At 44.5% G+C, this 57,671-nt stretch carries 57 protein-coding genes and 1 pseudogene (1 of these 58 running past the window's edge); 21 read left to right on the forward strand and 37 right to left on the reverse strand.

The annotated features are described in order from the left end of the window. Positions 1–280: 280 nt before the first annotated feature. From AAEO50_RS09265 to AAEO50_RS09285, 5 genes are all read right to left on the reverse strand, one after another. Positions 281–583, reverse strand: coding sequence for a metalloregulator ArsR/SmtB family transcription factor (locus AAEO50_RS09265; protein WP_341982795.1), 303 nt, complete (start codon positions 581–583; stop codon positions 281–283). A gap of 32 nt (positions 584–615) precedes the next feature. Then, on the reverse strand, positions 616–1,398 hold the full coding sequence (locus tag AAEO50_RS09270) for an SDR family oxidoreductase (RefSeq protein ID WP_341982797.1): 783 nt from the start codon (positions 1,396–1,398) through the stop codon (positions 616–618). 299 nt (positions 1,399–1,697) lie between these two features. Further along, positions 1,698–3,482, reverse strand: coding sequence for an acyl-CoA dehydrogenase family protein (locus AAEO50_RS09275; protein ID WP_341982799.1), 1,785 nt, complete (start codon positions 3,480–3,482; stop codon positions 1,698–1,700). Between the two features lie 373 nt (positions 3,483–3,855). After that, a complete protein-coding gene (locus tag AAEO50_RS09280) occupies positions 3,856–5,034 on the reverse strand; it encodes an acetyl-CoA C-acetyltransferase (protein WP_341982801.1) in 1,179 nt (392 codons plus the stop codon). A gap of 34 nt (positions 5,035–5,068) precedes the next feature. Further along, a complete protein-coding gene (locus AAEO50_RS09285; protein WP_341982803.1) occupies positions 5,069–7,453 on the reverse strand; it encodes a 3-hydroxyacyl-CoA dehydrogenase/enoyl-CoA hydratase family protein in 2,385 nt (794 codons plus the stop codon). A gap of 343 nt (positions 7,454–7,796) precedes the next feature. Here AAEO50_RS09285 and AAEO50_RS09290 point away from each other — a divergent pair, with 343 nt between their 5' ends. After that, positions 7,797–7,931 carry a YuzL family protein gene (locus AAEO50_RS09290; RefSeq protein WP_074440089.1) on the forward strand — a complete coding sequence of 45 codons (135 nt, stop codon included), beginning with the start codon at positions 7,797–7,799 and terminating at the stop codon, positions 7,929–7,931. Positions 7,932–8,423: 492 nt separating this feature from the next. After that, positions 8,424–9,050 (forward strand): hypothetical protein, encoded by a 627-nt coding sequence (locus tag AAEO50_RS09295; protein WP_341982807.1) that lies wholly within the window; start codon positions 8,424–8,426, stop codon positions 9,048–9,050. Between the two features lie 29 nt (positions 9,051–9,079). Here the strand turns inward: AAEO50_RS09295 and AAEO50_RS09300 are convergent, their stop codons facing one another. Together AAEO50_RS09300 and AAEO50_RS09305 are read right to left on the reverse strand one after the other, a co-directional pair. Then, entirely contained in the window at positions 9,080–9,787 is a 708-nt protein-coding gene (locus tag AAEO50_RS09300; RefSeq protein ID WP_341982808.1) for a DUF421 domain-containing protein, read from the reverse strand. 15 nt (positions 9,788–9,802) lie between these two features. Next, positions 9,803–10,501, reverse strand: a complete 699-nt coding sequence (locus AAEO50_RS09305) for a YetF domain-containing protein (RefSeq protein ID WP_341982810.1) — start codon at positions 10,499–10,501, stop codon at positions 9,803–9,805. Between the two features lie 172 nt (positions 10,502–10,673). Between AAEO50_RS09305 and AAEO50_RS09310 the strand changes: the two genes are divergently transcribed. Then, complete coding sequence (locus tag AAEO50_RS09310; RefSeq protein ID WP_341982812.1) at positions 10,674–11,621, forward strand: bile acid:sodium symporter family protein; 948 nt, start codon at positions 10,674–10,676, stop codon at positions 11,619–11,621. Between the two features lie 91 nt (positions 11,622–11,712). Here AAEO50_RS09310 and AAEO50_RS09315 read toward each other — a convergent pair whose 3' ends face one another. Together AAEO50_RS09315 and AAEO50_RS09320 are read right to left on the reverse strand one after the other, a co-directional pair. Next, on the reverse strand, positions 11,713–13,380 hold the full coding sequence (locus AAEO50_RS09315) for a potassium/proton antiporter (protein ID WP_341982814.1): 1,668 nt from the start codon (positions 13,378–13,380) through the stop codon (positions 11,713–11,715). A 191-nt stretch (positions 13,381–13,571) separates the two neighbouring features. Next, positions 13,572–14,492: a proline dehydrogenase gene (locus tag AAEO50_RS09320; RefSeq protein WP_341982816.1), complete on the reverse strand. Its 921-nt coding sequence runs from the start codon at positions 14,490–14,492 to the stop codon at positions 13,572–13,574. A 296-nt stretch (positions 14,493–14,788) separates the two neighbouring features. On the opposite strand from AAEO50_RS09320, the gene AAEO50_RS09325 reads away from it, so the two are divergent. Both AAEO50_RS09325 and AAEO50_RS09330 read left to right on the forward strand, forming a co-directional pair. After that, positions 14,789–15,052: a hypothetical protein gene (locus tag AAEO50_RS09325; protein WP_341982818.1), complete on the forward strand. Its 264-nt coding sequence runs from the start codon at positions 14,789–14,791 to the stop codon at positions 15,050–15,052. A 16-nt stretch (positions 15,053–15,068) separates the two neighbouring features. Further along, positions 15,069–15,431: a spore coat protein gene (locus AAEO50_RS09330; protein ID WP_341982820.1), complete on the forward strand. Its 363-nt coding sequence runs from the start codon at positions 15,069–15,071 to the stop codon at positions 15,429–15,431. Positions 15,432–15,860: 429 nt separating this feature from the next. Here AAEO50_RS09330 and AAEO50_RS09335 read toward each other — a convergent pair whose 3' ends face one another. From AAEO50_RS09335 to AAEO50_RS09355, 5 genes are read right to left on the reverse strand one after another with little or no spacing between them, the layout of a single operon-like run. Beyond that, positions 15,861–16,124 (reverse strand): DUF2573 family protein, encoded by a 264-nt coding sequence (locus tag AAEO50_RS09335; protein ID WP_341982822.1) that lies wholly within the window; start codon positions 16,122–16,124, stop codon positions 15,861–15,863. A gap of 33 nt (positions 16,125–16,157) precedes the next feature. Continuing rightward, the gene (locus AAEO50_RS09340) at positions 16,158–16,931 is read right to left on the reverse strand and encodes an IucA/IucC family C-terminal-domain containing protein (protein WP_341982824.1); all 774 of its coding nucleotides are present in this window, start codon (positions 16,929–16,931) and stop codon (positions 16,158–16,160) included. Next, entirely contained in the window at positions 16,928–17,743 is an 816-nt protein-coding gene (locus AAEO50_RS09345) for an ABC transporter ATP-binding protein (protein ID WP_341982826.1), read from the reverse strand. Before AAEO50_RS09345 ends, AAEO50_RS09340 begins: the two co-directional genes overlap by 4 nt. A gap of 15 nt (positions 17,744–17,758) precedes the next feature. Next, positions 17,759–18,814, reverse strand: a complete 1,056-nt coding sequence (locus AAEO50_RS09350; RefSeq protein ID WP_341982828.1) for an iron ABC transporter permease — start codon at positions 18,812–18,814, stop codon at positions 17,759–17,761. Between the two features lies 1 nt (position 18,815). After that, positions 18,816–19,805, reverse strand: a complete 990-nt coding sequence (locus AAEO50_RS09355; protein ID WP_341982830.1) for an iron ABC transporter permease — start codon at positions 19,803–19,805, stop codon at positions 18,816–18,818. 196 nt (positions 19,806–20,001) lie between these two features. On the opposite strand from AAEO50_RS09355, the gene AAEO50_RS09360 reads away from it, so the two are divergent. The 4 genes from AAEO50_RS09360 to AAEO50_RS09375 all read left to right on the forward strand — a co-directional run bounded on the left by AAEO50_RS09360 (position 20,002) and on the right by AAEO50_RS09375 (position 24,932). After that, positions 20,002–20,967, forward strand: coding sequence for an iron-siderophore ABC transporter substrate-binding protein (locus AAEO50_RS09360; protein ID WP_341982832.1), 966 nt, complete (start codon positions 20,002–20,004; stop codon positions 20,965–20,967). A 262-nt stretch (positions 20,968–21,229) separates the two neighbouring features. Next, positions 21,230–22,732 (forward strand): spore germination protein, encoded by a 1,503-nt coding sequence (locus tag AAEO50_RS09365; protein ID WP_341982834.1) that lies wholly within the window; start codon positions 21,230–21,232, stop codon positions 22,730–22,732. Beyond that, positions 22,729–23,835, forward strand: coding sequence for a GerAB/ArcD/ProY family transporter (locus AAEO50_RS09370; protein ID WP_341982836.1), 1,107 nt, complete (start codon positions 22,729–22,731; stop codon positions 23,833–23,835). The genes AAEO50_RS09365 and AAEO50_RS09370 overlap by 4 nt, the downstream gene beginning before the upstream one ends. Then, positions 23,832–24,932 (forward strand): Ger(x)C family spore germination protein, encoded by a 1,101-nt coding sequence (locus AAEO50_RS09375; RefSeq protein WP_341982838.1) that lies wholly within the window; start codon positions 23,832–23,834, stop codon positions 24,930–24,932. Before AAEO50_RS09370 ends, AAEO50_RS09375 begins: the two co-directional genes overlap by 4 nt. A 173-nt stretch (positions 24,933–25,105) precedes the next feature. Here the strand turns inward: AAEO50_RS09375 and AAEO50_RS09380 are convergent, their stop codons facing one another. Then, positions 25,106–26,149, reverse strand: coding sequence for an oxidoreductase (locus tag AAEO50_RS09380; RefSeq protein ID WP_341982840.1), 1,044 nt, complete (start codon positions 26,147–26,149; stop codon positions 25,106–25,108). A 144-nt stretch (positions 26,150–26,293) separates the two neighbouring features. On the opposite strand from AAEO50_RS09380, the gene AAEO50_RS09385 reads away from it, so the two are divergent. Further along, entirely contained in the window at positions 26,294–26,608 is a 315-nt protein-coding gene (locus tag AAEO50_RS09385; protein ID WP_341982841.1) for a thioredoxin family protein, read from the forward strand. 65 nt (positions 26,609–26,673) lie between these two features. Here AAEO50_RS09385 and AAEO50_RS09390 read toward each other — a convergent pair whose 3' ends face one another. From AAEO50_RS09390 to AAEO50_RS09410, 5 genes are all read right to left on the reverse strand, one after another. Next, complete coding sequence (locus AAEO50_RS09390) at positions 26,674–28,128, reverse strand: hypothetical protein (RefSeq protein ID WP_341982842.1); 1,455 nt, start codon at positions 28,126–28,128, stop codon at positions 26,674–26,676. A 150-nt stretch (positions 28,129–28,278) separates the two neighbouring features. After that, on the reverse strand, positions 28,279–29,460 hold the full coding sequence (locus AAEO50_RS09395) for a GTP-binding protein (RefSeq protein WP_341982844.1): 1,182 nt from the start codon (positions 29,458–29,460) through the stop codon (positions 28,279–28,281). A 16-nt stretch (positions 29,461–29,476) separates the two neighbouring features. After that, positions 29,477–30,628 (reverse strand): FAD/NAD(P)-binding oxidoreductase, encoded by a 1,152-nt coding sequence (locus AAEO50_RS09400; protein ID WP_341982846.1) that lies wholly within the window; start codon positions 30,626–30,628, stop codon positions 29,477–29,479. A 98-nt stretch (positions 30,629–30,726) separates the two neighbouring features. Continuing rightward, positions 30,727–31,629, reverse strand: a complete 903-nt coding sequence (locus tag AAEO50_RS09405) for a TIGR03943 family putative permease subunit (RefSeq protein ID WP_341982848.1) — start codon at positions 31,627–31,629, stop codon at positions 30,727–30,729. A 13-nt stretch (positions 31,630–31,642) separates the two neighbouring features. Next, complete coding sequence (locus AAEO50_RS09410; RefSeq protein ID WP_341982850.1) at positions 31,643–32,638, reverse strand: permease; 996 nt, start codon at positions 32,636–32,638, stop codon at positions 31,643–31,645. Positions 32,639–32,836: 198 nt separating this feature from the next. Here AAEO50_RS09410 and AAEO50_RS09415 point away from each other — a divergent pair, with 198 nt between their 5' ends. Next, positions 32,837–32,977 (forward strand): hypothetical protein, encoded by a 141-nt coding sequence (locus AAEO50_RS09415; protein ID WP_341982852.1) that lies wholly within the window; start codon positions 32,837–32,839, stop codon positions 32,975–32,977. Positions 32,978–33,061: 84 nt separating this feature from the next. Here AAEO50_RS09415 and AAEO50_RS09420 read toward each other — a convergent pair whose 3' ends face one another. Continuing rightward, complete coding sequence (locus tag AAEO50_RS09420; protein WP_341982854.1) at positions 33,062–33,217, reverse strand: hypothetical protein; 156 nt, start codon at positions 33,215–33,217, stop codon at positions 33,062–33,064. Positions 33,218–33,331: 114 nt separating this feature from the next. Between AAEO50_RS09420 and AAEO50_RS09425 the strand changes: the two genes are divergently transcribed. Beyond that, positions 33,332–33,511, forward strand: a complete 180-nt coding sequence (locus tag AAEO50_RS09425) for an H-type small acid-soluble spore protein (protein WP_341982856.1) — start codon at positions 33,332–33,334, stop codon at positions 33,509–33,511. A 39-nt stretch (positions 33,512–33,550) separates the two neighbouring features. Here the strand turns inward: AAEO50_RS09425 and AAEO50_RS09430 are convergent, their stop codons facing one another. The 4 genes and pseudogenes from AAEO50_RS09430 to AAEO50_RS21410 all read right to left on the reverse strand — a co-directional run bounded on the left by AAEO50_RS09430 (position 33,551) and on the right by AAEO50_RS21410 (position 36,865). Continuing rightward, on the reverse strand, positions 33,551–34,930 hold the full coding sequence (locus tag AAEO50_RS09430) for an alkaline phosphatase (protein WP_341982858.1): 1,380 nt from the start codon (positions 34,928–34,930) through the stop codon (positions 33,551–33,553). Between the two features lie 169 nt (positions 34,931–35,099). Beyond that, positions 35,100–35,960: a dimethylarginine dimethylaminohydrolase family protein gene (locus tag AAEO50_RS09435; protein ID WP_341982860.1), complete on the reverse strand. Its 861-nt coding sequence runs from the start codon at positions 35,958–35,960 to the stop codon at positions 35,100–35,102. Positions 35,961–36,307: 347 nt separating this feature from the next. Beyond that, a pseudogene (locus AAEO50_RS09440) lies at positions 36,308–36,460 on the reverse strand (KGG domain-containing protein); the annotation flags it as partial. A gap of 81 nt (positions 36,461–36,541) precedes the next feature. Next, positions 36,542–36,865, reverse strand: a complete 324-nt coding sequence (locus AAEO50_RS21410; protein ID WP_425383177.1) for a KGG domain-containing protein — start codon at positions 36,863–36,865, stop codon at positions 36,542–36,544. Positions 36,866–37,260: 395 nt separating this feature from the next. Between AAEO50_RS21410 and AAEO50_RS09450 the strand changes: the two genes are divergently transcribed. Beyond that, positions 37,261–37,878, forward strand: coding sequence for an acetate uptake transporter (locus AAEO50_RS09450; protein WP_341982864.1), 618 nt, complete (start codon positions 37,261–37,263; stop codon positions 37,876–37,878). Positions 37,879–37,982: 104 nt separating this feature from the next. On the opposite strand, the gene AAEO50_RS09455 is transcribed toward AAEO50_RS09450, so the two are convergent. The 3 genes from AAEO50_RS09455 to AAEO50_RS09465 all read right to left on the reverse strand — a co-directional run bounded on the left by AAEO50_RS09455 (position 37,983) and on the right by AAEO50_RS09465 (position 41,524). Beyond that, positions 37,983–39,563, reverse strand: coding sequence for a long-chain-fatty-acid--CoA ligase (locus AAEO50_RS09455; RefSeq protein WP_341982866.1), 1,581 nt, complete (start codon positions 39,561–39,563; stop codon positions 37,983–37,985). 230 nt (positions 39,564–39,793) lie between these two features. Further along, positions 39,794–39,964 carry a hypothetical protein gene (locus tag AAEO50_RS09460; protein WP_341982868.1) on the reverse strand — a complete coding sequence of 57 codons (171 nt, stop codon included), beginning with the start codon at positions 39,962–39,964 and terminating at the stop codon, positions 39,794–39,796. 81 nt (positions 39,965–40,045) lie between these two features. Next, positions 40,046–41,524, reverse strand: coding sequence for a DEAD/DEAH box helicase (locus AAEO50_RS09465; RefSeq protein ID WP_425383178.1), 1,479 nt, complete (start codon positions 41,522–41,524; stop codon positions 40,046–40,048). Between the two features lie 92 nt (positions 41,525–41,616). Here AAEO50_RS09465 and AAEO50_RS09470 point away from each other — a divergent pair, with 92 nt between their 5' ends. The 4 genes from AAEO50_RS09470 to AAEO50_RS09485 all read left to right on the forward strand — a co-directional run bounded on the left by AAEO50_RS09470 (position 41,617) and on the right by AAEO50_RS09485 (position 44,836). Continuing rightward, entirely contained in the window at positions 41,617–42,072 is a 456-nt protein-coding gene (locus AAEO50_RS09470) for a hypothetical protein (protein ID WP_341982872.1), read from the forward strand. A 134-nt stretch (positions 42,073–42,206) separates the two neighbouring features. Beyond that, a complete protein-coding gene (locus AAEO50_RS09475) occupies positions 42,207–42,743 on the forward strand; it encodes a flavodoxin family protein (protein WP_341982874.1) in 537 nt (178 codons plus the stop codon). 161 nt (positions 42,744–42,904) lie between these two features. After that, complete coding sequence (locus tag AAEO50_RS09480; protein ID WP_341982876.1) at positions 42,905–44,092, forward strand: FAD-binding oxidoreductase; 1,188 nt, start codon at positions 42,905–42,907, stop codon at positions 44,090–44,092. A 108-nt stretch (positions 44,093–44,200) separates the two neighbouring features. Further along, a complete protein-coding gene (locus AAEO50_RS09485) occupies positions 44,201–44,836 on the forward strand; it encodes a DUF6944 family repetitive protein (protein ID WP_341982878.1) in 636 nt (211 codons plus the stop codon). Here AAEO50_RS09485 and AAEO50_RS09490 read toward each other — a convergent pair. Continuing rightward, on the reverse strand, positions 44,728–45,714 hold the full coding sequence (locus AAEO50_RS09490) for an LLM class flavin-dependent oxidoreductase (protein WP_341982880.1): 987 nt from the start codon (positions 45,712–45,714) through the stop codon (positions 44,728–44,730). The genes AAEO50_RS09485 and AAEO50_RS09490 overlap by 109 nt on opposite strands. Before the next feature lie 136 nt (positions 45,715–45,850). Between AAEO50_RS09490 and AAEO50_RS09495 the strand changes: the two genes are divergently transcribed. Further along, positions 45,851–46,015: a hypothetical protein gene (locus AAEO50_RS09495; protein ID WP_341982882.1), complete on the forward strand. Its 165-nt coding sequence runs from the start codon at positions 45,851–45,853 to the stop codon at positions 46,013–46,015. 156 nt (positions 46,016–46,171) lie between these two features. Here AAEO50_RS09495 and AAEO50_RS09500 read toward each other — a convergent pair whose 3' ends face one another. Then, entirely contained in the window at positions 46,172–47,023 is an 852-nt protein-coding gene (locus AAEO50_RS09500; protein WP_341982884.1) for a VOC family protein, read from the reverse strand. A 168-nt stretch (positions 47,024–47,191) separates the two neighbouring features. On the opposite strand from AAEO50_RS09500, the gene AAEO50_RS09505 reads away from it, so the two are divergent. Then, positions 47,192–47,506: a helix-turn-helix domain-containing protein gene (locus tag AAEO50_RS09505; RefSeq protein WP_341982886.1), complete on the forward strand. Its 315-nt coding sequence runs from the start codon at positions 47,192–47,194 to the stop codon at positions 47,504–47,506. An 8-nt stretch (positions 47,507–47,514) separates the two neighbouring features. On the opposite strand, the gene AAEO50_RS09510 is transcribed toward AAEO50_RS09505, so the two are convergent. Together AAEO50_RS09510 and AAEO50_RS09515 are read right to left on the reverse strand one after the other, a co-directional pair. Beyond that, on the reverse strand, positions 47,515–48,531 hold the full coding sequence (locus AAEO50_RS09510; RefSeq protein ID WP_341982888.1) for a nuclease-related domain-containing protein: 1,017 nt from the start codon (positions 48,529–48,531) through the stop codon (positions 47,515–47,517). 385 nt (positions 48,532–48,916) lie between these two features. Beyond that, positions 48,917–49,072: a DUF1540 domain-containing protein gene (locus AAEO50_RS09515; RefSeq protein WP_071620538.1), complete on the reverse strand. Its 156-nt coding sequence runs from the start codon at positions 49,070–49,072 to the stop codon at positions 48,917–48,919. Positions 49,073–49,279: 207 nt separating this feature from the next. Here AAEO50_RS09515 and AAEO50_RS09520 point away from each other — a divergent pair, with 207 nt between their 5' ends. Then, the gene (locus tag AAEO50_RS09520) at positions 49,280–49,495 is read left to right on the forward strand and encodes a hypothetical protein (protein ID WP_425383179.1); all 216 of its coding nucleotides are present in this window, start codon (positions 49,280–49,282) and stop codon (positions 49,493–49,495) included. 122 nt (positions 49,496–49,617) lie between these two features. Next, the gene (locus tag AAEO50_RS09525) at positions 49,618–50,364 is read left to right on the forward strand and encodes a sugar phosphate isomerase/epimerase (RefSeq protein ID WP_341982895.1); all 747 of its coding nucleotides are present in this window, start codon (positions 49,618–49,620) and stop codon (positions 50,362–50,364) included. A gap of 41 nt (positions 50,365–50,405) precedes the next feature. Here AAEO50_RS09525 and AAEO50_RS09530 read toward each other — a convergent pair whose 3' ends face one another. The 5 genes from AAEO50_RS09530 to AAEO50_RS09550 all read right to left on the reverse strand — a co-directional run. Beyond that, the gene (locus AAEO50_RS09530) at positions 50,406–51,629 is read right to left on the reverse strand and encodes an aspartate kinase (protein ID WP_341982897.1); all 1,224 of its coding nucleotides are present in this window, start codon (positions 51,627–51,629) and stop codon (positions 50,406–50,408) included. A 105-nt stretch (positions 51,630–51,734) separates the two neighbouring features. Continuing rightward, positions 51,735–53,546, reverse strand: a complete 1,812-nt coding sequence (locus AAEO50_RS09535; RefSeq protein ID WP_341982899.1) for an IucA/IucC family siderophore biosynthesis protein — start codon at positions 53,544–53,546, stop codon at positions 51,735–51,737. Positions 53,547–54,039: 493 nt separating this feature from the next. Beyond that, positions 54,040–55,380: a lysine N(6)-hydroxylase/L-ornithine N(5)-oxygenase family protein gene (locus AAEO50_RS09540; protein ID WP_341982901.1), complete on the reverse strand. Its 1,341-nt coding sequence runs from the start codon at positions 55,378–55,380 to the stop codon at positions 54,040–54,042. Next, positions 55,377–55,907: a GNAT family N-acetyltransferase gene (locus tag AAEO50_RS09545; protein ID WP_341982960.1), complete on the reverse strand. Its 531-nt coding sequence runs from the start codon at positions 55,905–55,907 to the stop codon at positions 55,377–55,379. The genes AAEO50_RS09540 and AAEO50_RS09545 overlap by 4 nt, the downstream gene beginning before the upstream one ends. Positions 55,908–55,923: 16 nt before the next feature. Continuing rightward, positions 55,924–57,671: the 3' portion of an IucA/IucC family protein gene (locus tag AAEO50_RS09550; RefSeq protein ID WP_341982903.1), read on the reverse strand. Its footprint extends 49 nt past the window's final position; 1,748 of the gene's 1,797 nt are visible here — the last part of the coding sequence; its start codon lies beyond the right edge, outside the window; the stop codon is at positions 55,924–55,926.

Genomic DNA, 57,671 nt, shown 5'->3' on the forward strand with positions numbered 1-57,671 from the left:
TAAGGCGAATCGGCCACGAAGGCGTTCTTTGCCTTCTTGGTCGGTTTGACTTATGACATGTGCCTCTAAGCCCCAGAGCTAGACAGGTCTCACATTGGCCACTACTCCCGCAGGAGTCTTCGTCTTGCACTCCAATCAACAGCTGGAACAAATTAAAAATTATACAATTTCCAAAAAAAAGGAAAACGAAATAAATCCATCAGCATGGGATGGGCAGATTTGAACCATCCACTAGACTACATTCGACAGCCTTCGTTATTTTCCTTCTTTTACAGAAGGTTTATTCGCAGTGATTTTCAATTGTACCCACCAGTTGCTTTAGAAGTTCAACCGCATGATCAAGCTCTAATGAATAGAAACGCTTTGTCCCTTTCTGTTCAAGGGATACGAGCTGCTGATCTCTCAGTATTTTTAAGTGATGGGAGACGGCTGGCCGCGATAGTGTCAGATGCTCAGTGATTTGATTGACCGTAAGCGGTTCTTTTTCAGCAAGAAGGACAATGATGTCCTGCCGATACGAATCACTTAATGCTTGAAATAAAGGAGTACAAGCACGAAATGTATCAATGGCTTTTTGCCCCATAATATTCTCCCTTTCTATTTCATTCCCTTATATTATATACGTTCTTGGACTTTGCGGACAATCTTTGTGACCATTTTACGCGGCATGAATCGAATGGACCCGGCGAGCATTCTATTTTTAAATCCTGGTATGATCACTGCCTTCTTTTGATGGGCCATTTGCTTATACGCTTCTTCTACTACTTCTTCAACAGTCATGACTCCCGACTGGAAGAGTTTTGATTCTTGTAGTTGTGCTGTATCACTGAACCCTGTTTTAGTAGCTCCCGGACATAGTGCCATCACCTGGACTCCGTGTTCCTCCCATTCATTAGCCAGTGCCTCTGATAATGAAAGGACATACGCTTTCGTGGCATAATACACTGCCATTAACGGTCCCGGCTGAAAGGCTGCAGTTGAAGCCACGTTCAAGATTTGTCCATTCTTCCGATTCACCATTTCCTTTCCAAAATACTTGCTAAGTTCGGTCAAGGCTGTAATGTTTACTTGAATCATCTCTACTTCTTTTTCGATCTCAGTCTGTTCAAACTCACCGAACAACCCAAAACCGGCATTGTTAATGAGAATATCAACTTCAATGTCATTTGATGTAACTTGTTCATAAATGACACGGGATGCTCCCATCTCTGCTAAATCTGCTTTGATTACATGCGCTTTGATGTTGTAATTCCCTTCTAATTCTGTTGCAAGAGAAAGCAGCTTATCTTCACTTCTCGCCACAAGGACCACGTTATGGCCCGCTTGAGCAAATTTATGACTGAAATGAAGCCCTATTCCACTTGATGCTCCTGTGATCAGTACGGTTTTGTTTTTCATATATAATTACCCCCTTAATTTATTATGTTTAAACACTTAAACGTTTAAGTGTTTAAACATATAATAATTAATATACAGGGATATGTCAAGAGAACAGGTAAGGACATTCGAAAACTGCTATTTAAGAATTTGACCTGTTGATTGAATTAATGGAGTTTGTGATTGAATCATGAGTCGGTGTGATGGAATTAAATGAATATCAGAGTGGATTAACAACTCGCCCCAAATAGTTCCTCCAAATAAATAAAAACAGACCCCCGCCGATCGGAGGTCCGTTTCTCTTGCCAATAATTTACTTATCAAACAACATACTTCTCAGCATCGATCAGCTTTTCAGACGCTTCACGCTTAACTGCGATCACATTGATCGGTGTGTGGCGCGTGAATTTGCGGAGTGCTGAAAGCATCATGCGCAGTGTGTCGCCCTGTTCTGTCGCCACAAGTGTTTCTTTTGCATGCGCTTCGATTTCATTGAAAGCTTCCTGACAGAAGATCTGTGTGTATAGAAGCTTTTGCTTCGCTTTTTCAGCCCCTGCTTTTTCAAGCGCTTTTTCTGTACGAAGGACGACAGATTCCATTGCGTATGCATTCGATACGATATCTGCGATGTTCACAAGGATTTCCTGCTCTTTTTCGAGTGCCTTGCCGAACTTCTGAGCCGCTAATCCAGCAAGCATCAAGCCGATCTTCTTTGCATTTTTCACAAGGTACTTTTCTTGCGCCAATGGCTCGTCGCCAACTTCTTCAGGCATAAGCATCATCAATTCTTCCTGAAGCGCCTGTGCTTTTTGAAGAAGCGGCAGCTCACCTTTCATCGCTTTACGCAGGTATGTCCCCGGTACAAGAAGGCGGTTGATTTCGTTTGTTCCTTCGAAGATACGGTTGATACGGGAGTCGCGGTACATTCTTTCGATTTCATATTCCTGCATGAATCCGTAACCGCCGTGAAGCTGAACCCCCTCGTCGACCACATAGTCCAGTACTTCAGTTGCGAAGAATTTATTGAGTGAACACTCGATTGCATATTCAGCGATTGACTTCGCTACTTCCGTTCCGTTCTTGATCTCTTCATCAGTAAGCTTACTCATGCGGTCCTCGAATAATCCTACAGTTCGATATACGGAGCTTTCAGCTGCGTATAATTTTGCTGCCATTGTTGCTAATTTTTCTTTCGTCAGGTTGAAAGAAGAAATTGAGGTTTTGAATTGCTGGCGTTGATTTGTGTATTGAACGGTTACTTCAAAGGCACGTTTACTTGCTCCGACAGCACCCACTCCAAGCTTGTAGCGGCCGATATTTAAAATGTTGAATGCAATGATATGGCCTTTTCCTGCCTGACCGAGAAGGTTTTCTGCAGGAATTTCAGCATCTTCCAAGATCAATGTTCTTGTAGAGGAACTCTTGATTCCCATTTTCTTTTCTTCAGGACCTGTAGATACGCCAGGATAATCTTTTTCAACGATGAAGGCAGAGAAATGCTCGCCGTCTATTTTTGCATATACAACGAATACATCAGCGAATGCAGAGTTTGTGATCCATTGCTTTTCACCATTTAAAATATAGTGAGTGCCCGCTTCGTTCAGTTTCGCAGTCGTTTTCGCACCGAGTGCATCCGACCCTGAGCCTGGCTCTGTTAATGCATAAGCTGCAAGTTTCTCACCTGTCGACAATGCAGGAAGATACTTTTGCTTTTGATCTTCGTTTCCGAAAAGAACGATTGGAAGTGAACCAATCCCGACATGTGCGCCGTGGGAGATGGAGAATCCGCCTGCACGGGACATTTTTTCTGCGATCAATGCTGAGCTGACTTTATCAAGGCCAAGTCCGCCGTACTCTTCAGGAACATCCGCTCCCAAGAGGCCAAGGTCCCCTGCTTCTTTCAATAGACGCACAGAATGATCGAACTCATGATTTTCAAGATTGTCGATGACAGGTACCACTTCATTCAATACATAGTCTTCAGTCGTTTTCGCGATCATTTTTTGTTCATCAGAGTATTCTTCCGGTGTGAATACCCGATCAAAGCTCACATCTTCAATTAAAAAACTTCCACCCTTAATCAATTTATCAGTTTGATTTGCCATTATTGACATCCCCTTAACGTTTTTTTTATGGAAGGTTCCCTTAAACTCCGCTGTTGATTTCCATGCAAGACTACGCTTTCCGCGGGCGGGCGGTGAGCCTCCTCGGCAAGCCTGCGGGTCGGAAAAGCGGAGGGGCTTGGAAGAGAGGCGGGTGGCATAAGGCGATTCGGCCATGAAGGCGTTCTTTGCCTTCTTGGACGAGTTGACTTATGACATGTGCCTCTAATCCCCGTAGCTAGACAAGTCTCACTAGCACCGCTTTTCCCGCAGGAGTCTTCGTCTTGCACTCCAATCCACAGCTAGATTCACTTAAATCAATGAATCTTCTAGAAAGAACTATTAAAAGCTGGATATTTTCAAGTCAACATATCTCTTAACCAATCAGTTCAAATACCCCGGCTGCTCCCATTCCGCCGCCGATACACATGGTGACGATTCCGAATTGCTGGTTGCGTCGTTTCATTTCGTGAACGAGTGACAGGGTCAATTTTGCACCGGTACAGCCAAGCGGGTGTCCGAGTGCGATGGCTCCGCCGTTTACGTTCACTTTGTCTTCGTCCAGTCCAAGCTGACGGATGACTTGGATCGACTGGGAAGCGAATGCTTCGTTCAGTTCGAATAGCCCGATATCCGACAGTTCAAGACCTGCCATTTTCAGTGCACGCGGGATCGCTTCGACAGGTCCGATCCCCATGATTTCAGGTGGAACCCCAGCTACAGCAAAGCTTCTGAATTTCGCCATCGGCTGCAGGCCAAGTCCATCTGCCTTTTGACGATCCATCACCATGACGGCTGCTGCTCCGTCACTTGTTTGAGAAGAGTTCCCTGCTGTCACCGAGCCTCTTACATTAAACGCGGGACGCAATTTCGAAAGAACGTCTGAACTCGTTTCAGCACGAACTCCTTCGTCTTTAGAAAATTGGAATGTCTTTTCAACAAGTTTGTTCTCTGCATTTATCGAGCGCTGAACAACATCCACAGGGACGATTTCATCATTGAATTTCCCTTCTGCTATCGCTTTTGCCGCTTTCTGGTGACTTCTCACTGCAAAAGCATCCTGGTCTTCACGGGACACGCCGAATTTCTTCGCCACTTCCTCTGCCGTATGGCCCATGCTCATATAGTACTGAGGAGCCGTTTCAGCAAGCTTTGCATTCGGACGCACCACGTGACCCATCATCGGTACGAGACTCATCGATTCCGCTCCACCGGCGATTGCTGTATCAGAATGCCCCAACATGATTTTTTCAGCTGCATAGGCGATCGACTGCAATCCTGATGAACAATAACGATTGATCGTAATCGCAGGAACCGAGCTTGGAAGCCCTGCAAGGCCTCCGATGTTTCTTGCCATATTCAATCCCTGTTCGGCTTCCGGCATCGCACATCCGATAATCAAATCGTCGATATTTCCTTCGTAGTTCCCTGCACGCTTCAATGTTTCTTTTACGACAAGGGCACCAAGGTCATCCGGTCTCACTCCTGCCAATGACCCTTTTCTTGATTTTCCGACTGGTGTTCTGGCACCAGCCACTATGACTGCTTCACGCATGATGTTCCCCCGCTTTCTGAATTGGTTTATATGCTTAGTTGCGTAATGGCTTTCCTTTAACAAGCATGTGCTGCATTCTTTGCTGTGATTTCGGCTGAGCGATCAGGCTCAGGAATGCTTCTCTTTCAAGGTCCAATAAGTATTGTTCATCGACTTCTGTTCCAAATGGCACTTTTCCGCCGGCAATCACGTATGCCAGTTTCTTTGCGATCAGGAGATCGTGTTCTGAAATGAAGCCTGATTGATACATCGATTGTGCTCCCAGTAAAAGTGTTCCGTAACCTGTTTCCCCTGTTACTGGGACCTTCTTACGGATCGGTGCTTTATAGCCGCTCTCATAAAGGGCGATGGCAGCCTGTTTCGCATCATATAATAAGTGGTCGCCGTTTACACTCACACCGTCAGCTTTGCTGAGGAAGTTGGTGTCTCTTGCTTCATCTCCTGATGTCGACACTTTTGCCATTGCTATCGTTTCAAACACTTTGTTCGCTACCTTCTGCAGATCGAATTCGACACCATTAGGAAGGTTCGCCAAATGCTTCATATAAAGCTCTTTGTTTCCTCCTCCGCCCGGGATCAGGCCGACACCGACTTCTACAAGACCCATATACGTTTCCATTGAGGCTTGAATATGTGCAGTCGGCAGACAGACTTCGCTTCCTCCGCCGAGCGTCATGCCGAATGGCGCTGCGACAACCGGTTTAGAGGAGTACTTGATTTTCATCATAGCCTGCTGGAAGTGACGCACCACCATGTCGATTTCAAAAATGTTATCATCCTGCGCTTCCATCAGGATCATGGCGAGGTTGGCCCCCACGCAGAAGTTCTTCGCCTGATTTCCGATGACAAGCCCCTTGAAGTTTTTCTCCACTTCATCCACCGCGAAATTGATCATCTGGATGATGTCCAGGCCGATTGCGTTATTTGGAGAGTGGAACTCAAGAAGTGCCACGCCGTCTCCGATATCGATGAGGCTTGCTCCGGTATTTTTCTTGATCAGCTTCCCTTGTTTCTTCAGAAGCTTCAAGTCGATTACTTTAGGGTTACGCTCAACAAGCTTGTATTCTCCATTGTGGTAGAAATACAATTCGCCGTCTTCTTCTTTGTAAAAATGGGTGTGTCCCGCTTCAAGCATCTCTTCTACCCATTGCGGTACGGTTACGCCTTCTTCCTTCATACGTGTGACGGATTTTTCAACACCGATGGCGTCCCACGTTTCAAAAGGTCCAAGCTCCCAGCCGAATCCCCATTTCATTGCGCGGTCGATGGCAACGATGTCATCTGCGATTTCTCCATGCAGCTGCGCGGAATAGGTGAGCACCGGTGATATAATATTCCAAAGCAGTGAGCCGGCTTTATCTTTCGCATAGACAAGCGACTTGATTTTATTCGGAAGTCCCTTTTCATTCTTGCTCATTTCAATAGAGGCTGTTTTCAGCTTTTTACGAGGCTCATACTCAAGTGTTTCGGGATTCAATTCAAGGATCTCTTTACCTTGCTTCAGGAAGAACCCTTGCCCGCTCTTGCTTCCCAGCCAGCCGTTATCAAGCATCTTCCGCATGAATGCCGGTACTTCGAATACTTTCTTCTCTTCGCCATCCACCTGGTCGTAGACATTTTTGGCAACGTGTGCGAATGTATCAAGTCCGACGACGTCAAGCGTTCTGAAGGTGGCACTTTTCGGTCTGCCGATTGCCGGGCCTGTGATGGAATCAACCTCTCCGACGCTGTAGCCGCCTTTAAGCATTTCCTGTACCGTTACTAATAATCCATATGTCCCGATGCGATTGGCGATGAAGTTCGGTGTATCTTTTGCAAATACAACGCCCTTACCGAGTGCATCTTCACCGAATGTCTTCATGAAGTTCACTACTTCTGGATCCGTTTTCTTAGTCGGAATGACCTCAAGAAGTTTCAGGTAACGAGGCGGATTGAAAAAGTGAGTTCCGAGGAAGTTTTTTTGGAAATCCTCTGAACGGCCTTCTGCCATTGCCTCAATTGAAATCCCTGAAGTATTGGAGCTGACGAGGCTGCCTTGTTTACGATGTTTTTCAACCTGTTCGAATACTTTCTTTTTAATATCCAAGTTTTCAACAACGACCTCGATGATCCAGTCGCACTCGCTGATTTTCTCCATATCATCTTCAAAGTTACCCGCTGTAATCAATGATAGGTTTTGTTTTGATGTCAAAGGAGCCGGTTTTTGTTTTAAGAGCTTTTTTAAAGCGTTTTCACTCAAACGGTTACGAAACGCCTTACTTTCTTCTGTAAGACCTTTTGCTTTATCTTCGTCTGTTAATTCGCGTGGCACGATGTCTAATAACATTGTCGGAATACCGATGTTCGCTAAATGTGCTGCAATTCCCGAACCCATAACTCCTGATCCTAACACTGCAGCTTTCTGAATTCTGCGAGTCAATGTGTTTTCCCCCTTTGTTTGCACTATGATAATGGTTTGAATGAATAACCGGTCTGATTAAGCAGTCCGGAGTGGATTTGAATGAACACTCATTCATTTTTCGGTCAAAAAAAAGACCCGATTGAATTTCTGTTATCTCTAATATATCGGATTTTCTAAAATATCGCAATATTTAAACGTTTAAAAATGAATATTTTCACAAAATTTTTTCTCTTGTTTACTTATATGCTTAAATTCGTGGTGAAGTTCAATTGTGATGGATATTCTCTTGAACCAAGTCCCAAAATTTAAAGGTCATAATCTCCTTCCCTCTGGGACATTTTATGAATGGAGGTGTTTTTTCATGGCAAAACGCAAAAAAGATCCTTCAAGAGCAGGAGTCAGTGCTGCCAGCGTAAAAGGTAATGCCGGTCCGACAGTCGAAGCTGACGGCGGCGGTAAAGTAAACAGTCAAAACAATCAATTTAAAAAGCAATAAAGGATGATCACAGGCGTCTTTTGGGCTCCTGTGATTGTTTTTTTTTGTTCAATTTTCAGATTGAGTGGTGATTTTAAGGTTAATCTGTATGTGATTTCGGCTGATGAACCAACTTCTTTCCCACCGGAATGGGTTTATGCTGACTTTTTTCGTTTTATGCGTAAAAATATCATTATATGCTGACTTTTTCGGATATATGCTGAAAATTTTTCATTTATGCTGAATTATTTAGATATATGCTGACTTTAGAAATAAATGGAAACAATCCACTGAATCCCTAAAGGCCCGTTTCTCGCTGCGATAAAGCACTGAAGCACAGTCACCAAACCAAACTGAACAATTATGCTGAAATGCAAAAATTAACTTTGCTTCCCTGTACGTTTTCGAGTAAACTATGTGTATTGCATTTGGTTGTCAGACCTCCTACTTTAATTGTTTTGAGAGGCAGCTGATTATTTTGATAACGTTTACAGATAAGGAGAGAAAAATACGATGATGAAGAGATCTGTATTTTTTACGATAGGATTATTCATTTTGACGATGGGTGTATCGTTGATCATAAAATCCGGGCTAGGGGCCTCTGCCTGGGATGCTCTTGCGGTGGGTGAGTCCAGGATGTTCGGCATCACGGTCGGCACAGCGGTTTTTGTTAATGGGATTGTGTTGATCGTTCTCAACGCCATTATTATGAAAAAACGTCCAGATGTACTGGCGACATTGACGATTTTTGTCATTGGCCTGTTAATTGATTTCTGGCTGTTGATTGTCTTGGCTGACTTTGCTCCAGTGATGATGGTCAATCAATTTATTGCCCTTGGACTTGGAATTTTGACAGTTGGGTTAGGTGTCTCCATTTACCTTCAAGCCAAATTCCCTGCCAGTCCAATGGACACGCTTATGGTGGCGATTCATACCCGCTTCGGATTGAATCTTCGAAACTCGCGAATCCTCTCTGAGGGATTTGCATTGACACTTGCCTTCTTATTTAAAGGGGATATCGGTATCGGGACGATTCTTGTAACGGTTCTATTAGGATTCGTAGTTCAATATATGTATCCAATTTTCGAGCAGTTGTTTGAGAAAAATTCATATTCTAAAGCTGCGGTTCCAACTGAATAAACGCCAGAAAGGTTGAAATCCAAGGGGTTTCATCCTTTTTTTAATAGATATACTTTTTTTGAACTGTCCAAGGTGGCAAGAAAGACGGAGTTGATTTCCTTTACATGCTTCATATTCAGTTGATTCAGTACCCATTTCTCATCAACCCCCGCTGTTACAAGATTTTCAAGGATGAATTTTCCTTCATTTATGATAATCAGCGGGAGGTTTGAAGGTTTGACTTTGAGTTTAATATCGGCAGGGGTAACGGGTGATCCGGCATCAAACATTATGACGGATATATGGGCATTCGGCTCCAATATCGCATATTTCACTTCGCTCACATCAAAAATATTTTGTATCCTCAATTCAGATAAAAGCAAATCAACACTAATAAACTGTCGTTTCAGGTTTTTCACTACCACTTTTCCATTGTCTATCAAAATGGCTGGTTTTCCATTAAAAAAGAAGCCGAACTTTCTATATTTCATAGAGATGAAACTGAATGCGGTATGCCAGAAGAAAAGGGTGAGCAGTGGCACAATCATATAAGTGAACGAAACCTTTCCATCAAGTACGGGTGATACGGTAATGGCCCCAAGTATCCATATAAGTGCAAAATCGTAGGTGGTCAGCTGATTGACGGCTCGCTTGTACACACTTCTCCCGACTAGATACCCCACACACCCTACAATCACCGTTCTGATCAGAAATCCGGCCAACGTGATCTCCTCTACCCTCCCAAATATTTCCGTCATCTTTAACCCTCCCGTCTAGTTGATGTAAAGTTCACCTGTTGTAGTCAGAAGCCCGATATAAACTTTCTCCAATCCTGAAATGTTCTGCCTGTCCAATTCTGCCATGATCCAGTTCACATCCAGCTTCCTTTTCTTTAATATGTTCTTGTCAATCCTGCCTTCGTAAATGACGATATCTGACAACTGCTTTGTGGTCATCGGAACTTGCATTGCAGCCTTTGTTACTGGCAGGCCATTTCTGTTTTTAGCCACACTGAAATCCCCGTTTGGCTCTGCAATCATATATTCCACATTTTCCAAATCGAAGGCATCCTTCTGTCTCAGGATTGAAAGCATATTATCAATGGTCAGCAAGGTCTTTTTCATATTCTTTTTGTTGACCTTTCCCTTTTCTACGATGACAGTCTGTCTTTTTGATGCAAAATAGGGTGAAAATTTTAAATAACTGTAGGAAAGCAGCAGTATAATGATAATATAAACGGTTATTATTGCGATGGCGTCGATTGGACGGGATTCAGGCTGTACCATTCGTGAAGCTGCAATGTGACTGATCCCCGCCCCCACAAGGAAATTATAAGGTGTTAATATGCCCGGCTGTCTAAAGCCCAGTGATTTGTCAGCAAGGAAAAGGACAAAATATAGAATTGTCGTTCGGAGAAACAATTCTATATAATTCAATTCTTCTGCTTTAAACAGTATATCTTTCCATTCCACTGCACTTCCCCCTTTTCGAGTTCCACAATCCTTTCTCTTATTGTTTGTTGGTTCACCTCTGACAATACATCGGTTTCATTAATTCCATTTCTTAAAGCCATTTTCATCAAAAGCACGCCAAAAAATGATATGATGATTCTATTATTCTATTTTCTTTTTAGGAGCGTTTTTCATGCTGCAGGTAGTAAATAAGAAATTGGAGAAACTCATGCCTTTCATTACACCTTCTGCTGTATTAATGGGGGTTTTGTTTGCTCCATACCTATCACCTTTAACGTTCATAGTGCCTTGGGTATTCGCATTTATGACATTTTCCGGGTCCTTGAGCTCAAATTTCCATTCCGTTAAGCGGGCCGTTCAATTCCCGCTGCCCCTTTTGACTTCGCTCCTCATCCTTCATATCATCATGCCGCTTTGGGCGTTCGGGATGGGAAGCATCGTCTTTCCTGAGGATGGGCTCACAGTGACGGGCTTACTGCTTGCGATGGTTATTCCGACCGGGATCACAAGCTTCGTATGGGTGACCATTTATAAGGGGAACATCGGTCTCGCCCTTTCCATCATTCTCGTCGATACAATCCTTTCCCCCTTCATCGTGCCGGCCAGCCTGTCTCTGATTGTCGGACAAAAGGTTGAAATGGACAGCTGGAACATCATGAGCGGTTTATTGTGGATGGTCGTGATTCCTTCCATCATCGGAATGCTTTGTAATCATCTGACAAAAGGAAGCATCAAGGACACAGTCGGGAAACATTTATCACCCTTTACTAAAATCGGAATCGGGGTGGTGGTTGCCATCAACAGTTCGGCTGTCGCTCCATATTTAAAAGATATCAGTCTTAAACTTTTCCTGATTGCTTTCACCGTACTGTTCATTGCTATCTCTGGGTTTGCACTGGCATGGCTGCTTGGCAGCCTGCTTAAACAATCGAGGGATACGAAAGCAAGCCTGTTATTCACCGGCGGAATGAGGAACATCAGTGCAGGGGCTGTCATCGCAGTTCAATACTTTCCCGCTGCCGTTGCAGTACCAGTCGTGATCGGCATGCTCTTTCAGCAAGTGCTCGCTTCTTTCTTTGGCTTTCTTTTTCACCGGTATGAATTGAGAGTCAAAGCATAACCAATTTCAGGTTTGATCTTTACATTAAAAGGACCACACATGGCAGACAGATGTGTGGTCCTTATTTATTATGTTGAAAATTTGATTTCGACTACGATTTGCTTTCTGATTGACTGTCTGTGCCGGTTTTGGATTCTGTCTGATCTATGTTGGTATACTCTTGCAAATTACCTTGTTCAGGGTTTTCAAGCTTCTTGCCATTTTCATGTGAATACGTCACGGATTCCTCTGGTGACGTGTCCATGTTATGTTCACTGAGCACGTCGGTTTTTCCAGACTTTTTGCTGTCTCCGTGCTCTGTTTCAAGAGATTCTTTCTTTGCATTCAGCAGCTGGTTAATGTTCTTCCGCTGGCTCTTATTCGCAAGTACATATAAGGTATCTTCAGCCTTTATGATCGTATCCCCTGTCGGTGTGAGTAAATCATTCCTCCGGATGACCGCTGAAATCAACGTCTTTTCCGGGAGTTCGATTTCCTTGATTGCCTTTCCGGTGATATAAGCATCCTGATTGATATGAACTTCAATCATTTCGTTGTTTGTCTTTCCGATACTGACCAGCTCAAGCGTGTGAGCGAGCGGCGGTTTATCTTTTCCAGCAAGCTTGAAGTAATTAGCCAAAGGGGTAATCGTCGTCCCCTGTACAAGTGCGGATAATAGGACGACGAAGAAAACAACGTTAAAGATGATTTCGCTGTTTTCTAAATTTGCCACCATCGGAAACGTTGCCAGTACGATCGGCACCGCCCCTTTCAGACCTGCCCACGAGATAAAGAACTTCTCCTTTACACTGAAGCTTTTATCAAAAGCAAGACTGATATAGACACCTAAAGGTCTCGCAACAAAAATCAGTAGAACAGACAAAAGTATTCCCTGCAGGGCGATTCCTGGAAGATGCTGGGGGAACACGAGCAAGCCCAGCAGGATGAACATGACGATCTGCAGCATCCAGGCGAAACCTTCATTAAATTTAATGATCGAATGGCGGTAGGTTAATTCCCGGTTTCCAACAATGATGGCCATGACATAAACGGCAAGCAGTCCGCTGGCATCGATGATCGAGGTAAGGGCATATGTCAAAATAGCGAGTGAAACCGAGAGTACGGGATACAAACCGGAAGAGTCCAGGTTGATTTTGTTGATGATCCAAACAGAAACCATTCCGAATAGTGCCCCCAGAACAAGCCCCATCCCCATCTGCCAGAAGAAGGATAATACTAAATTGAATGGATTCAAATTAGGCAACTGGATCAGTTGCAAAAAGGCTACAGTCAAAAAGATTGCCATCGGATCGTTGCTTCCCGATTCTGCCTCAAGCGTGGATGAAATTCTTGATTTGATGTTTTTATTACCCAACACAGAAAAGACGGCAGCAGCGTCGGTGGATCCTACAATCGCCCCGAATAGCATACCCTCAAGCCAGCTCACCTCCAAAATGAACTTAGCTGCTATACCAATTGAAAGAGTCGTGATCAGAACTCCTATAGTAGCCAGTGAAAGGGCCGGTTTATAGACACTTTTCACATTGCTCCACTTCGTCTGGAGACCACCTTCAAACAAAATGATAATCAGGGCGATGGTTCCGATAAATTGTGTAATATGAGCATTATCAAAGAAAAAGTATGTATTTAAAATCATTCCTGCAACGATGAAGAGAATGAGAGAGGGAACTCCTAAACGGGAGGAAAACTTGGCAAAAATGACTCCGATTAGGAGAAGGAGGGCTAAAAGCATTGAAACATTTTCAATCGAAAATTCCATGTGATCGCCTCGAATTAAAGAATGATGATAGAATAATCATACTATATTGTGAAAGTTGTAACAATCGATGTGCCTGCTGAATTCAGTTGGACCGCAATGTTAAACATACCTCTGGGCTGACAACACTTAGCTTAACCTCTCCTTCATAGAAAAAAACTTCACAGCCATTTCATCCGTGAAGTTTCATTCCTTTATTTACTTTTCATAACGCCTTTCAGAACAAATGCCACGTTAGCCGGTCGTTCAGCCAGACGTCTCATGAAATAGCCGTACCAGTCAGTACCATACGGGACGTAGACGCGCATTTTGTAGCCTTCCTTCACAAGTTCGTGCTGACGCTCTACACAGATGCCAAAGAGCATCTGGAATTCGAACTGATCACGCGGGATATTATGTTCTTCAGCAAGCTTCTTCGTATATTCAATGATCTTATCATCATGAGTGGCGATCGCCGTATAATTTCCATTCAGCATATGCATCTTGATGATTTTCTTAAAGTTTTCATCAACATCTTTTTTATCAGGAAATGCAACTTTAGGCGACTCTTTATATGCCCCTTTCACAAGACGCAGATTCGGGGAATACGCATTTAACTCTTCCATATCCTTTTCTGTTCTATAAAGATAAGCCTGAATAACCGTACCAATGTTGTCATATTCCGACTTTAGTGTTTTAAAAATTTCGAGCGTCTTTCCGCATCGTGAATAATCTTCCATATCGATGGTTACAAAGACGTCATGTTTCTTGGCTTCTTCAAGAATCATCCTCATGTTCTTTGTAACGACATCCTCTTTCAGATCAAGACCCATAGAAGTCATCTTGAGCGATAATTGAGATTGTAACTTCTCTCTGCCTATGGCACGCACGGCTTCTACACATTCAAGGGCCATTTCATTGGCTTCCTCTACGTTATCGACGAACTCACCCAAATAATCAATCGTTACCACAAGATTCTGTTTATTCAATTCACGAATGACTTCGACCGCTTGATCGATTGAAGACCCGGCTACAAATCTGGCTGCGCCAAAACGTAGGCCATATTTCTTAGCCAATTTTGTGATCGGCTTATTTTTAGAAAGGAATAAAAAGAAATTACGCATTGCTTGCTCCATGTTGCTACCTCCCTGAAAGAACATATATGTCATACTATGAAAACGTTTTCTCATTTGATAAAAAGAAAAGGCTTCGAGTAGTATTCTGTTTACCAACATTTTATCACCTATTAAACGTTTTGAATATACTTTTGTTACTTTCTTGGTAGAATATTATCGAATTTTGTAAGCGGTGTATAACCTGCATGAAAATAGGCAGAATAACCTTTGTTGAAGCCTTAAAATTGTTTTATCCTGGATAAAGCAATCAGGCATATATACCTATAATTCCAGCAACCATGAAGGAGGAATAAATTATGCAGCAACAGCCTCAACAAGGTAATCAGCAGCAAACATATACGCAGCCGCCACAAATGTTAACGACAAAGGATTCTCTATACTTGAATGACATGCTTGCATGGAACCTGACTGCCATGAAAAAGTGTCATTTTGCAGCTACTCAGTGCCAAGATCAGGAAATTAAAGCAGAACTCGATAAGTGCGGCCAAATGCATCAGCGTCATTATGAACAATTATTGGCGCACTTGAACACAACCAACCCGAATCAAGGCATGATGTAGAAAGGAGACGAACAATATGAACCAGCAAAATCAAAATCAGCAAAAAATCCAAAACCCGAAGACTCAAGTCCCGTCCACTCCGCAAATGAATGATCGCGACTTCATTACAGACGTCCTGTCGCATGAAAAATACATGACTGCTTCTTATTGCACAGCCCTAAATGAAGCAAGTCACCAAGCACTGTATCAAGACTTATTGACGATTTTCAATGAAACGCAGAACGCCCAGCGCGAGTTATATAATGAAATGTTCCGTAAAGGCTGGTACAAGCTTGAAGCTGAAGACAGCCAAAAAATCCAGCAGTCCTATCAGCAGCATCAGCAGTACTCCTCCCAGTTCCCATATGGGACAACTGCTGGCGGCGGACCGCTTCAATAGAATCAGATGGCGGTTCTCTTTTTTTGAGAACCGCTTTTTGAATTGGGGAAAAAGACTGTGGCGGGCTCGATTTACTATTGAAAATGGCTGGATTTAATCGGATTTGAAGTGAAATTGACTGTTTTTATAAAACACGGGCTGTCTTTACCCGCAGCATTCCGCGTTTGTGTAAAATACGTGCCATTTTTCCGGATATTCAAGCCACTTTTTAAAAATACAAGCCACTTTCCAAATTTACGATCCCCTTTTCAGAAATACAATCCACTTTCCCCGTTTTTCAAGCAACTTGTCGAATTTTCTTTATGTACTCCACACCCCTACATGGAACAACACTCCATCCCCAGCACCTGCCTCATTCCAAGGGGATTAACTCCACAAAAAAAAGCACCCATCCCCGGGTACTTTCAACACCTATCAGCCAAAAACCGGCTAGTCATCCTTCTTATTACGATTCAACTCTTCTCGGTGCGCTTCATTCAACTTTTTTATTTCAACGATGATATTCTTCATCTCTTCTTTTCCGTCCGGATGAAGTGAGTTCCAATGCTTTACGAGGGCAGGCATGTTTTTGGCAATGAACGTGTAGAGTGCATATTGGGTCACCATTTCTTTTTTCTCATCAGATGTCTCCCCGAGGAGGAGCTCGGTGTACTTATCCAGCAATGCGTCAAATTGTTCCGGAAATTCGCTCATGATTAGGACCTCCCGTTTAGTTAATGATCTTCTCTAGAAAACCATCCGCTTCACCTTACAAGTCTGTGGACAGCTCTTGCAGCGGAATTGTTCGCCATTCTCCAACCGATATGAAAAGCAGCATGTCTTGCGTACGCGGATTTTATCATCAAGACCTTCGACACGTACTTTTTCAGTATAATATCTGTTCAAAGGATTCTTATTATACGCTCCGAACCAGTGACTATTTTCATCACTTAACAATCGGGCAAAGTCGCGTTCTTTTTTAACCAGTATGTTTTCATCCGTGATAAGCTCATCGTTTTCATAAATCCAGAATAGATAGACAGCAATATTTTCCCACAGGATCAGATTGGAAAGCTTAACGGAGCGTTTCATGACTCCGATGAATGGATCAAGGTGTTCACTGAACAGAGAACGGATAAACTCTTCTTTTTCAGACCAGGATGTAAATTCTTGTACGCTCGTATCCTTCAAGCAGATTTGCGGCAGCCACAAACCCTTATCGTTCACGTGATCAACGAGCAAAAGATTATCTGGTGAAACGTTCAGTTTCTTGTTCCAAAAAGTCATAGCCAGCATCCCCAGTGCTGCGACAAACGCATAACGCTTCATAAAAAGGGACCCGGCTGTCTTCAGGTCATCCGCTCCCATCAAAGAGAATCGGTCTTCCAAATATCGGACCATTTCACCATCCTCTAAAAGCAGACTGGCCCCGGTTCCATCAGCATCCGACGGATCCCACTTTTGAAAGCGGTACTGATTCAACAGTGCCCATTGTTCATCCGATAATGAAGCAGGATTCATACCGGTTCACCTATCTGTTTAAGGATGCATCTGCCTTTTCCAAACGGGATGCAAAGCGGGGTGCCGAATAGCGGATCGCTCGTTACCTGACAATCCATATCAAAGACATTCTTCACCAATTCACAGCTGATGATCATTTCAGGTTTACCCTGTGCATAAATTTTCTGGTCACGGATGGCCACAATGTTATGAGCGTAGCGGCAGGCAAGATTCAAATCATGAAGCACCATGACAATCGTCCGGTCTTCCTTTTCGTTCAACTCAAACAATAAATCGAGAATCTCGATTTGATGAGTCATATCCAAATAGGTAGTAGGCTCATCCAATAGAATGATATCCGTATCCTGTGCAAGGGTGAGTGCGATCCAGGCACGCTGGCGCTGTCCGCCTGAAAGTTCATCGACTTTGCGGTGCTGAAGCTCTTCCATTTTGGTTGCCTTCAGTGCGTTCTGGACGATTTCTTCATCTTCATGCGACCATTGTTTCAGCCACGTCTGATGGGGATATCTCCCCTGCTTTACCAACTGCAGGACGGTCAGTCCTTCAGGAGCTGCAGGCGACTGGGGAAGAATGGCCATTTTACGCGCGACTTCTTTGGTGGATAACTTGGCAATGGCATCCCCTTCTAAAAGTACAGACCCCTGCTTCGGCTTCAATAACCGTGCTATGGAACGCAGAAGCGTGGATTTCCCGCATCCATTCCCACCGATGAATACGGTGATTTCTCCCTTTGGAATTTCAATATTCAGTTCATCGATGATCGTTCTTTCACCATAAGCAAGGGTCAAGTCTTTTGTTTGCAGCATGCTCATTTTGCGGCCAACTCCTTAAGAATTTCTCGTTTTAAATAGCAGATAAATAAAATATGGTGCACCGATCGCAGCGGTAAATACACCTGCAGGAACTTCTAGAGGAAGAAATAGCGTACGGCCGATCAAATCAGCGAGCATCACAAGGATGCCCCCGATGAAGGCAGAGGCCGGAAGCAGTGCGCCGTACGAAGACCCTACCATTCTCCGGGCCATATGTGGAGCCATCAAGCCGACAAAACCAATGCCGCCTGCAAAGGAAACGGCCCCGCCTACCAGTACCGTTGCCATCAGGAGAAGAAAGAATCGCTGCCGTTGAACGTTTCCTCCCACTCCCTTGGCGAGCTCCTCCCCAAGTTCCTGGATATTCAATTGGCGTGTGATAAAAAAGCTGATAAGTATGAACACGATACTCCATGGCAAGAGGATTCCTACATCCTGCCAATCAGATCCATTCACTGTCCCGGTAATCCAGATATTTGCCTGGCTCGCCCTGTAAATAGGGCCCATGATCATCAGAAGTGTAGTCACCGCCTGCGTCAAGGCCGATATCCCGATACCAATCAAGACAAGTCTGACAGGTGATACTCCTTTTTTCCATGCAAGAAAATAAACCAAAAATGCGACCACTGCAGCACCTATGAAGGCCGCCACAGGCATCCATTGAATACTGACCGGCAGCGTGCCGTCTTCATTGCTGAAAATCGTCAAAAATGCGACGACCGCCGCCCCTGCTCCCCCTGTTATTCCAATAATGTCCGGAGAAGCAAGCGGGTTTCTGATCATTCCCTGTAATATTCCGCCCGCCACCGCCAGGGCCATCCCTGCAAGGAGGGCAATGATGATACGGGGCAGCCGGAAAGATTTCACAACCAGCTGTTCCAGACTCGTGCCCCCTCCAAAAAAGACACTGACCACATTCCAAGGGGCAATCTTCATATCCCCTATTCCTGTACTGACTATCAACACAAGCAGCACTAAAAGCGCCATTATCATCACTTTTTTCATAGCAGACAAATCTATCAGAAAAGAAATTCGATCTTTAAACCATCGTTTTCCTATGAATCTATTCATTCTAGAACCCCTTCCTGGCCACATACACGAAGAATGGTGCGCCGATGACAGCGGTCATGACTCCCACCGGCACCTCTTGGGGCATGATGATGTAGCGTGCGGCAATATCGGCAGTGAGCAAAAGCACCGCGCCCAATAAGCCTGCATAAGGAATGAGCCACTTGTGATCGACACCTATAACCTTCCTGGCCAGATGGGGGATGACAATTCCGATGAACCCGATCGGTCCTGCAATCGCGACAGATCCTCCCGCGAGCAGAACGACAATCAATAGCGCAAGGAATTTGATCAGATTTGTTTTCAATCCCAATCCCTTGGCTACATCTTCACCCATAGCTAATATATTCATTTTACCGGCGAGTATGAGAGCCCCGATCCATCCTATGAGGATGTATGGGAAAACACCGGTCAAAATATCCAGGCTTCTGCCCTGTACAGATCCGGCGAGCCAGAACAGCACTTGTTCGAGCGCTGATTCATCGAGTACCAGCAATCCTTGAGTAAAGGAAGAAAACATGGCAGTGATCGCCGCCCCTGCAAGTGTCAGCTTCATCGGTGTCAGTCCATTATTACCGGCGGCACTGATCGCATACACCCCAAAGGCCGCAATCGCCGCTCCTGAAAAGGAAAGCCAGGTAAATGCCTGAAGGTCTGATACCCCGAACAATGTCACTGCCACTACCACCATGAATCCGCCGCCTGCATTGATTCCGAAAATCCCCGGTGAGGCGAGCGGATTTTTCGTCAGTGTCTGCATGAGCACACCCGATATGGCGAGTGATGCACCGACAACCGCAGCGATCAGCGCCCTCGGAAGCCTGATTGTCTGCAATACCAAATGTTCAGTCGACTGGTTAGGGTTGGTAAATGCTTCAATTGCCAGTTTCCAAGATGTATCTGTGTATCCATAGACGATGCTCATCCCGATACATACTAAAAGGAAAAAGGTCGTCCCTAAAAATAAAATGAATTGCTTTTGCGTTTTAATCATATGTTTACCTTTCAGGTCACTGTTTAAATTAAAATCTTATTACCTACTTCCTATTTTAGAGAAGATTGATATTGCCGTCAATGACTTTGAAAATCATTATCAATTAGTTGTTGACAATGAAAACCTTCTCAATTATCATAAGACTTGTGAATGATAATCATTATCAATCAATACTATATCAGGAGGAATTATACATATGAAATTAAGAAGCCTACTATCTTTACTGCTGATTGCTTCTCTTCTTTTACTTGCGGCTTGCGGAAACAAGGAAGAAGATAAAGATACTTCAGCAAGTAAAGATGATAAGAAAAAAGAAGAAACGTATACAGTAGAGCATGCAATGGGGACAACTGAAATTGAAGGAACACCTGAAAAGGTCGTCATCCTTACAAATGAAGGAACTGAAGCACTGCTTGAATTGGGTGTCACTCCTGCAGGTGCCGTTCAATCATGGACAGGTGATCCTTGGTACGATCACATCGCTGACGATATGAAAGATGTTGAAGTGGTCGGTACTGAAAGCGAATTGAACATCGAAGCGATTGCTAAGCTTCAGCCCGATCTTATCATCGGAACGAAACTTCGTCAGGAAGAGCAATACAACCAACTGAAAGAAATCGCTCCAACGGTTATGTCTGAAACACTTAAGGGTAACTGGAAAGAAAACTTCGAATTATATTCAAAAGCATTGAATAAAGAAGAAGAAGGAAAAAAAGTCATGGCTGAATACGATCAGCGCATCGAAGACATGAAAGGAAAATTAGGCGATAAGCTGAACCAGAAAGTATCAATGGTCCGCTTCCTTGCCGGTGACGTCCGTATCTACCATAAAGATTCGTTCTCAGGTGTCATTCTTGAGCAATTAGGATTTGCACGCCCAGAAGGCCAGGATGTAGATGACTTTGCTGAAAAAGGTGTAACGAAAGAACGAATCCCTGCAATGGATGGAGATGTCCTCTTCTACTTCACCTATGAAACTGGCGACGGTGAAGCAAACAAATTAGCAGAAGAGTGGATCAATGACCCTCTATTCAAGAATCTTGAAGCTGCCAAAGCAGGTAACGTACACGAAGTAAGCGACGCAATCTGGAACACCGCAGGCGGCGTCATCGCAGCCAACAAAATGCTTGATGATATCGAAAAATTCTTCTTGGAACAATAAATAAGACCTAAAAGATCAGGGATGATTCCCTGGTCTTTTTTATTTGCAGTTTACTAATTGTTGATGTGGTTAAATGAGTGTTTGAATACCCCGCACGACCACAAGGCTCTGTTGAATATTATTTAACTGGATGAGAAGAAAGATAAACACCCCTCCCCTGCTAAATCAAAAAAACTCTTTTGCCAGCACTCCTCAACTTTTCATAATTCTCCCTATTTCGGAAACACTACAGAATACACCAAAGTGAACATGAGGGATTCGTATGTTTTCAATCTTTAAAAATAAGAATTCAGATAAAACAAAAAAGAAACAGTCATATGAAAGTATTAAATCAGAAATCGAAAAATCGGCTGATTATAAACAGGCCTTTTACCAAAACCCCTTTACCGGAGTGAAGTTCAGCCTTCACTTCATCACCACGTTGATTGACGGGAAAATTCTTCAGGAAGATGTTCTTCCTTCCCTATTATCAAAGGATTTCCATGATTTTGACGATCTCAAAACCCTGGTGCCGATCGTTGATATTCAAGTCTCGAAAGATGAATCCCAAATTGAACAGAAGTTATTTAACGGATACACGATGTTAACGATGGATGCCTCGAATCGTAAGTTCGCATTCATCGCAACCAAGAATGAAATGGGACGGAAGGTGTCGCAGCCGGAAGTGGAGTTCAGTGTCGTCGGGCCTAAAGAGGCATTCGTTGAATCTATGAGCGATAATTTAAACCTCTTGCGAAAACGCATCCCCATCAAGGAACTTACTGTAGAAGAATTTAATATCGGTTCCATTACCCATACAAGGGTCGCCCTCCTTTACTTGGATGGTCTGACAGATGAAGCAAATGTGAATACAATGCGGCAGCGCCTGCAAAACGTCAACTTTGATCAGGTCATGGACTCCTCATTCATTGAGCAGCTGATTGCCGATAACAGCTTATCTCCATTTCCCCAGCTGCTGGATTCCGAGCGGCCAGACCGGGTGGCTTCAGTATTGGTTGAGGGAAAGGTTGCCGTATTGGTGGATGGTTCGCCTCATGCGCTGATTGGTCCGACAACACTGGTTGAATTCTTCAATGCATACGAGGATTACTTCCTTAATTTCCTTGTGGCTTCTTTTTTCAGGTTGGTACGGGTATTCGCCGTTGCGTTCTCCATCCTGATCACTCCCATCTATGTGGCGGCCCTCACCTATCATTATGAACTGATTCCTAAGGACCTGATGGCCACACTCGTCACGTCCCGGCAGGAGATCCCTCTTCCGCCTATTCTGGAAGCATTGTTTCTTGAATTGACGATTGAGCTTCTGCGCGAGGCCGGGGCAAGGCTTCCGACAAAGGTTGGTCAGACAATCGGTATCGTTGGCGGTATCGTAATCGGGACCGCTTCGGTTGAAGCCGGGCTGACGAGTAATGTATTGCTTATCCTCGTTGCCCTTGCAGCCCTGGCTTCGTTTACGACGCCCGTCTACAGAATGGGTAACACAATCCGGATCCTGCGTTTTCCATTTTTGCTATTCGCACAACTTTGGGGGCTGCTTGGAATCGTTTTTTGTTTCTGTTTCCTTATGGGGCATCTTTTATATCTCACGTCATTGGGACGGCCATTCCTGTCCCCTTTATATCCGCCGCGCCTGAGGGATTTGAAAGATGCACTCATTCGTTTTCCATTTAATAAGCAAGCAGACCGCCCTCAATACCTTCGGACGAATAAAAAGGATCGATTCAAATTTCAAGAAGGGAAGAAAAAGCTTGATATTGATGAATGAATAGAGGTGAAATGATGCAAGCCATTCCTGAAAGAAGAAAAATCAGCCCATTTTTAGTTTTCTTTCTCATCCACTCCATCCAAGTTGGTGGAGGCGTATTAGGATTTCAACGAGTAATCGCCAAGAATGCCGGTTACGATGGGTGGATTTCCGTTATCATTGCCGGCATTTTCACACACATTTTGGTATTCATAATGTATGTACTCTTGGATAAAAGCGGAGGAGATCTTGTATCAGCTCACACTCTTGCATTCGGGAAGTGGATAGGAAAAATATTCGACACCGTTTTTGTCATATACTTCAGTCTGCTGGTGATCACCATTTTAAGAACCTACATCGAGGTACTTCAAGTATGGATGTACCCAAGGTTAAGTACATTCATCTTTGCACTATCTTTTTTCATTCTCTGCTATTATTTTGTCAGGGGGGGAGTCCGGATCATTGCGGGAACGGCTTTTTTCGGCACATTATTACCCAGCTACCTGCTGCTTACGTTTGCTTTTACCTTTCCGTTCTCTGATTACAGAAATATCTTGCCTGTCTTCGACCATTCGTTGAAAGACATTTTAATCTCAACGAAGAATATGTCTCTCACTTACTTAGGCTATGAAGCAATATTGCTGCTCTATCCTTTTATTAAAAATGCGAAGAAATCACAGAAATATGCTCACTGGGGGTTATTTACCACCACTGCCGTCTATACACTCATCGCCCTCATTTCGTTTGCCTTTTTCAGTGAGAAGCAGCTGGAAAAAACCGTATGGGCTACTCTGTCCATGTGGAAAATCGTAGAGATGCCTTTTGTAGAGCGTTTTGAATATATCGGGATAGCCAATTGGTGTCTTGTCATTCTTCCAAACGTATGTATCACCCTATGGTGTGCAAGCAGGATTTTAAAGCGGATGACCCCGCTCAAACACCGGCATTCCTTGGTAATCATCATACTGATATGTTTGAGTACCCTTACTTTGTTCACTACCAGAACACAAGTAAACTTCCTTAATGATATCGCTGGACAAATCGGCTTCTATATCAATTTCATTTATATTCCGATTCTTTTAGTACTCGTCATTCTTATGAAGAAGGTGAGAAAAAAATCATGAAAAAGGTTCTAGTATGTGGAATAGCCATGGTACTTTCCTTTTTGTCGTCAGGATGTGTAGAAAGAGAGATTCTCGATGACTTATATATTGAAACAGGGAAAGGGTATGACTTGGTGGAAGACAATACAATACGTGGAACTGCCATGTTTCCAGTTTATAAGCCCGATAAATCAATTGAGAATATGACGCTTTCCGCTGAAGCAACTTCCACCCGGGAAGTATTGGAAACCCTGGCAAGAATGTCCCAGCAGCCCCTGGTCAGAGGGGGGCTGGATGCGGTTGTCATCGGGGAAGAACTTGCAAAAAAGGGGGTAATCGATATTGCCGATTCCCTGCAGAGAGATCCCAGCATCGGAGCAAGGGTATATATGATGGTCAGCAAAGGCGACGCCAGGGAAATTCTTCAAGGACAGTATGGCATCAGAGGAAACGGAATGTATATCTCCAATTTACTTAAGCAGAACATAAAAAGACGGGAACTGCCTGAAACGAACCTGCACATGTTCCTTTTTGATTATTATCAATTAGGTCAGACTCCCTACCTCCCGATTATTCGAAAAATTTCAGATAATACGCTGAAAGTCGATGGAATTGCCCTATTCCATAAAGATAAAATGGTCGATACCATCCCCGCTGAGGATATGTTCTTCTTTAAGATCCTGGTGGATAAGATCTCGGAAGGCAGTCACGTTGTACGTCTTGATCAGGAGCAAAAAAGAGACGGCCAAAAAGTTGAAGCCTCCATAACAAGTCTTAAAGCGAAACACAAGATAAAAGTTACGTACAAAAAGAATCCGGTCAAGGTTACAATAAAAATAAAAATAAAAGGAATCATCAAAGAATACACAGGTGAAAGGTTGACCCCCAAAAAAATCACCGATATTGAAAAAACCATGGAGAAAGATATTGAAGACAAAGCAATGCAAATGCTTACTAAATTTCAGAAGATCGGAGTCGACCCGATCGGAATCGGTCAGATCCAAAAACATGGTGTAAGAGGATTTGACATTAAAGAGTGGGAAAGCAAGCTCTATCCCAATGTGCAATTTAATGTAGAACCAGACGTAAAGATCGTGGAAGGCGGTACGGTGGAGTAAAGAATTGGATTAATCAAGGCTCTTGAATCGGAACTCTTAAGCAGCTTCAGAGTTTAAGAAATCCTTTAAATAAAGCAAAGCCCGGCTGACACACGTACAGGTCAGCCGGGCTTCTCTTCTCTTTTATCGATTATTGATCTTCATCTATTTCCCTGCCATGACCTGGAGGAAAACTAACTTTCCAAGTAAACAGACTTTTTCTCCTCGGCACTTTTTTTGCAGGCCTCAATGATGCGTATGACATCAAGTGCTTCTTCCGGGGGCACCGGAGAACTTTGGTTGTTCCTTATGGCTTGATGGATCCCCCGGTAATATTGAGTATAATCACCTTTTTCAGACGGAAGCTTAATGGTGTTCACCTTCTCACCTTCCACCAGGGTTAAGGTTCCCCAGTTCTCTTTATCTTCTTTCCCCCACGACTTGGAATAAGGATCCAGACCTTCTTTTAGATCGGCTTCCTGACGATCCATGCCGTACTTCACAAAGCTTCCCTTCCGGCCATGAACCTGGTAGCGCGGACCCGGATCCAATACAATCGAGCGGGAATAGAGACCGATCCGCGTGTTTTCATATCCTAACGTGATTTGAAAATAATCCTCTGCTTTTTCAGGATCACGCTGGGAGAAGACATCCGCAAACACCCATTTGGGCTTTCCGAAAAGATACAATGCCTGGTCGATCAAGTGTGCACCAAGATCATATAATACTCCTCCGCCGTCGATTTTGTTTTCCTTCCAGCGGTCCTTTACTGCCGGACGGTAACGGTCAAAGTGCGCTTCATATGTAGTGACTTCACCAAGCTGCTTGCTTTCCATCAGCTTCCGGATCGTCAGGAAGTCGGCATCCCAGCGGCGGTTATGGAATACAGAAAGGAGAAGGCTTTTTTCTTCTGCCAGTTGTATCAGCTCTTCGCCCTCCTTGCTCTTTGTGACGAATGGTTTTTCCACGACTACATGTTTCCCTGCTGCAAGTGACTGCTTGATCATGTCATAATGCAGATGGTTCGGTGTCGTGATGACGACAAGTTCAATGTCTTCCTGAAGCAGTTCATCCAATGTCGGCACCACGCTGACGCCTGCTAAGTCTTCCTGAACTTTTTCCTTATTTGAAGACATAACCGTATGTATTTGATAGTCGTTGGAATGCTGCAGTAACGGGCGATGAAAGCTTTGTCCCGAGAATCCGTATCCTGCTAATCCCACATTGATCGGTTTCATGTTATCACCTGTTTCCCTTAGAATGTATCCCTATACTATCATGTTCTTCCGAGACCAGGAAATTCTTTGCTGCTGGAATATGAAACCTTGCAGTTTACGTAAGATTCACATGTGGTTAAAATAAAAGGGAAAGGGGGTATCCACATGCAATCGATCAAAAATAAAGAAACGTTCGAAGAAGTGATTTCTTCAGAACAGCCCGTAGTCGTAAAATTCCATGCCGACTGGTGTCCGGACTGCCGCCGCATGGATATGTTTCTCGATGAAATCATGGAACAATACAATCAATATAAATGGTATGACATCAACAAGGATGAACTTCCGGAAATCGCAGAAAAATATGATGTTATGGGAATTCCAAGCCTGCTCGTCTGGAAAAACGGCGAAAAAACCGCCCATTTGCACAGCGCAAATGCCAAAACACCGGACCAGGTGACAGATTTCATGGAAACAATTTAACCAAATACAAAGGCCCGTCCCTCAATGCTTTAAATCATCACAGAGGAACGGGCCTTTGTATTGGACTATTCATGGATATTTCCATCCTTGTCGACAAAGATGGTTTTGACGATTGTCCGTTCATATTCATTCCCGCGCTGGGTGGTTCCTTTTATATCTATCGTAATATTGTGGAGACCTTCTCCGTATTGTGCTAAATAGTCTGGACTGAGACTGGCTAGATCTTCGATGGATTTCTCACTGTCCTGTTTTGTAACCGGAAAGTGAGTCAGATGAGTATGATGAATGAGATTTGGTGTACTGGCCATATTCATTCCTTCATTCTCCACATCAATCTCTGAGCCGCTGAAGATGTCGTCCACTTGTGGATTCACTCCGTTTGAAAACATCACGTTCAACAAGTAAGTATCAGGTTGATCGTTCCGGCTTTCGAGCACCCATTTACCGTAAGATGGTTTATCGACCATCAGAGAATGATGAAAAGCATTTGGAAAGAACCCTGTCTCATCCCCTGTTGTCACAAAGCTTGTATAGGTCCTGCCTCCAGGACCTTTCAGTAGTAGAGATGCCTCCCTGAAAGAGCTGACCCAATCGACCGTGATTTTATCCACTCCATCTTCCACTAAAAAACGTTCTCTGAGGACGCCTGTGTACCTTCCTCCCTTGTGCAGCACCGAGGTTTGAACCTCCTCTTCATCCGAAACCTGGAGAGCTGATACAGGGATTTCATCGACTTCTTCCATTACCAGTTTTTCTACATAAGGAAATATTTCTTCTCCTTGCTTAATCGTTTTATGGGTCCAGTCATCAACCATCACCTCCTGTCCGTAAGGAAGCCGCGAGCTTTTCACCGTCACCGCTCCGTCACTTGCACCAAACCTGCTCAGATACAGGCCACCCCAAAACAATTCGGAACCCATGCTGCCCCACCCCGTACCTCCGAAAGTATAAAAACGCGTCGCCTGCCGGTCAGCGGCGGCATCCGTACGATTACGGTAGGCCTTCATATATCCAGTCTGAAGGGAGAATACTGCGTCACTCCTGTTGCCCAGGGTTTCCGTCAGCCAATCCGCCCATCTGCTGTATGCAAGATCTGCAAGCTCAGACCCATGATGAGGGGTTGAAAGGGTAATCACTCGTTTAACATAACGGGATGCTCCATGATAAACGATTGCCGTCTGGGCATCGATTCCACCCTTGCTGTGAGCGACGATGACCACCTTTTTCTTGAAGTGCCCGGATATCTCTCCAAGCTTTCCAGCAAGCAGCAAGCCGTTTGTCCACATGTCATCAGTGCCGGACAAAGTGATAAACGCTGTTTCAAACCCACGGGAACGGGCTGCTTCACCGATGCCATTTCCGTCGATCGACCATGTTTCAGAAGTGGTATTGATTCCATGGATGAAAAGAATCGGATAGCTGCCTTCTTTTATTCTCTCTGGCTTCTCCCCGGAATACCAGCTTCCATGGACGGCTCCTTTTTGTTGGTGAGACGGGAATAACGCTGATTTTTCGTTCACAGCTTGGCACCTCCTTTTTCTTTCTTCATTCTCTCTTCATCACGTAAAATCCTTTTTTCACTTGTTTAATAGGAATGATTGCTCATGGGTTACCCCCTGAAGCAATAAAGAAGCCTGACTCTCGGCAATCGAGAACCAGGCTTTTTACACTTACTCAGCTATAATAAATGGAGGAACGGGATCAAGAAAGGCGTTCCAGTCCATCCTCATTTCATCATCGGTCAACAAACACTGATCCAAGGAGCTCTCAATTACCTCACGATCCATTTCCAGTCCAATCAAGACGATTTCACTCATCCGGTCACCATAGATTGGATCCCATTTGTCCGCTAATTCTTTTTCTTCCTTTAAAATATCCTGGATTTCCTCTTCCGGATATTCAGCCATCCACTTACCTGCACCTTGAATGGTGATGGAAGGGCCTGCCTGGGAAAGAAGCCCGGTCATGTCATTGCGGCTTGCCAGCCAAAAGAACCCTTTTGCCCTCACCACATCAACCGGCCACTCTTCCATCCATTTCATGAAACGCACTGGATGAAACGGCCTCTTTCTACGATATACAAAAGAAGATATCCCATACTCTTCCGTTTCTGGAGTATGTTCTTCCTGAAGTTCTTTTATCCATCCGGCACTTTGACTTGCCGATTCAAATTCGAATAAACCTGTATTCAGGACTTGGTCGAGCTCGACCCTGGAATGAGAAGACTCTACCACTCTTGCGCCTGGATTAAGTTTTTGGAGAACCGCCTTTAATTCATGTACATCTTTCGTTTCTACCAAATCAATTTTATTCAGCAGAATGACATTGGCAAATTCAATCTGGTCAATCAGAAGATCCACCACTTCACGCTGATCGTGTTCATCTGTTGCCTGCAGGCGGTCCAGCAACGTCTCACCGCTTGCAAAGTCATGCCAAAAGCGGTTTGCATCCACTACTGTCACCATAGTATCCAACCTCGTTTTTCCGGTTAGATCCACCCCTGTCCCCTCATCGGAGTAAGTGAAGGTCTGTGCTACGGGGATCGGTTCAGAAATTCCAGTCGATTCAATTACAATATAATCAATATCCCCCTGTTCCACCAATCTATTTACTTCTAATAATAAATCTTCTCGAAGCGTGCAGCATATACAACCATTCTGCAGCTCGACCAATTTTTCCTCGGTACGGGAAAATCCGGCGCCTTTTACAAGTGAAGCATCGATATTCACTTCGCTCATATCATTTACAATGACGGCAATCTTCTTTCCCTCTCTATTTTGTATTATATGATTCAATAAAGTGGTTTTCCCTGATCCTAAATAACCGCTTAATACTGTTACTGGCACTTTCATTTAAACAATCTCCTTTTCATATACTTTCTGTTATACGTTCCGCTGCCTTTCTGGCTCCAGAGATATTTCGGGCAGAAGGACCTATTTCAAGTTCAGCAAGAGGTCCCGAGACAAATAAATGTTCACACCACTCGAGACTCTCACTCACAACCGGAAAACCGCAATGTGCACAAGTCAGATTTTCTTGTTGAATGAGATTCTTCATCCATTCTACCTTCATGGGATTTGAAGAAAATCCAGTGGCGAAAAGAACTGTTTGTACGTTAATCTCTTTTTTCTTATTAAACTTTAATCTAAACCCAGAGGAACTTTTATGCCATGTAAGTACCTCGTCCTGAATAAAGGTAAAGGCCTGTTCTTTTTGCAGCCACTTTAGCCGATTCACTAATTCTCGGGGCAGCGACCCCTTGTGCCTTGCGTTTTGTATGGCCTCTCTTCTTTCTATTAATGATGTCAGCTTTTGATAGGCATTCATATATTTGGGGCCGAGCCAGCCCGGATCACTATCGAAGTCATGCACTCTGTATGGATGACGCGAGATTTGATATATTTCACCTTTGAACTTTTTACTGAGTTTCACGATGAGATGAGCTGACGATATTCCCCCGCCAATGACCGCTATAGGCGGCTTCAGTGGAGGTATATTATTTTGAAACACATGACCTGCTTGTTCGGGATTTTCTTTTACAAGCTCTTGCGCCCAATCAGGATAAGAAAGGGTTTCGTTCATGCCCGTTGCAATGATTAAATTTTTCCCGTTAATCGTTTGACCCGAATCCAACTGAACCTCCCACGCGAAATCGTTTCTTCTCACATTCTGTACAGATCCCTGCTTCCACGCCTTGCGGATTTCAATTTCATCTAGGACAGACTCGCTGTGATCATTGAATAAACTCAGTGCAGGGCGCTTATAGTATCCATAAAAGGAGTTATTGTCCTTTTCTTTGAAAGATTGCAGACTGAATGGATTCAGGTCAAGATGATGAACTGAAGGAGAGCGCAAATAGGGCATCTCAATTCTTTGCGTCAGCATCTTCCATTTTGCTAATGGCTCAGGGTGTGGATCTATAATGCATAGTTGATCGATCGGCATCTTTTTCTTTTTGACTAAATAATTTGCGACGGTGCATCCATGAATACCCCCGCCCGCGATGACACATTCAAACATTATCCAGCCTCCTTACACTCAATAAATCGAAATGATTACGATTTAACTTTTAAAATTAAACCCCGGTCCATCTTATCTGGTTGGACAGGGGTTTTTTACTATTCAATTTTAATATAAAATTCCTCTACATAAGGATTCTCCGGGGGATCTACCACTTCGAACACAGGGTTCTTGATGACCGGCATCTGCATCCCATTGAAATCTGTCTTATCGATGATGCCGCTGACATTGATCCATGTATCAGGCTCCAGTTTACCGAGATCCCCATCTCTAGCAAGGATTCCATATACGGAAGCATCCGCTACACAGCATGTAACAGTGAAGCGAGAAATGACCAATTCATCTTCTGCAAACCCTTCATCCTTATACACAAAGCCTGTCAATTGAATTTCTTTGCCAACATATTCATCCAGGCTTTCATCTACAACACTTAGCGTTTGGATATACTGCTCATCCCGGACAATGATTTTATCTTGTTTACCCATAAGTTCTTTAAGCTTATCAAAGTCTTTTTCTATCGGGAACTCTTCGTATGATCCAAGTGTCGGTTGATTCGTATGCTGTTGTGTTTCCTTGTTTTCTTCATTGCTTACATCAGGCCCTTTTTCTGCTTGAGGAGCGGTAGTGAATAAACTATTCCCTACCTTTATTCCCCTTTTAGCTGCAACCGAACTGTCCAGAAGGTTATCAGGCATCAGGAAACCGAGAACAACCGGAATAACGAAAAGCGAGTAGACAATTGTCGAACGCAGGAACCCTTTAGGGAGCTCATGCCCTTCACAGTCACAATGATGCGCTTTCCCTTTCCAAGAGGTTCCCCGAATGATCTGGATTACACCAAGCACAAGGAAGACGCCCAGCGAGAAATACATATAGATATGCATCTTTGGTGCAACGAAATTTTGCATATTGAACGTCAGGAAAAGCTTCAATACCAAGAGCGCGTAACCGATTAAGATAATGCCCCTTATGTATGTGTGAAATTGTTCCGATGATTTCAAATGATCTCCTCCTTTACACCAGCATTCCAAAAATAAATGTACAGATATACACAGCGATCGTGACAATCGCTATAAATGTAAGAACGAACCTTTTATTGAAATAAGCAAGCATCAATAGTGTGTTTTTAAAGTCAATCATAGGTCCATAAACCAGGAATGCCAGGAGTGATGAGGTTGTAAAGAGACTGCCGAATGATGAAGCTACAAACGCATCCGCTTCTGAGCAAAGTGAAACGATGTATGCGAATGCCATCATAACAGCAGGTCCAGCGACAGCGTCGGAACCGATCCCCACCAATAGTTCGCGATCCAGGTATGTTTGGAATACAGCGGCCACAAATGCACCGATGACAAGATACTTCCCCATATCAAAGAATTCGTCACTTGCATGTACGATGGTTTGCATGATCTTCCCATGGCTGGCGTGATGGTGCTCATGGTGGTGAGTATGCTTCTCCTTAATCAATGGGTTTCGTTTACCAAAGAGCTTGTACACGAATGCACCGATCAAAATCGCCGCGATGAATCCGAGAATCATTCTTCCCCATACTACCGTCATATTGTTTTGAAAAGCATAATAGGTCGATGCGAGCACGATCGGGTTCAATATGGGTGCGGTCACCATGACAACAATGGCAAGATGAGCCGGGACCCCTTTCTTGATCAGCCTTCTCGCAACCGGAACGATTGCACACTCACAGACAGGAAGCAATGCCCCCACCATAGCTGCAGGAAAAAGGGCAAGATAAGGATACCGCTTGGGAATCCATTTTCTCAACATGTTTTCTGATACAAATACCTGTATCACAGCTGAAGCAAAAACACCTATTAATATAAAAGGAATGGCTTCTAACAAAATACTCAGGAAGATTGTCGTGACGTTCACAACCGAAGAAGACATCACTTCATCCGGGATTGAAATCAAGTCACCCGCGAGGAACAGAGCGATGATCCCCAGAAACAGTAATATACCCAGCGTATCTTGACCAAGGCTTCTTAAAGAATTCATGTCGTTATCCTCTCTTGTTAATAATCAAATCGTAATAATTACGTTTTACATTATAACCTATGCTTGGACAAAAAAACTATGATTATTTTTACCTTTTTTAATTCTTCTTGGCTTTCTCATTTTTCTCTAAGGCTGCAAAATGAATAACTTCCACTTTTTTTTCTAAAACTAAACAGAAAATAAAAGGAGGAATGCCCAGTGACAAAAAAATTCAACAAAGGAAGCAGCAATCAAAACTCCCCTAAACGAGGGACAACAGAATTTGCTTCTGAACTGACAAGCGGCGATAACAGTAAAGGCAACAAACATAATAAAGATCAAAAGAATAAGACAGATTGATCAATAGGCTGCCTGTAATGGGCGGCTTTTTATATTCACATAAAAAAAGCGATTTCAGAATTGATCCTGAAATCGGCTTTTCCATCACTCGTCGTCCCCGGTAATTTTAATCGCGGGTGTCCCTCCGCCTTGGAGATAGGTTGGTGCCCCTGAATCTTGTTTTGGTTCGTCTTTCCCGTAAAAACGTTCATTCATTTCCATATTCGCCTGAGTCGTCGACATTTGTTCTTTTTCCTTCATGAAATCACCCTTTCTATTTTAGAATCTCTTGAAGAAGATAAAGTATACTGGCATGTTCTTGAAGCAGTTGGACACACTAAACAAAGGAAAATGAAATTCAGGAGGAAATGGAACATGGAACTTAAACGAGTGAAACAAATCTTATCTTCTTCCGCAGACATAGAGGTAAAATATAATGATACTTCTGTCTGGATTGATGAAGTGATGGAGGATGGACAGACAGCTGTCGTTCATCTTCGAGGGCCGTTAGAAGAAAGATCACAAGTGAGCATCGCGGATCTGCAAGAATCATAAGAAAAAGCCACGCCGTGTCTATCTGCGTGGCTTTTCACATTATTTATCTTCGTTGATTTTACCTTTATTCTTTAATATTTCGAAGATTAGCTGTGCTTGATTCGTATTGTCGATCAGCCCTGCGACTTTTTCTTTCTGAGGACCGAATGCATAGACAGGAACATCGTCTCCTGTATGTCCGTCCGTCGTCCAGCCTGTACCGGAGCGCTTGTCGAAGATCTTTTCAATCGCATTGTCGATCTCAACTTTATCCTTTGTTGCTGCCGCTTCATTTACAGAAGCAATTTCTTCACTTGTCAGTTCCAGATCAACATATTGTGATAATGTGTCTTCCACAGATGCACCATTCGCAAATTCTTCTGCCATAAAGTCAGGCGTGCGTTTGGCTGCATCGATTACGTCCGGATTCCAGTTATACTCACCATCTGAACCGATTGAGAATCCGCCAGTCGAATGATCGGCTGTAACGACTACCAATGTTTCTCCGTTTTCTTTCGCAAAGTCACGAACTTTCTCAAATGCTTTCTCAAAATCTCTCATTTCACTCATCGCAGCGACCGCATCATTGTCATGACCTGCCCAGTCGATCTGGCTTCCTTCCACCATCAAGAAGAAACCGTCTTTATCACCTTTCAGACGATCAAGCGCAGATGTGGTCATATCAGCCAGGCTCGGCTGTTTCTCATCGCGGTCGATCATCTTGTCCATGCCTTCTTCGGCAAAAAGACCAAGGATCTGTTTGTTATCATCTTTCTTCATTTCTTCTGCTGACTTCACATAGCTGTATCCGTCTTTCTTGAATTCCTCTGTAAGGTTGCGGTCTTCACGTTCGAAGAAGCCCGTTCCTCCGCCCAGCATGACGTCGATCTTATGTTCACCCTTGATCATTTCATCAAAATAATCATTCGCAATTTCATTCTCATTGTCACGGTGTTCATCGTGCGCACCGTATGAAGCAGGTGTTGCGTGAGTGATTTGAGACGTTGAAACAATACCTGTAGACATATTGTTTTCCTTTGCCTGTTCCAATACTGTTTTCACTCTGGATTTATCATTTTCAACCGCCACCGCATTGTTATACGTCTTCACTCCCCCGCTCATCGCAGTCGCAGCAGCTGCTGAGTCAGTTACGTTTTCGTGTTCATCTTCCGGATAAGTCGATTGAAGACCGACAAGATAAGGATCAAATGCCGTTTGCTCAAATTCAGGTGTTTCCGGATTGTCATTCATATAACGAAGAGCGGTTGTATAAGGAACACCCATACCGTCGCCAATCATGAAAATGACATTCTTCGCTTTTCCATTTTTTGAATCCTCTGCTTTTGCTTCCGGGTTTTCCTGATTCATTCCAATAACACTGGCAATTGCTAATGATGATACAACTGCCAATGGCAGGATCTTTTTCATAGACTTCTTCATTTCCCTACCTCCTAAGTTATGAATACAGTTACTAGAATAATAGAGGATTATGAAGAACCTTTTTCATAGAAACTATAATAGTGTAAAGGATTGTAAACCAGCGCTTCATTCAGAAAAAATCAAAGGCCCGTCCCTCGATGCTTTAAAGCACTGAGGAGCGAGCCCTGTTTTATTCTCTTATGACAGGAAGGCTGCAGCATCTGAAGGAGCCGCCTGACTTAATGATTTCAGAGAAGTCGGTTTCGATGACCGTAAAGCCTTTCTCCCTGATTCTTTCATTCAACTTTTTGTTTTGAGAGAGACTGATGATCTTCTTATCCCCGATCGCCAGTACATTCGGGCCCATCTGGAACTGCTCCCTCTCACTGACTTCGATGATATTGTAGTGATCTTTGATTTTTTCCAGATCTTTTTTTGAAAAGGCCGGCGGATATACGAGGGCAGCTTCTTCCGAAATGATCGTGAAGACGCAATCCAGGTGAAGGATGTCGCTTCTTAAAGGAAGAGCATGGACCGTATAGTCCGGCAGCAGCTTTTTCAAGGATTGAATCGCAAGACGATTGGTCCGTCCGCTGATCCCAACCCATACATTTTTCCCATCTACGAGTACATCCCCGCCTTCAATGGAGTGAGCTGCCAAATGAGTGTGGGGAATCTTGTTCTCCTCCAGCCATTGAAGAAGCACTTTCACTTCTCCTTCTCTTAAGCTGGTACTCATGGATGAAACGATGAATTCATTTCCGATGCAAAATCCAATATCCCTGGTGAATACTTGCTCGTTGAATTCCTTACGGGGTTCGAGATGATTCACTTCGGCTCCGTTATCCTCAAGAATCTTTACAAATTCCTCATGCTGCCGGATGGCTTTATCTATTTTAATATTATCTTCCAAGAAATGTTTTTGAGTCTCGTTGATTACTTCGGTGATCCTCATATTTTGAGGTGAAACCACCAATACCTTCTTCAATCTTCCATATTCAGAAGGACAATTCACATCACTGTCCTGTACTGCTTTCCTTGACAGGTTCATAGGGTTTTACCTCCCGATAATTTCGTTACGAAGGGATTATTCCCTTTTTGGTTTGAGATAAAACCTTGAAAAAATTTTTTTGAGGAGGGCCGCTCTTAAAACAGATAGAGTCGGGTGCTTGGTGAATGTTGCCTGGTGGGTGTTAAATCCAGAAGGGACGATTTATAAGAATTGTTGATAACTGGCTTGAGAACGAATTATTCAATTTCTATCACCGATGTACTTGCACTACAACATCCAAATGTCCATTAAAAAGGGACCCTTGCAAAGGATCCCTTTTATTTGTTTCGATTAAATTAATTGTTGTTATTTGAGTTGTTGTTATTTGAACGGTTGGATCCGCCTGAACTTGAGTTTTTGCCGCCTTTTTCACCGATTTCCTGATAGAATTCTTTATCGTGATTTTTCGAGGTGGCTTCTCCGCCTTTACGCCCCGCTTCTTCATAACTCATTTTATTGTTGTTTTTGCTGTTATTGTTGTTATTATTATTGTTTGCCATTTTGTTTCCTCTCCTTTTAATGAGATTAGTTGTTACCAACGCCTCTTTCCGGAAATGACGTTTCAATGACAATCTTAAGGATTAGCGGTTATTTGAGCTGTTCGATCCTGAGTTTGAGCTGTTCGATCCTGAGTTTGAGCTGTTGGATCCTGAATTTGAGTTATTACTTCTTGATTGGTTTGAATTCCCTGAGTTACTGGAATTTCTGCCGCCTTTCTCACCGATCTCCTGGTAGAATTCTTTGTCGTGATTGCTGGCGGTTGCTTCTCCGCCTTTTTCACCGATTTCCTGATAGAATTCTTTGTCGTGGTTGCGGGAAGTTGCTTCTCCGCCTTTACGGCCTCTTTCTTCGCGGCTCATGTTTCCGTTGTTATTATTGTTGTTTCGATTATTATTGTTTGCCATTTTGTTTCCTCTCCTTATAAGTGTTATTAGTGTGATGACCAATGACCCTTTTTCAGAAATGACGTTTCCAATGACTTTGTTAAAACCTAAGTAGAATTCTCATGTGCATACCCTGGCAGCTTCTCTATGGCTTGTCTTTTCTTTTACAACTGAGTGCCATATTGTAAGAATCCTCCTTTGTTTTTTGATGTTACATTTGCTTGTTTACCATCTTATTGGAAATATAAACATCATGATAGGCTGGGATTTTATAGAAAATCCTCCAGCCCCTGATAAGGCGCACCTCCTTCCATAAAAACTTTTTATGAAAGTTATGCTTACATACATTTTTTCTATTGTGCCGGCCGGATTTTTTCTGTAATGTAGTCAGGTATGTTTTTTTAGGAGGAATCATCATGAATCAATCACAAACAAGTCAACGTGTTCAAATAACAACGGCCGACCCCTCTGCAATTGGGTTATTCGGGCTGGCAATGGTCACGCTTGTGGCTTCATCTGCCAAGCTGGGCTGGACTGACGGGGTATCCTTTGTCTTGCCTTGGGCAATCTTCCTCGGAGGATTCGCTCAGCTTTTTGCATCGATTCAAGATGCCAAGCACAACAATACATTCGGTACGACGGCCTTTGGAGCATTCGGGCTTTTCTGGCTTGGTGTCGGGACATCCTGGCTGATCCAGTTCGGTGTATTCGGCAAGGAAGCTGCAGCAGCCGCCGATCCTGAGCAATTAGGAATCGCCTTCGTTGGATACTTGATATTCAGCTTATTCATGACCATCGGGGCGATGGAAACCCATAAGGTATTGTTTATCATCTTCGTTCTGATCGATTTCTTATTCATCGGTCTATCTCTTTCCACATTGGGAGTCATGCCTGAAGCTATGCACAAATTAGCCGCCATTTCAGAACTGCTGATTTCGCTCTTCAGTTTCTATGGCTCTGCAGCGAGCGTGTTAAATACTCATTTTGGAAAAGTGACGCTTCCGGTCGGTAAACCATTCGGGATTTTTAAATAGGATAAGAGAAAGGACGATAGAGAGATCGGTCTTTTGATATCATTCATAGAAAAAGACGTGTGAATTTCACACGTCTTTTTTGTATTGATCTTGGCAGGCATCGCTTAATGAACCATCCTGTCCCGGTCCTTCCAGAATTCTTTGCGGATGACGACTTTTTGGATTTTCCCGGAGGCCGTTTTCGGAAGCTCTTCGGCAAATGTGATGCCCTTTGGCGCTTTGAAATTAGCTAATTTTTCTCTGCAGAAAGAGATGAGTTCTTCTTCAGTCAGGTCGTGGCCATCGCGAAGGACGACGACCGCGTGCGGCACCTCACCCCATCGTTCATGAGGAACGGCGACCACCGCAGCTTCGAGGATGCCGGGATGTTCATAAAGCGCTCCCTCTACTTCGATGGAGGAGATATTTTCCCCGCCGCTGATGATGACGTCTTTCATCCGGTCGACAATCTCGATATAACCGTCCCCGTCGACAACGGCCATATCCCCTGTATGCAGCCAGCCGTCCCGGATCGCTGCATTCGTCGCTTCCGGATTTTTAAAATACCCCTCCATGACGGTGTTGGTCCTGGTGACGATTTCCCCGATTGTCTTTCCGTCTTCCTCAACCTGGTTTCCTAACTCATCGACGACTTTGACCTTTGCGCCGATCATGCTGTATCCTGCTTTTGCCTTCAACCGGTACTTCTCTTCCTTTGGTTTATCAAGTTCCATGGAACGGATCACAGAAGTCGTGATGAGCGGGGAAATCTCCGTCATGCCATACACTTGGATGAATTCCCACTTCAAATCTTCTTCCACTTTTCTCACAAAAGCCGGTGGAGGTGCCGAGCCTGCGATGACGACCCTTAACGGCTGGTCGATGACCGGCTTACTGGATTCATATTGTTCAAGAATCATATTCAGGACGGTCGGGGCCATATGCATGACCGACACCCCGTGCTTCTTTACTTTTTCCAAAATGGTCTTTGGATCGACCTTCCTGAGCATCACCTGTGTGGCACCGTTTGCTGTGTAATAAAAAGGAGAGCCCCATCCATTCACGTGAAACATCGGCAGCACATGAAGCAGCGTGTCCTGATCTGAAACCTTCAAATGGTGCATGGTGGATAAAGCGTGAAGATAATTTGAACGATGCGTCAGGAGAACCCCCTTCGGATCACCGGTTGTCCCGCTCGTATAAAGAAGGGATGCGATATCCGTTTCTTCAAGCGGCACCCTGTCAAATTCCTCGGGACTGTACTTTCCCCTCCACTCTTCATAGCCAGGGTAATCATCTTGGGATTCTCCGTGGATGATGACATGCTTCAGGTTTGGGACCTTTGACAAAATTGGCTGAACCAGTGGATACAGCTCTTCATCTACAAACAATGCTTTACTTTCACTATGAGTCAAAATGAATTCATAGTCCGCTGGCTTCAAGCGGGTATTCAGAGGTGTCATCACCGCGCCCACTCCGTACACCCCATAGAACCCTTCGAGCATCTCGGTTGTGTTCGGGGCGAGATAAGCAACTTTATCCCCTTTTTGAATGCCCATTTTTTGAAGACCGCGGGATAATTGATTTACCCGGGCGTTCAGTTGTTTATACGTCAGTCTTTTTTCATCATCGATGATGGCAGTCTTTTCCCCATATTGCTCCACTGCCCGATCGAGAAAGTCCGTTAATACTAAAGGTACATGCATGCTGTCCTTCCATCCCCTTTCCAAAATAGTAAAGCGTTTACTCTATTTATAAGGGAATGATGAATAGATATCAAGATAGTTATGTTAATTTTCTGATAAATGAAGTTAAAAATAACAGTGTTATGTATGTAAATTGGAGCAAAACTTAGTTAAAGGAAGCCTTTATGGGTGAAGGCTGGCCTGAATTCGGTCATTGGTAATCTATGTTGGGGGCGTTTTTTGATAATCTTTTAGTTCCTTGGGATATCATCGAGTTTTGGTCGATAATCATCGAGTTTCAGTTCAAATTCATCGAGTTTTGGCCGATAATCATCGAGTTTCAGTTCAAATTCATCGAGTTTTGGTCGATAATCATCGAGTTTCAGCCAATAATCATTGAGTTCTTTCAAAAAATCAACCATTCGACAAATATGATAAAAAATTAAAAAGCATGGCTGCGCACAACTGCACTCCATGCTTTTTCGCCGATATATACAATTAAATTAAGAACGGCCTCTTCTGCCGCCTGAATTCGAACTGGAGCTGCTGTTACGCCCGCCGGATCTGCTGCTTCCACCGCCGCTCCTTCTGCCTGCGGATGAGGAGCCTCTGCCAGCTGGTCCGCCGGATGAACCCATGCCTGATGAGCTTCTGCCATCTGATCTCCTGCTGTCAGACCTTGAAGTTGAGCGGCCGCTCGACTCGTTTCTGTCTCCAGACTTACCGGAACCGCGTCTGCCACGTCCACCTTTTGCGCTGCGTTCCCGGCTTGCCTGAATGTTTTTCTCTCTTCTTTCTTTGACGCTTTCGCTCTTTTCTTTACTTCGGGAAGAGCTTTGGCCCGATGAAGGCGAAACCTCCACCTCGCGCCTAGGCAGCGAACGCTCAATCCCTTTTTCGATCATTTCGAGAGCCTGCTTATCCTTCAAGGCCACGAACGTAATAGCAAGTCCGTCTTTTCCGGCGCGCCCCGTCCGGCCAATCCGATGAATATAACTTTCCACGTCCTCCGGGATATCGTAATTGAAGACGTGCGTGACGCCTTCAACGTCCAGGCCGCGGGCCGCTACATCCGTTGCAATCAACAGTTGGATTTTGGCATCACGGAATTTCTTCATGACACCTTCCCGCTTCGCCTGCGACAGGTCTCCGTGAAGCTCATCGACAAGGAAGCCCCTTGCCTTCAAATCCATATGAAGCTTGCTTACCCGTCTTTTTGTCCGGCAGAAAATGATGCCGAGAAACGGCTGGACGTCATGGATTGTTTGACTGAGGGCATCAAGCTTCCCTCGATCTGTCGTTTCGACGACTTCCTGATGGATTTCTTCGACGATCTTCTCTTTTTCACGTATTTGAACGTTGAGAGAGTTATTCATATAGCGCTTCCCGATTTTCCGGATATCCTTTGACATCGTCGCTGAGAATAAAGCGGTCTGCCTCGTGTAAGGAGTCTCGCGGATAATCGACTCTACCTCATCAAAGAAACCGATATGAAGCATTTGATCGGCTTCATCCAAGACAAGGAAAGATACTTCCGAAAAATCGATCGTACCGCGGCGGACATGATCAAGGATCCGTCCCGGGGTCCCGATGACGATGTGAACCGCCTTATTTTTTAAACGTTTAATCTGCTTCTCAACGTCCTGCCCACCGTAAACGGCCAGCACATTAATTTCTTCATTTGAAGCGGACACAAGCTGGTTGAGTTCTGCTGTCACCTGAATCGCCAGCTCCCTGGTCGGAGTGACGATGAGGGATTGAATGCTTTCTTTCTCTTTATCAATTTTAGCAAGCATCGGGAGCAGGAAAGCCATCGTTTTTCCCGTTCCGGTCTGTGCTTGTCCAATAACATCTTCGCCATTTAATAAAACAGGTATCGTCTCAACCTGGATCGGTGTCGGTTCTGAAATGGATTGTTCTTTTAATGCATCTGCGTACTTTGGTTGAATCCCTAAGGATATGAAATCGTTCAATATGGTCACCTCTTTCCCCTCATTATACCCCTAACCTTTCTTTAAAAATAGGGGACTATGCTATAATGAAAAAATCGTTGTAATAGAAATGAGGAATTTATATGCTGACATTCCAAGAGAAACTGGACATCATCGAAACATTTGATGAGCTTACTAAAAAAGATGTGTCGTTAAACCGGGTGAATTTCCACTTCGAAGACAGTCTTTATGATAAAACAACCGTTGTCTACCATCTTCATCCAAACGGAAACGGCTTTGTCTATACGGGGGATCTTCCTCAATATAAAGCTGATAAAAAAGGACTTGTTAATATTCGGGAGTTCAATGAAGAGGAGCTTCGTGAAATCATCACCGCTTCCATCACCTACTTGTCAGAAGAGGAAAAAATCGAGCCTGCCATTGAGCAGACATGGAAAGATTCAGAAGGTCACACTCTTCTGTTAGTGGAAGAAGATGACCGCTGGAATATTTACGCCGGCGACAATCTGGAAGACAGCTTCGGCGGCTATGATGAAGCTGCCCTGTATTTAAGGGAAGAAGGATTTAAGATCCGGTAAATTTTTTCAAGAGACTGTGGGTCCTTGTCAAATGGCGGAAAGACAAACCCTGTGCCACACGGGTCCATTCCCTGTTTGCTTATGGGTGAATATACTAAGATAACAGCTGATCTATTTAAGAAGGAGAGTTAAAGATGAAAGTATTAGCCTTGCTGGGAAGTACGAGGAAAGACGGGAATTCTGAATACCTTGCCAAGAAAATCATCGAGGGCACCGACCATACGATTGTGTCGCTTGCGGATTTGGATATCAAGCCGATTGTGGATATGAGACATTCCGAAGAAGGCTTCTCCCCTGTCGAAGATGATTATGAAGAACTCGTTCAGTTAATTCAAGAACACGACATCCTTCTGTTCGCCACTCCGCTTTACTGGTACGGCATGAGCGGTCCGATGAAGAATTTCTTCGACCGATGGAGTCAATACTTACGTGATGAACGGTTTAACTTGAAAGAAGAGCTCACAAAGAAAAAAGCCTACGTGGTCATCAGCGGCGGACCGAGCGCCCGGATCAAAGGGCTGCCTCTGGTTCAGCAATTCAACTACATTTTTGAGTTCGTGAACATGGAATTTGCAGACTACATGATCGGTGCCGGCGTGCGCCCCGGTGAAATTGTCAATGATGCTGCCGCCCTGGAGAAGGCTGAGCGATGGAATGCATTGTTCAAATAAGTAGATGGATGATCCTTTTGGGGTCATCTTTTTTTGTTTATTCATAAAAAAAATCCACATTTTTGATTGATGAATAAATCAAATTGTTTCAATCCCCCTTCCTAAAGGGAATGACATAGGAAACAAATTCTAACCACTACTCATTGGGGGATCACTAAAAGATGGAATTACACAACGGTAAATTATTTTGGCCAACAACCTATAACGATACAGAAAAAGAGTTTGATACTCATTACGATGTCGCAATCATAGGAGGCGGCATGTCTGGTGCGCTATGTGCCTATGTGCTTTCTAAGGAAGGCTTGAAAGTGGCGATCATTGAAAAAAGGCAGCTTGCATCCGGCAGCTCCTCCGCGAACACAGGATTGCTGCAGTTTTCAAATGACATCATGCTCCATGAATTGATCGAGCAGATCGGCGAGGAGAAAGCGGTCCGTTTTTATAAATTGTGCCAGGAAGCGATTGATCACCTGGAGGAGGTGGCGATGAGCGTGCCTGTTTCTCCAGAGTTCACCCGCAGGAAGAGTATCTATTATGCAAGTACGCCGCTGCATCTTCCCAAGCTGAAAAAAGAATACAAAACGCTGAAACAGCATGGCTTCCCGGTGGAATATTGGTCCCGCAAGGATATGAAAGAACATCTTCCATTCTCGAAGACCGGTGCATTGATCACTCACGGAGATGCGGAAGTGAACCCGTTCCGGTTTGTGAATGGAATATTCGAATATTTGAAAGAACATAATACGACAGCTTTTGAGGGTACAGAAGCAATTGAAGTAAAAGAAGATGGAGATAGAGTTTTTATTGAAACGACCAAGGGAACGTTGACAGCGTCTCACGTCGTCTACTCGACCGGCTATGAAACGCCCCCTCTTGGTGAAAACATCGGCACCGAGATCAATCGTTCCTATGCGATCGCCACTCAGCCGGTGAAAGATTTATCTCAGTGGCATGAACGATCGCTGATCTGGGAAACAGACAGACCCTACTTGTATCTGCGGACCACCGTGGATAATCGAATCATTGCGGGCGGACTGGATGAAGATCCTGCGGAAGCCCCTCAAAATAAAGAAAAAATCGACAAACAAGGAAAACGCATTGAAAAAGAAGTGCAGAAGATGTTTCCCGATTTGAACGTTGAAATGGAATACGCCTGGGGGGCAAGCTTCGGTGAATCCCTCGATCACCTGCCGTATATAGGGAAGCACCCTGAGAAAGAGCGAATCTACTATTTACTCGGCTATGGTGGAAACGGAACCGTATACAGCATGCTCGGAAGCAGGATTCTCAGGGACCTGATCCTCAATCGTCCGAATGCGGATGCAGAAATTGTGAAGCTTGATAGATAGTAAAAAGACAGAAGACCCATACCGTCTTCTGTCTTTTACTTTTACAGATTAACCATCCCCGCCACTTTTGTATACACTATCTTAGAACTCAAAGAGTAGGCGATTGACATGGGGAACGAGTTTAAAGCCACATTGGGCGCATGGATCCAAGCCATAGGGACGGTCCTTTCTGCGATAGGAAATACTCCAATCAAGTCCGTGTCGGAGGATACACTGGAAAACATCGACATAGTCGGAAATGAACTGCAGGCTACAGGGAATGCCCTTGAAGCTGATGCAATCAAAGACCCAGGCAACTTAACGAAGATCGGCAACCAAATTCAAGCCATAGGAAATCTGGCTGTCATGTCCGGCCTGATGATCGACTTTAATGAAGTGACCAAGCAGGAACTCGATATCAAAGGAAACCTCCTGCAGGCATTGGGCGGATCGGCTGCGGTCGCTGATTCCCTTGATGAAGAACGAACATTGGACGAATTGCTTTCGATATACGGAAATGCTCTGCAGGTAATCGGCAACTCTTTACAGGCTGTTTCGGGAATCCTCGAGTTGAACAACGAAGACAGCGGAGATCTGAATGTAATCGGCAGCTGGATCCAGGCTGTCGGGTCGATCCTGTCCGCTTTGGTTCAAAGTCAGTCCTGCGCTCCATTCAGCAGTGTTCCAGCAAGCAATTTGAAAGATCTTAATTTGTCTTCAAAATCAGACACATTCGTGATGATCATGAATTCATCGGTCCCGTAGATTTCACTTAGCAACAGCAGCTCCTCTTTCACTTTTTCCGGAGTTCCCACGATCGCACGTTTACGATTTTCTCTTACTTTCTCCATCTCCCTTGAAGAGAATATCCTGCTTTCAGCTTCTTCCTTCAAGGGGATGCGGGTATCGATTCCCCTTTCCACTTCCAATAACCAAATATCCTGACTTTTCGCGATTTGTTCAGCTTCTTCCTGTGTAGGCGCACAGACAACGAATATGCAGACATTGCTATGCGGGGATTTCAAACCTGTTGAAGGCCTGAATTGGTTATGATAGTCGTCCAGTGCCTTCTTTCCGTTGGCAGGATGAATGAAATGTCCATAGGTAAAAGCCGTACCGTTCTCAGCAGCCACCCTCGCTCCCCGATGCGTAATACCAAGGATCCAGATCTCCGGCGGTGTCTCGACGAAAGGATATGCCTTTACCCCCTGCTCCCCATGAAGGAAATGCTGAAGCCTCTCCACCTGCCTCGGAAACTCATTCATGCTCTTCTTCAGTCCGTCCGTCAGTGCCAGGCGGGTCTCATAAGAACCCCCTGGTGAACGCCCGACCCCTAGATCGCTCCTGCCCGGGAACAAGGTTTGAAGCACTTTGAAATCCTCCGCTATTTTATAAGGGCTGTATTGAGGAAGCAGCACCCCGCCGGATCCGATTTTCATGCGCTCGGTCATAGTCGCAAGATGTGAAATCAGCACTTGCGGTGCGGAGCCTGCCATGCCGTTCGTATTATGATGCTCAGCCACCCAGAACCTGGTGTAACCCAGTTCTTCTGTAAATTGAGCAAGCCTCACCGTCTCTTCGAATGCCGCCTTTGCTTCCTGTCCTTTCGTGATGACCGATTGATCAAGAACACTCAGTTTCATGTGGTTCCCTCCAAATTCTTTTCATATGAACAGTATCCCACCAACACCGCTTCTTTTTAAAAAATTCTGCCTGACTGGTATACTTTGCAAGTTTCTCTTCACACTAAACCATAAACAGACAACAGGAGGAATGACCATGAGAAAAAGAACCCCGAACCTTTCAAAAGAAAGTAAAGCAGCTCCCACTTATGATGAAGAACAGTCGTTTGGCGAGGACGCAACCGAAGAGGAAGTGAAGCAAGGGGAAGCCACGATGGTGACCCGGCTTGTTTATGATGAGTACGATCCAAGTGAAGGGTGAAGAATACGTAAAGGCCGTCCCCAGGCGATGGGGGCGGCCTTTATCATTAAACGGATGAACACAGCTTGATGCCATCTTTTAGATTTAACCGTTAAGTACAACATGGCACCATCATTTACTTTAAACCGTAAAAACAACTTGTTACCATCGTTTACATTAAACCGTTAAATACAGCTTGTTCCCAGAAGGGTCTTCTGTCGAGATGCTGCCATCCTGGTCAATGTTGACTTGATGACCGAGGGTTTTTAAGCGGTTCGTTGCTGCATCCTTCTCTTCCTGACTGGGAAAACACACGTTGAATGATTTTAAACCCGCGCTGCTTTCCGCAGGTTTCGGTGCACCGGTGCCGTTCCATGTATTCAAACCGATATGATGATGATAGCGTCCGGTGGAAAGGAACAGCGCCTGATTCCCTAGTGAGGACACGACTTCGAAACCAAGCCCTTTTGTATAGAAATCAGCTGTTTCATCGAGGTCGGCAGCATGGAGATGAAGGTGGCCCATCACTGTTTTCGAAGGCAGCCCTGTCCATGGTTCCCCTTCCCCTTCAGCTAAAATGGCCCTTGCATCAATCGGGTCGACCGCCATCTCCACCTGTCCGCCATTCCACGTCCAGTCGGCAGAAGGCTTATCCGAATAGACTTCAATTCCATTTCCATCCGGATCATTCAGGTAAAGTGCTTCACTCACTAGATGATCGGATGAGCCTAAAGGGATATTCAATTGAGCAAAATGATGTAAGATTCGTCCCAGGTCCGCTCTCTCCGGTAATAATATCGCAAAATGGTAGAGCCCTGTCGTTCGGGGCTGCTTTGGAGTGACATTTTCAGGCTGCACGATTGTGAGCAGCGGTGTTTGGCCGTCTGCAGTCAAGTGTGCTTGGTTTTGTGATTGATCTAAGACCTTGAAGCCGATGATTTCTTGATAAAATTTCGTCGATCTTTGAATGTCTTGGACTTTAATGGTGACTTGATCTATGTGAGTATTTGGAGGTTGGTGGAAGTTCATTTATTTGATCTCCTTTTTAAATTAATTTATTTCTCTGCAGGTGGTCTGTTGGCTCAAATGGTTACTTTATGTAACTAATAGTATTTTAATAACTAATTATAGTCAAGTAACTAATTTATATTTTATTATTTTATATGGTATAATCCTTTCAAAAGGAGGGATATTCAGGTGAATACTTCAGAAATATGCCCCAGATTTGAAAAGGCCATCAGTATCATAAGCCAGCGGTGGAACGCACTAGTCATCTATCAGCTACTATCCGGACCGCAGCGCAACTGCACAATAAAGGATGCAACCGGCATCAGCGGCCGGCTTCTATCACAGCGCCTGAAAGAGCTTGAAAAAGAAGGCATCGTTGCGCGAAAAGTCTACCCGGAAACCCCGGTGAGGATTGAATATTCCCTTACCGAAAAAGGGTATTCATTGGAACCGTTGATGAAAAATATTGAGAAGTGGTCCCAGGAATGGATTGAGAAGGAATGATGGACTCGTCACTTGGTGGTGGCGGGTTTTTGGATTGGATTTGGGTGAGGGTTTTGCTTGGTGAGTTTGGTGAGGTCGTAGGTTGTTCCTTTATTATAACCATCGGCGGGTAGATTAAGGGATTTCAGAAGTCTTATGGCGACAAACCTTGATTCGATATTCAGAAACTTTCTTGCTTCTCCATTCGAAATTGTCGGTTTAATTAGCAGCTGGTAATCGATCAAAGCTTGAATATGACCATCTGTATTTTTACTTTTGCATTTAATACAGAACCAGGCTCCATGTTTCCTGACAAGAGGACTATGGTTACATGTATCGCATATGACCCCTTCTCTGACTTCACTTGGAGATAGATTAAATCTCTCTAAAATTGAATGGTCTGCAACCACATGTTTCTTCTTTAACAAGCGAACCAATTTTTTTATTTCTTTGTCATTAATGTTCTCATATTGGTGAGATTTTTCAAATTTGTGGATTTGCATTGGGAGAAGGTGGCGGTGTATGACCTTGGAGTTAAGATTGTTATTATCGGGAGAAGTCTTAATAATTGTTTTATCATTGCTGATAACTACTAGGCTGGAAATAGGGATAGCCGAAAAGCCATTTTGTAGAAGCCAGTTTTTAAATTGCATTTCTTGTCTCTGAAGTTGGATTTGAGGATCTGGGAAAGCTATTTTTTGATCATCTTTCATTTGAATCAACTGACTGAATACAGGGTCAAAGTAAATACTGCCAGCTAAGTTTTTCACCTCGGTTAGGAGAATAAAATGCTTGGATATGACCAACGTGTCGATTTGGAAGAAGTTATTGTTAATTTGTAAACGAAGTCCGTGAAAAATCAGATATTTTTTAGGATCGAGAAGGCTAAGCGGGTAATCAAGTGCTTCTTCTCCCTTATGTCCAGCTGATCTTCGGTTAAGCTCGTCTACGATAACTTGGATTTTTGGATGATTCAGAGGAAGTCTTCGAAGCAAAGCTTGCAGTTTTAGTATAACTCGGGGTATATCGCGATCTTGTATGATCATTTCACCACTCCATTCAGATTTTTCTTCTTTTACTTCTCTGTCGGTAGGTGAAAATCCTTTATTTCTGAATGGGAATTGTAAATATTATCCTTTTGCGGTTTTTTATGTGCGTAATTTTAGATATATGTACGAAAATTTCTATATATGTGCGGAATACTGTATATATGTGCGATATTTTTAAAATATGTGCGAACTAACGATTCTCCGACAAATATCGACACACTACACTACTCCCCCCTTACCTCATTTTCTCACAAAAATCACCAAACATACGAATAAGAATGACAATCATTATCAATACTATCTAAAAACAAGACAACCACGCCAATGGTTGCCTGCCGGAACTTCATTCAAAATGAGTTCCTGATTTCAATAATCAAATCTATTACATACCAGGTTCAAATGTCTTACAATCCGTTTCTTCACTGTTATGAGCTTTGTTCCCCTTGTGGCTCACGACGAAGATCTGGTCGGCTGAGCATTTTTTGCCTTCTTTGTTGTATTTGCAGTTGCTTACTTCACATAGTACATCTTGTGCCATATTTCTTCACCTCCTCAGTTATCATTAGAGTTCACTTTTTTGGATCTGTTCATACCTTGAGGTGTTAAAAATCCTATACCCCATTGTTCGCTATCATAACCACCCCTTTCACGCCATATAATCAGAAAAGATACGAAGATGACAAGGGGGGAGTCAAGTTTGGAGCAGAGACGTTTGTATCATGTGCAGAATCTTGCGTTTGAAATCATGGATGAAATGAATACCGGCAGCGAGCTGGAAGATAAGGTTAATCTGAAGCATGTCGTCGACCATTTATCGAGGGCGATCGGGAGTCTGGCCGATCCTTCGGGTACGTTTTCACTGGATTATGTGGAAGAAAAAATTGCGGCTGCTCATTACTCTGTTTTTCGAAATGAAAAGAAGCTTTCGTGTTTGAAAATCAAATCAACGGCCGTTAAATGAAAAAGCCTGCCCAAGCTGGTTGCAATCAACCGTATTGGGCAGTTTTTTTACATTTATTAAAGGATTTCTGCCTTCCATTCAGAAGTATTATTAAAAGAGATAAGGAAGGCAGGTTACATAAAATGAAGCAAATTCCCATAGCGTTGCAGATGTACACTCTGCGTAACGAAGCCAATAGCGATTTTACAGGTACATTAGAAAAAGTTGCCCAGCTTGGCTACGATGGGGTCGAGCTCGCTGGTTACGGTGATTTAACGGTGAAAGAACTAAGACGGGTACTCGATGATCTCGGTCTGAAAGCAGCTTCAAGTCATATCGCGCTTTCTGAGTTAAGGTCAGATGCCGCCAAAGTCATTGATGATCAAAGGGAATTAGGCTCGAGCTTTGTGGTATGCCCGTATCTCGAGTCTGAAGAAAGAACGGAAAAGGGTTATTTCCAGTTGATTGATGATCTGAATGAAATCGGTGAAAAATGTGCAAGCGAAGGCCTCTCTCTTTGTTATCACAATCATGATTTTGAGTTAATAACATTGAGTAATGGACGCACGGCACTAGAGACCATCCTGAATGAGACAAACCCCGATTGGGTCAAAGCCGAATTTGATATTTACTGGTTGACCTTTGCAGGGGAAAGACCTGATGAATGGCTGGAACGGTACAGGGACCGCTCTCCTCTTGTTCACCTCAAAGATATGACCACGGATGGCGAACGATTTTTTGCGGAACTCGGAACTGGCGGGGTAGATCTTGAAACGGTGCTTGAGTTCGGAAATGGAGGCGGCATAGATTGGTGGATCGTCGAGCAGGATGAGTGCAGGACTTCTCCCCTTGAAAGTGTCCAAAGAAGCTTGGAGTATTTAAAGAAATAGAAATGATAAAAAGGAACTTCCCGGCAGGAAGTTCCTTTTTATCATTGAACCGCGACAACCTTTCTCATTTCAGGGACATCCAGTCCAAAAGCAGTATGCAGAAGCCCTGCTGCCAGGTGCATATCATGTTGTGGTACGGCAGCGGTGACGCTTCCAGGCAAGTCCTCGATGAGCTTGAATTCAATGTGTTCAGCATTCAGCACTTTGGCGGCTTTTCCCTGGATGACAGGGTGGGTGCGGATGTTGCTTCCGATGACCGCTACTTTTGCCAGATTCCCCTGGGTAGTGAACCGAGGAAACTTGAACCCTTCTGAAAGAAGCTCCACTGATTCTTTCACATCATTGTGTTGAACGAGCAGTGTCAGTTCGGATTCCGGATGATTCTTGAAAAAATCACACTCGATGTTCCGGGTTTCAAGGGCCGCTCTGATAGCTGACTGAACTTTGCTTCCGCCCTCCAATCCACTGAGGGTGATGCTTGTCCTTTCGCCTTGAAAGACGATTCCGATGACTGGGTACCGGTCTGACCGTTGGGAGGAGTGATTGATGAATGTCCCCCTTTCTTTCGTCAGGCTGGAACGCACCACCATCGGGATCCCGTACTTTTTCGCGTGTTTAACGGACCGTGGGTGCAGGACACCAGCTCCTCCTGCTGCCAGGTTCAGCATATCATCGTACGTGAGGGATGAAATTTTGGCAGCTTTCTTGATATATCGGGGATCCGAGGTGTACACACCGTCGACGTCCGTATAGATATCACAGCGTTCCGCCTCCAGCTGGGCTGCGAGGGCTGCTGCTGTGGTGTCGGAGCCACCTCTTCCCAATGTAGAGATATACCCTTCTTCGGTTATACCTTGAAAACCCGCCACCACGACAATTTTCCCGGCATCGAGCTCTCTTAAAATCGGCTCCCCATCAATCGTTTTGATTTTGGCATTGCCGTGGACTGAATCTGTATGGATGCCTGCCTGTCCGCCGGTGAAAGAAATCGATTCCGCTCCCCTTTCCTGAAGGGCCATGGCAAGGAGGGCGATCGTCACCTGCTCCCCTGTTGAGAGGAGCATATCCATTTCTCTTTGCTTCGGCTGTGAGGTTATTTCGCTTGCAAGCTTTGCGAGGGTATCCGTTGTGTCCCCCATGGCTGAAACGACCACGACGACAGCATTTCCCCTGTTTTTTTCCTCCATCACCCTTGAAGCCATTCGTTTGATATGTGAAGGAGAACCGACAGAGGTCCCTCCGAATTTTTGTACGATTATACTCATATGCTAAACCTGCTTTCTTGAGGATCTGGTGCTGATCCGTTTTAATGTCCCTAATATCCGAATCCGACGCCTTAGTCTACGTCAGGCTTCAGGTGAGTGAGTTTTTCAAACCGTTTCCTTCACCTTGAATAGCGCAAGTGCATTATTTACTTTACCGAACTCTGAAGCATGCGGGCGATCATCGCCGTCTGAATATCCGTAATCCACCATGCGGTTGCGGTTCAGGCAAAGTTTCGTCAGCTGCGGCTTGAAGAAGTCAAACAGTTCGAATCGCTCCTTCAGCTCAGGGAATCGGTCCTGATAATCCTGGATAGACTGTGCCAGCATACCCCAGAATGTCTCTTCCTCCATAAGTTCATGGTTGACGAGAATGTTGCTCAGGTAGCGCAGATGACAGATGAACAATCCGGTGAAGATGAATTGAGTCAATCCTTCCGGCGGTTCGCTTCTCAGCACTTCTTTGAATTCTTTCGATAAACCTCGCAGTTCAGGGAAGTCCTGATCTGAAATGTTGACATCATCGACAAAGTCTTTGATCGCTAACCGGTGCGGAACGGAATCCTTCAGCACGACGATGGTGTTCTGACCGTGCGGCGAAAACACTGTCCCATACTGATAGAGGTAGTGAAGCAGGGGCTCCATGACGACCTTGAAGAATGTCTTCATCCATTCGTCCGCCTGAAGTCCGGAGTCTTCAATCAAACTCTGTATATATGGTTTATTGTCATGATCTTCATATAAAAGCGCTGCAAGCGTGATGGCCTGCTCGCCTTCATCGAGATACGTATAGATGCTTTCCCTCCAAATCGTCCCGAGCATTTCAAGATATTGATAAGGAGCCTGTTTTATCCCCGTATAATAACGATGATCGACATTCATGCTGGCATTCTCACCCGGCAGGATGACGCGGCACTCGTCTTTCAGGAAGGAATCGTTGTCAGCGATGCCTTTGATGAGCTGGGTCACCTGCGGGGCAATCAAGGTCCGTTCAGACGGCAGCCCCCTGTATACCAGCGTATTAAGGATGCTAATCGGAAGCTTGACGTGATGCTTCTGTTTATTCGTCATATTCACGAATGTCCGGATCGACTGCTGCGGAAGATAGCTGTCGATTCCTTCTCCCAAAGGAATGATCGTCTTTTCGGCAAGCTCTTCCGGGAAGTTCTGTATGAGGACATTCTTCCACTGCCATTCGTGCACCGGCATGAGGAAATACTCTGCCGGATCTGCGCCTTGCTCCTTCACTATCTCTTCAAAGGAAACTCTTTCTGTTTCAGACAGTTCCGAAGCAAGCAGGTCATCATAGTTCAGCCCATCGATTGATTGGAAAGAAGCGATGTCTTTCGCAACGGCAATCCAGGAAAGGCGGATTTCCTTCCCATGTTCGGGTGCATAGCGGAGATAATCGTCGTATCCGAAGCCGATGCGGCCTTTGTTATATGTAATCCACGGATGTCCGGTCATGAAGCCCTCAAGCTCGGCATAGTCGACATGGATGAGTTCGTCAGATGATTTCGAACCTTTTTCAAGCAGGTGGGCATCAGCAATCAAGGTGGCGTTCAATTCTTTGATCAGATGTCCGACTGTCTCGGGTGACATCGGGATAAGCCCCTGAAGATCGACCAGCAGCTCGATCGCGCTATCTGCCGGCTTTGTTTCTTCTCCTTCTGCAATGTCAATCGTCTCCCACTTCACATCAAAGCTGTCAAAGAATCGTTTCTCTGCCTGGTAGCGGTACAGTTTATCCTTTGTAATCTGTAAGGAATACGTGATCTCCCTGCCATCTTCGTTAAGAATGTCAGGCTGAATCATATCTTCATACAAGTATTCGGATAACATTTTGGCAATCAGTTTGCGGTTGACCTCTTTCCAGTTGTCTTTGCTTAATACTTTTTGTAATTCGCTGGAAAATTGCATGGGATCCCTTCTTTCTGTCTGTTTAATTGCTGTTTAAAAAGTGAGATTGGAGATTTATTACCGCTGTTTGTTTCCGTGCAGGACTTCGCTTTCCGCAGAAGTCTGCGTCTTGTTGGAACCAGTTTAGAATCCAGCGTCAAAAAACAGTGAAATTTGAGTATTTTCCATAGGGAAAACTTGTTTTTCGTCTTAACCGCTAAAAAATTCATTCGTTTTCCACTATAAAAACGTATTTCCAACTGAAATCTTCAAATTTGAACTTACCTACCTTATACTCAAAAGGCTTTATTATCGAAAACGGAAATTTTATTATCGAAATAAAACGATTTATTATTGAAAATCAACTTTTAATTATCGAAACGGCGAAGCCTTTTATTAAAAAATTTTCATTGCAATCGAAAACGCACACTTATTAGCAAATCTACACGTTTATTATCAAAAAACGCAGAAAGCTTATACAAACCAAGTCCGCCATTTATATCGGGCGTCACCCTTACACGCTTGGAACGCCCGTCGCGGCCCGTTTTTCAACTCCAAATCTCTGAAACACATTCTTCGTCTGAACGGGATATACTTCCCTTCCGGCTAATTGATTGATGATGACTGCATTCCGATGTGCGCCGAGTCCAAGGTCCGGTGCCCCGACTCCATGGGTGTGCATCTCACCGTTTTGAACGAAGATGCTGCCAGCATCCCCGAAGAATGTCTCCAGCCGGTAATCCTTCGTGATCTTGAATCTGCCGGCGTCATCATATGACAGGACCTCCTTCATCCCGGACAGAAACGACGGCACCGCTGTTTTATAACCTATCCCGAAGATGACGACATCGCTCTCTTGGGTGAATGTTTCTTCTTTTACACGGTGATGCCCGCGGAGCGAGTAACCACTGCCGTTGGATTCAATCCCGGTGATTTCCGTCATCGCCTGAAGAGAAATCGGAGGGTAGTCACTTCCGATCGACCGCTCATACAGATAGTCATAAATTTCCGCGATCGTGTCGGCGCTGATCCCTTTGTAAAGGAGGTCCTGTTCCTTCAGGAGAGTATCCTTTATCCCCTGCGGGAGGCTGTAAAAGAAGTCCGTATAGTCGGGTGAAAAGTATTCAAGTCCGAGCTTTGAATACTCCATCGGGAAGAATCCTTTGGAACGGGTGAACCAGTTCAAGGTAAAGCCGTGATTCTCCTGTGCTTTTGCCACATCCAGGAATACCTCGGCGGCGCTCTGTCCAGAGCCGATGACCGTCACCGATCGTGCCCCTTTACAGATATCTTTTTTCTCCAGATACTCGGAAGTATGGAAGACGCTGCTTCCGAGATGTTCCTTGAAGTGTTCCGGGACAGCGGGGACTGAACCGATCCCCATCACGAGGCGGCGCGTCACGAATCGCTCTTCAGTACCCGTCGCGTCATTCCATACGGAAATCTCGTACCCGTTCCCGCCGTCTTCCAGCACTGTCGGTTCAACATGTTCCACTTCCATACCAAACCGGCATTGCGGCAGCTGATCGGAGACCCAGCGGCAATAATGGTTGTATTCTTTTCTCGGTATATGGAATTTCTCGAGAAAATAAAAATGATACAAACGGTTGTGAGCCTGAAGATAATTGAGGAAGCTGTATTTGCTTCTGACATCGGCCATCGAGACGAGGTCTGCGAAAAACGGCACCTGCAGGGTCGTCCCGGCGATCAGCATTCCGGGATGCCAATTGAATTCATTTTTCTTTTCCAGGAACAGTGCCTTCATATCGCCAACTTCATCAAGCAAGGCCGCCAACCCTAAATTGAAGGGACCGATCCCGATGCCGATCACGTCATAGATTTCATTTTCATTCATGGGGTCCACCTCTTTTCGAATTCTCCACGCTCACATGTCATGAGCAATCCGGTTTTATCCGGCAGTTCAATCGGTCCGATTCTTTTGAAACCGCATTTCTTAAACACATGGATCATTTTTTCATTCCGGATGTCCGGTTCCGCCATGACTTTTTCAGTGCGTTCATCCTGGAATTGAAACCGGACCATCTCCCTTAACAGCGGCAATGAATATCCTTTTCCTAAAAATTCTTTATCACCGATCAACAGATGGACACCTTGGTCGTGAGGAGCGGGATCATACGTTTTCTCCAGCACATCCCCCTTGACCCAGTAGGCCTCCCAGTAGCTCATCGGAACACCATCCAAACACCCGATAAAAAGAGTATGATGCTCATCATTCAATGCTTTTTTCAAATGTTCCCTGAACTCCGCAATAGGAATGTTGAGATTCCAGAATGGGTGTACATGATCTTCCGTCATCCAGGAATGGATCATGTCCACATCCTGCTCAAACTCTACTTCTATAAAAGAAATCTTCTTGCCGATCTCTTCATCATAAAACTCATAGTGCATGGAGGATTTCCACCTCTCCCGCAATCGGGTTCTTCACCATCGTATAGACTGACTGCGATTCCATCGGGCCGACAAGCTCGTCCATGTCATAGAAACGGGTCAGCAGGTTGGCTTTGCACGGAAGCACCGGCTGATACAACAGACTGCTCAGAAGGTCTGAAGGCATCGTTTCTTCGTGTTGCTTCAGGCGTTCCTTCAATGCGCGGATCAGCTCCCCTTCCTCGATCAGTCCGCTGACTCCAAAGCCGTTGATCAGACCGAACAGGTGATTGAAGAAGAAGTAATATCTCAGGCGCTCCTCCGCTACATCATCAGCACAGACCGTGTCGCTGAGGGTATTGAGTCCAGGCAGCAGCTCCATCAATTTGTCCGCCTTCGATTCGCTGTAGTAGTACCCTTGGTTGTCGCGGTAATAGAAGGTTTCAGGGTAGCCGCCCCCGAGCTTGATGACCGAGTTCTGCTGATGGGCCTCAAGCGCGATTCCATAGGTGTTAAACAGCCAGATCATCGGGTCGAGTGTCAGATCCAGATAACGGTTGAACCACTCGATGCTCACTTCTTCCACCGAACGGTATTCACGGCCGGCGATTCCTTTGATGATCGAATAGAGCCTTGGTTTTGCCCCGAAGGCATGATCCTGGCACAGACCTGCAACCAGGCTGGCATGTTTGCTATTTTCATAGAAAGGATTATCACGGATGACGACTTCAAAGCCGGAGAGTTCAGTATCCGACACAAGATTCAGGTAAGCCGGATCCTCTAATATCCGAAAGTCGGGAAAATTCTTCTTGATCCTTTGCCCAACCTCAGTCTCCAGGAGTCTTGAAACCTCCACTCCCCTTGCAAGCTCTTTTGCCTGGTTGATTCGGAGGGAGTTTGTGATTTTGACAGGTACAGAGAATTTATACATATATTTAGAGTCTTTGCTGTACACGCTTCTGAATGATGAAGTACCCGTAAACGTCTTGCCGACGGGACCTATATAGTCAAGCGAACCATTCGCGAGCCTCTCTTGCACTTCCGGCTTCTCCATAAGTTCCTTCACTTGAAGCGGATGGACCGGGATCAGTACCTTTTCATCTTTTTTCCTGATTTCTTCGAGCCAGTTCTGATCGACTTCTCTGTCATTCTGCAATTCTTCGAAAATAATCGAAGCAGCAGACTGCGGACGGCTGGAATCCTGGAGAACCAGTGATTTCTCCGCTGCAAAATAATGAAGCTGGAACTCTCCCTTACGCTCGGGGGAATACGCCGCATCCTCCGTTTCCGTCAGACCCTGTTTGCTTTTCGGGGTCGGGTGAAGCAGGTGGCCGAATAAAAGGGATTGCTCCGCGTCGATGAATTCAAAGTCTTCCTGTGCAAGAGACTCTGCGTCTTCCACTCGGTCATCCAGGTATGTTTTGATGCTGCGGCAGCTCAGGATCACACGGTAAATGAGTTCATCCTCTGCTCCCCTGAAGCTTTTATCCAATAAGAATTCCTTCACTATGAGTGACGTAAGCGTGATATAGTCAAGCGGCTGCAGGTCTTGGCTGCCAGCGGTGCAGTAGTAAATCGGGAAAGAGAATAAATGGCGGTCAGTTTCAGACCAGTATGTCAGCCCCGCTATCAATTCGATTTTTTGAAGGACCAGTTTGGAGACGATTACTTTTTCTATTCTTTCGCCCATCAATAAAGGATGTTCCACATACTCGGGCACTTCTTCAAAATTCCCCGTTTCCCTTAAATAACAATTTA

It is taken from the genome of Rossellomorea oryzaecorticis (assembly GCF_038405515.1).
Lineage (GTDB): Bacteria > Bacillota > Bacilli > Bacillales > Bacillaceae_B > Rossellomorea > Rossellomorea oryzaecorticis_A.

Coding starts and splice junctions, on each gene's coding strand:
- AAEO50_RS09275 (WP_341982799.1), bottom strand. CDS start 3,482: ATGGCAAATCAAACTGATAAATTGATTAAGGGTGGAAGTTTTTTAATT.
- AAEO50_RS09335 (WP_341982822.1), bottom strand. CDS start 16,124: ATGAGCGAATTTCCGGAACAATTTGACGCATTGCTGGATAAGTACACC.
- AAEO50_RS09480 (WP_341982876.1), top strand. CDS start 42,905: ATGGAATTACACAACGGTAAATTATTTTGGCCAACAACCTATAACGAT.
- AAEO50_RS09295 (WP_341982807.1), top strand. CDS start 8,424: ATGATGAAGAGATCTGTATTTTTTACGATAGGATTATTCATTTTGACG.
- AAEO50_RS09350 (WP_341982828.1), bottom strand. CDS start 18,814: ATGAATAGATTCATAGGAAAACGATGGTTTAAAGATCGAATTTCTTTT.
- AAEO50_RS09535 (WP_341982899.1), bottom strand. CDS start 53,546: ATGCAATTTTCCAGCGAATTACAAAAAGTATTAAGCAAAGACAACTGG.
- AAEO50_RS09490 (WP_341982880.1), bottom strand. CDS start 45,714: ATGAAACTGAGTGTTCTTGATCAATCGGTCATCACGAAAGGACAGGAA.
- AAEO50_RS09325 (WP_341982818.1), top strand. CDS start 14,789: ATGCAGCAACAGCCTCAACAAGGTAATCAGCAGCAAACATATACGCAG.
- AAEO50_RS09455 (WP_341982866.1), bottom strand. CDS start 39,563: ATGCATGTACCTTTAGTATTAACGGACTTTCTCGATCGGGCAGTGGAG.
- AAEO50_RS09525 (WP_341982895.1), top strand. CDS start 49,618: ATGAAGCAAATTCCCATAGCGTTGCAGATGTACACTCTGCGTAACGAA.
- AAEO50_RS09470 (WP_341982872.1), top strand. CDS start 41,617: ATGCTGACATTCCAAGAGAAACTGGACATCATCGAAACATTTGATGAG.
- AAEO50_RS09270 (WP_341982797.1), bottom strand. CDS start 1,398: ATGAAAAACAAAACCGTACTGATCACAGGAGCATCAAGTGGAATAGGG.
- AAEO50_RS09370 (WP_341982836.1), top strand. CDS start 22,729: ATGAATAGAGGTGAAATGATGCAAGCCATTCCTGAAAGAAGAAAAATC.
- AAEO50_RS09425 (WP_341982856.1), top strand. CDS start 33,332: ATGGAACTTAAACGAGTGAAACAAATCTTATCTTCTTCCGCAGACATA.
- AAEO50_RS09365 (WP_341982834.1), top strand. CDS start 21,230: ATGTTTTCAATCTTTAAAAATAAGAATTCAGATAAAACAAAAAAGAAA.
- AAEO50_RS09460 (WP_341982868.1), bottom strand. CDS start 39,964: ATGGTTGATTTTTTGAAAGAACTCAATGATTATTGGCTGAAACTCGAT.
- AAEO50_RS09280 (WP_341982801.1), bottom strand. CDS start 5,034: ATGCGTGAAGCAGTCATAGTGGCTGGTGCCAGAACACCAGTCGGAAAA.
- AAEO50_RS09395 (WP_341982844.1), bottom strand. CDS start 29,460: ATGAAAGTGCCAGTAACAGTATTAAGCGGTTATTTAGGATCAGGGAAA.
- AAEO50_RS09330 (WP_341982820.1), top strand. CDS start 15,069: ATGAACCAGCAAAATCAAAATCAGCAAAAAATCCAAAACCCGAAGACT.
- AAEO50_RS09360 (WP_341982832.1), top strand. CDS start 20,002: ATGAAATTAAGAAGCCTACTATCTTTACTGCTGATTGCTTCTCTTCTT.
- AAEO50_RS09340 (WP_341982824.1), bottom strand. CDS start 16,931: ATGAATCCTGCTTCATTATCGGATGAACAATGGGCACTGTTGAATCAG.
- AAEO50_RS09265 (WP_341982795.1), bottom strand. CDS start 583: ATGGGGCAAAAAGCCATTGATACATTTCGTGCTTGTACTCCTTTATTT.
- AAEO50_RS09520 (WP_425383179.1), top strand. CDS start 49,280: ATGGATGAAATGAATACCGGCAGCGAGCTGGAAGATAAGGTTAATCTG.
- AAEO50_RS09500 (WP_341982884.1), bottom strand. CDS start 47,023: ATGAACTTCCACCAACCTCCAAATACTCACATAGATCAAGTCACCATT.
- AAEO50_RS09400 (WP_341982846.1), bottom strand. CDS start 30,628: ATGTTTGAATGTGTCATCGCGGGCGGGGGTATTCATGGATGCACCGTC.
- AAEO50_RS09475 (WP_341982874.1), top strand. CDS start 42,207: ATGAAAGTATTAGCCTTGCTGGGAAGTACGAGGAAAGACGGGAATTCT.
- AAEO50_RS09345 (WP_341982826.1), bottom strand. CDS start 17,743: ATGAGCATGCTGCAAACAAAAGACTTGACCCTTGCTTATGGTGAAAGA.
- AAEO50_RS09380 (WP_341982840.1), bottom strand. CDS start 26,149: ATGAAACCGATCAATGTGGGATTAGCAGGATACGGATTCTCGGGACAA.
- AAEO50_RS09515 (WP_071620538.1), bottom strand. CDS start 49,072: ATGGCACAAGATGTACTATGTGAAGTAAGCAACTGCAAATACAACAAA.
- AAEO50_RS09375 (WP_341982838.1), top strand. CDS start 23,832: ATGAAAAAGGTTCTAGTATGTGGAATAGCCATGGTACTTTCCTTTTTG.
- AAEO50_RS09290 (WP_074440089.1), top strand. CDS start 7,797: ATGGCAAAACGCAAAAAAGATCCTTCAAGAGCAGGAGTCAGTGCTGCC.
- AAEO50_RS09510 (WP_341982888.1), bottom strand. CDS start 48,531: ATGATCATACAAGATCGCGATATACCCCGAGTTATACTAAAACTGCAA.
- AAEO50_RS09540 (WP_341982901.1), bottom strand. CDS start 55,380: ATGAATGAAAATGAAATCTATGACGTGATCGGCATCGGGATCGGTCCC.
- AAEO50_RS09420 (WP_341982854.1), bottom strand. CDS start 33,217: ATGAAGGAAAAAGAACAAATGTCGACGACTCAGGCGAATATGGAAATG.
- AAEO50_RS09320 (WP_341982816.1), bottom strand. CDS start 14,492: ATGGAGCAAGCAATGCGTAATTTCTTTTTATTCCTTTCTAAAAATAAG.
- AAEO50_RS09410 (WP_341982850.1), bottom strand. CDS start 32,638: ATGAATTCTTTAAGAAGCCTTGGTCAAGATACGCTGGGTATATTACTG.
- AAEO50_RS09435 (WP_341982860.1), bottom strand. CDS start 35,960: ATGAACCTGTCAAGGAAAGCAGTACAGGACAGTGATGTGAATTGTCCT.
- AAEO50_RS09385 (WP_341982841.1), top strand. CDS start 26,294: ATGCAATCGATCAAAAATAAAGAAACGTTCGAAGAAGTGATTTCTTCA.
- AAEO50_RS09430 (WP_341982858.1), bottom strand. CDS start 34,930: ATGAAGAAGTCTATGAAAAAGATCCTGCCATTGGCAGTTGTATCATCA.
- AAEO50_RS09355 (WP_341982830.1), bottom strand. CDS start 19,805: ATGATTAAAACGCAAAAGCAATTCATTTTATTTTTAGGGACGACCTTT.
- AAEO50_RS09315 (WP_341982814.1), bottom strand. CDS start 13,380: ATGGAATTTTCGATTGAAAATGTTTCAATGCTTTTAGCCCTCCTTCTC.
- AAEO50_RS09530 (WP_341982897.1), bottom strand. CDS start 51,629: ATGAGTATAATCGTACAAAAATTCGGAGGGACCTCTGTCGGTTCTCCT.
- AAEO50_RS09300 (WP_341982808.1), bottom strand. CDS start 9,787: ATGACGGAAATATTTGGGAGGGTAGAGGAGATCACGTTGGCCGGATTT.
- AAEO50_RS21410 (WP_425383177.1), bottom strand. CDS start 36,865: ATGGCAAACAATAATAATCGAAACAACAATAATAACAACGGAAACATG.
- AAEO50_RS09495 (WP_341982882.1), top strand. CDS start 45,851: ATGAGAAAAAGAACCCCGAACCTTTCAAAAGAAAGTAAAGCAGCTCCC.
- AAEO50_RS09485 (WP_341982878.1), top strand. CDS start 44,201: ATGGGGAACGAGTTTAAAGCCACATTGGGCGCATGGATCCAAGCCATA.
- AAEO50_RS09450 (WP_341982864.1), top strand. CDS start 37,261: ATGAATCAATCACAAACAAGTCAACGTGTTCAAATAACAACGGCCGAC.
- AAEO50_RS09310 (WP_341982812.1), top strand. CDS start 10,674: ATGCTGCAGGTAGTAAATAAGAAATTGGAGAAACTCATGCCTTTCATT.